The sequence below is a fragment of the Rhodopirellula europaea 6C genome (assembly GCF_000338295.1).
In the GTDB taxonomy this organism is placed as follows: domain Bacteria; phylum Planctomycetota; class Planctomycetia; order Pirellulales; family Pirellulaceae; genus Rhodopirellula; species Rhodopirellula europaea.
The window spans coordinates 1-40378 of sequence record NZ_ANMO01000048.1 but is presented as its reverse complement, the minus strand read 5'-3'; the positions used below and the strand labels follow the sequence as shown (position 1 = coordinate 40378).

Annotated in this window: 30 protein-coding genes; 17 read left to right on the top strand and 13 right to left on the bottom strand. The window is 55.2% G+C overall.

The annotated features are described in order from the left end of the window. The first annotated feature begins 133 nt into the window (after window positions 1-133). The gene (locus tag RE6C_RS04455; protein ID WP_008654260.1) at window positions 134-472 is read left to right on the top strand and encodes a zinc ribbon domain-containing protein YjdM; all 339 of its coding nucleotides are present in this window, start codon (window positions 134-136) and stop codon (window positions 470-472) included. A gap of 166 nt (window positions 473-638) precedes the next feature. On the opposite strand, the gene RE6C_RS04450 is transcribed toward RE6C_RS04455, so the two are convergent. Beyond that, window positions 639-2090, bottom strand: a complete 1452-nt coding sequence (locus tag RE6C_RS04450) for an ATP-binding protein (protein WP_008654259.1) — start codon at window positions 2088-2090, stop codon at window positions 639-641. Between the two features lie 379 nt (window positions 2091-2469). On the opposite strand from RE6C_RS04450, the gene RE6C_RS04440 reads away from it, so the two are divergent. The 3 genes from RE6C_RS04440 to RE6C_RS04430 all read left to right on the top strand — a co-directional run bounded on the left by RE6C_RS04440 (window position 2470) and on the right by RE6C_RS04430 (window position 5976). After that, window positions 2470-3930: a sigma-54-dependent transcriptional regulator gene (locus RE6C_RS04440; protein WP_008654256.1), complete on the top strand. Its 1461-nt coding sequence runs from the start codon at window positions 2470-2472 to the stop codon at window positions 3928-3930. Then, window positions 3927-4838 (top strand): universal stress protein, encoded by a 912-nt coding sequence (locus RE6C_RS04435; RefSeq protein WP_008654255.1) that lies wholly within the window; start codon window positions 3927-3929, stop codon window positions 4836-4838. Before RE6C_RS04440 ends, RE6C_RS04435 begins: the two co-directional genes overlap by 4 nt. Before the next feature lie 190 nt (window positions 4839-5028). Beyond that, on the top strand, window positions 5029-5976 hold the full coding sequence (locus RE6C_RS04430) for a universal stress protein (protein WP_008654253.1): 948 nt from the start codon (window positions 5029-5031) through the stop codon (window positions 5974-5976). 450 nt (window positions 5977-6426) lie between these two features. On the opposite strand, the gene RE6C_RS04425 is transcribed toward RE6C_RS04430, so the two are convergent. Beyond that, a complete protein-coding gene (locus RE6C_RS04425) occupies window positions 6427-7338 on the bottom strand; it encodes a universal stress protein (RefSeq protein ID WP_008654251.1) in 912 nt (303 codons plus the stop codon). Between the two features lie 358 nt (window positions 7339-7696). On the opposite strand from RE6C_RS04425, the gene RE6C_RS04420 reads away from it, so the two are divergent. Further along, window positions 7697-8158, top strand: a complete 462-nt coding sequence (locus tag RE6C_RS04420; RefSeq protein ID WP_008654249.1) for a protein tyrosine phosphatase family protein — start codon at window positions 7697-7699, stop codon at window positions 8156-8158. A 126-nt stretch (window positions 8159-8284) separates the two neighbouring features. After that, window positions 8285-9679: an MBL fold metallo-hydrolase gene (locus RE6C_RS04415; RefSeq protein WP_008654247.1), complete on the top strand. Its 1395-nt coding sequence runs from the start codon at window positions 8285-8287 to the stop codon at window positions 9677-9679. 32 nt (window positions 9680-9711) lie between these two features. Here RE6C_RS04415 and RE6C_RS04410 read toward each other — a convergent pair whose 3' ends face one another. After that, window positions 9712-10005: a CoA-binding protein gene (locus RE6C_RS04410; protein ID WP_052034918.1), complete on the bottom strand. Its 294-nt coding sequence runs from the start codon at window positions 10003-10005 to the stop codon at window positions 9712-9714. A 289-nt stretch (window positions 10006-10294) separates the two neighbouring features. Between RE6C_RS04410 and RE6C_RS04405 the strand changes: the two genes are divergently transcribed. From RE6C_RS04405 to RE6C_RS04360, 10 genes are all read left to right on the top strand, one after another. After that, the gene (locus RE6C_RS04405; protein WP_039961183.1) at window positions 10295-10744 is read left to right on the top strand and encodes a rhodanese-like domain-containing protein; all 450 of its coding nucleotides are present in this window, start codon (window positions 10295-10297) and stop codon (window positions 10742-10744) included. A 208-nt stretch (window positions 10745-10952) separates the two neighbouring features. Then, entirely contained in the window at window positions 10953-11489 is a 537-nt protein-coding gene (gene nrfH, locus RE6C_RS04400) for a cytochrome c nitrite reductase small subunit (RefSeq protein WP_039961182.1), read from the top strand. Window positions 11490-11571: 82 nt separating this feature from the next. Continuing rightward, window positions 11572-13137, top strand: a complete 1566-nt coding sequence (locus RE6C_RS04395; protein ID WP_008654235.1) for an ammonia-forming cytochrome c nitrite reductase subunit c552 — start codon at window positions 11572-11574, stop codon at window positions 13135-13137. 143 nt (window positions 13138-13280) lie between these two features. Next, window positions 13281-15107: an NPCBM/NEW2 domain-containing protein gene (locus RE6C_RS04390; protein ID WP_008654234.1), complete on the top strand. Its 1827-nt coding sequence runs from the start codon at window positions 13281-13283 to the stop codon at window positions 15105-15107. 61 nt (window positions 15108-15168) lie between these two features. Continuing rightward, window positions 15169-15900: an NAD(P)-dependent oxidoreductase gene (locus RE6C_RS04385; protein ID WP_052034919.1), complete on the top strand. Its 732-nt coding sequence runs from the start codon at window positions 15169-15171 to the stop codon at window positions 15898-15900. Between the two features lie 85 nt (window positions 15901-15985). Beyond that, window positions 15986-16336 carry an arsenate reductase (glutaredoxin) gene (gene arsC, locus RE6C_RS04380; RefSeq protein WP_008654230.1) on the top strand — a complete coding sequence of 117 codons (351 nt, stop codon included), beginning with the start codon at window positions 15986-15988 and terminating at the stop codon, window positions 16334-16336. Between the two features lie 70 nt (window positions 16337-16406). Next, on the top strand, window positions 16407-17441 hold the full coding sequence (locus tag RE6C_RS04375) for a prenyltransferase/squalene oxidase repeat-containing protein (RefSeq protein WP_008654228.1): 1035 nt from the start codon (window positions 16407-16409) through the stop codon (window positions 17439-17441). Between the two features lie 76 nt (window positions 17442-17517). Next, window positions 17518-18945 carry a TolC family protein gene (locus tag RE6C_RS04370; protein WP_008654226.1) on the top strand — a complete coding sequence of 476 codons (1428 nt, stop codon included), beginning with the start codon at window positions 17518-17520 and terminating at the stop codon, window positions 18943-18945. Further along, window positions 18938-20200, top strand: a complete 1263-nt coding sequence (locus tag RE6C_RS04365; protein ID WP_008654224.1) for an efflux RND transporter periplasmic adaptor subunit — start codon at window positions 18938-18940, stop codon at window positions 20198-20200. Before RE6C_RS04370 ends, RE6C_RS04365 begins: the two co-directional genes overlap by 8 nt. After that, a complete protein-coding gene (locus RE6C_RS04360; protein WP_008654223.1) occupies window positions 20197-23304 on the top strand; it encodes an efflux RND transporter permease subunit in 3108 nt (1035 codons plus the stop codon). Before RE6C_RS04365 ends, RE6C_RS04360 begins: the two co-directional genes overlap by 4 nt. A gap of 53 nt (window positions 23305-23357) precedes the next feature. Here the strand turns inward: RE6C_RS04360 and ahr are convergent, their stop codons facing one another. The 10 genes from ahr to RE6C_RS04310 all read right to left on the bottom strand — a co-directional run bounded on the left by ahr (window position 23358) and on the right by RE6C_RS04310 (window position 38489). Beyond that, the gene (gene ahr / locus RE6C_RS04355) at window positions 23358-24368 is read right to left on the bottom strand and encodes an NADPH-dependent aldehyde reductase Ahr (protein ID WP_008654222.1); all 1011 of its coding nucleotides are present in this window, start codon (window positions 24366-24368) and stop codon (window positions 23358-23360) included. A gap of 75 nt (window positions 24369-24443) precedes the next feature. Continuing rightward, a complete protein-coding gene (locus RE6C_RS04350; RefSeq protein ID WP_039961176.1) occupies window positions 24444-25601 on the bottom strand; it encodes an alkene reductase in 1158 nt (385 codons plus the stop codon). Between the two features lie 324 nt (window positions 25602-25925). Continuing rightward, the gene (locus RE6C_RS04345) at window positions 25926-26570 is read right to left on the bottom strand and encodes an arsenate-mycothiol transferase ArsC (protein ID WP_008654220.1); all 645 of its coding nucleotides are present in this window, start codon (window positions 26568-26570) and stop codon (window positions 25926-25928) included. Window positions 26571-26713: 143 nt separating this feature from the next. Continuing rightward, window positions 26714-27562 (bottom strand): dienelactone hydrolase family protein, encoded by an 849-nt coding sequence (locus RE6C_RS04340; RefSeq protein ID WP_008654219.1) that lies wholly within the window; start codon window positions 27560-27562, stop codon window positions 26714-26716. A gap of 143 nt (window positions 27563-27705) precedes the next feature. Continuing rightward, window positions 27706-29136, bottom strand: a complete 1431-nt coding sequence (locus tag RE6C_RS04335) for a PQQ-binding-like beta-propeller repeat protein (protein ID WP_008654218.1) — start codon at window positions 29134-29136, stop codon at window positions 27706-27708. 166 nt (window positions 29137-29302) lie between these two features. After that, the gene (locus RE6C_RS04330; RefSeq protein ID WP_039961172.1) at window positions 29303-30763 is read right to left on the bottom strand and encodes a hypothetical protein; all 1461 of its coding nucleotides are present in this window, start codon (window positions 30761-30763) and stop codon (window positions 29303-29305) included. Beyond that, on the bottom strand, window positions 30750-33419 hold the full coding sequence (locus RE6C_RS04325) for a serine/threonine-protein kinase (protein ID WP_008654216.1): 2670 nt from the start codon (window positions 33417-33419) through the stop codon (window positions 30750-30752). Before RE6C_RS04325 ends, RE6C_RS04330 begins: the two co-directional genes overlap by 14 nt. Next, window positions 33419-34096, bottom strand: a complete 678-nt coding sequence (locus RE6C_RS04320; protein WP_008654215.1) for a sigma-70 family RNA polymerase sigma factor — start codon at window positions 34094-34096, stop codon at window positions 33419-33421. Before RE6C_RS04320 ends, RE6C_RS04325 begins: the two co-directional genes overlap by 1 nt. 128 nt (window positions 34097-34224) lie before the next feature. Beyond that, on the bottom strand, window positions 34225-36108 hold the full coding sequence (locus tag RE6C_RS04315; RefSeq protein WP_008654213.1) for a matrixin family metalloprotease: 1884 nt from the start codon (window positions 36106-36108) through the stop codon (window positions 34225-34227). Between the two features lie 242 nt (window positions 36109-36350). Then, a complete protein-coding gene (locus RE6C_RS04310; protein ID WP_039961180.1) occupies window positions 36351-38489 on the bottom strand; it encodes a peroxidase family protein in 2139 nt (712 codons plus the stop codon). A 532-nt stretch (window positions 38490-39021) separates the two neighbouring features. Here RE6C_RS04310 and RE6C_RS04305 point away from each other — a divergent pair. After that, window positions 39022-40378, top strand: a 1357-nt coding sequence (locus RE6C_RS04305; RefSeq protein WP_008654210.1) for a sulfatase, incomplete at its 3' end; no start/stop codon positions are given.

Below are 40378 nucleotides of genomic sequence, written 5' to 3'. Positions count from 1 at the left end.
CGTGCTCCCTCATAAGAAATGGAGAGGGCAGACGATAGAATGCATTCAAAAGGCAACGTCCACTACGCGCATCCGCTCAACCTGCGACAATGACGTTTCATCCTATCCGATCCCATCAAACGAACTTTTTCGAATGAGTGACCTGCCAAATTGCCCCGAGTGTGCCGGCGAATTCACCTATGAAGATGGCATCCTATTGGTTTGTCCCAGCTGCGGGCATGAATGGTCGCCAGCTGAGGCCGAGGCCGCGACGGAAGCAGACGTCATTCGCGACGCCAACGGGAACGCACTCGAAGATGGCGACACGGTGGTTGTTATCAAGGACTTGAAAGTCAAAGGTGCCGGCCAGACGGTCAAAGTGGGCACCAAAGTCAAGAACATCCGCTTGGTCGATGGCGACCACGACATCGACTGCAAGATCGATGGAATCGGAGCGATGGGATTGAAGTCCGAGTTTGTGCGCAAGGCCTGATCGCTCGGCGTCGTGGAATGCCTGCGATCGACAGGACGAGCAGGAATGATTGGATTGAATCCCGTGAGCCGTTTGGGCGTTGGCCCCGGTTAAGCGTGGGAACCGTGGCCAACGCCGAATGGCTCACATACCCGATGATACCTGAGTATCTGTTTGAATCTTTGAATCAGCTCACCAAAACTGCTGCCTTCACTCGTGGAACGCAAATCGCCACCTCCGTTCCATTCGAATGATTCCCGGCGGCGATCGTGCCGCCATGAGCTTCCGCAATGCGTTGGCAAATGGGCATCCCCAAACCGGTTCCGGTTGGCTTGGTCGTGTAGAAGGGCTCGAACAGATGAGCGGATTGCTCCGCACTGAGCCCCGGTCCGTCATCGATCACTTTCAAACACACCATTTCTTCGTTGCATTCGCAGTCAATCTCAATGCGAACGGGACCGTCACTGGCCTCGAGCGCATTTAAAAACAGGTTGCGAAAAAGTTGCTCCATCCGGCAAACGTCAACTTTCACTTCTCGCAAACAGCTGGTCACATTCTCAACCAGCAGAACATCGCGGCCCGAACGTTTGCACTTCAGATCATCCCAAGACCGTCGCCATATCTCACGAAGGTCCGCACACTCCATCTTCGCTTGAATCGGTGCCGCGAATGCTCGCACGCTTTCTAGCAGCGTCGACAAATCGGATGCAGCTCGCTGGACAACGGACAATTCCTCTTCCGAATCCACATTGCCGCGAACATTGATCGCAAGGACTTCTGACGCTGCATTGATTCGCTGAATCGCATTACGGCTTTCGTGCGCCAAGGCCGCGACGGTTTCTCCGATCGCAGCCAAACGCTCCGCACGAACGGCACGCTGAGTCGCTTCTTCCAAGTCGGAAACATCGATTCCAATGGCGAGAATGAACTGCTGACCGCCATCGGATTCACTCCACTTGGAATTCGACCATCGAATTTCGCGAGCCTCGCCGTTCTTACAACGAATCCGATTCGTGCACCCACGATAGCGATCGGTTCGAGACATCGTGTCGCAAACATTGATCAATAGATCCCTGTCTTCCGGATAGATACATCGCTCGAACCAATTCTCTCCGATCAGGTCGTCCTGAGCCCAGCCCGTCAGCTCCGTAAAGAACCGATTGAAGTGGATCACTCGGCCATCGAAATCAATCACCAAGATGATCGCTTCGGCCGTTGACTGGATGCGTTCGGCAAAGGCATGCTCGACCTTGAGATGCTGCTCCAAAACACGTCGGTCAAGAATCCGACGAACGGTATGGATCAAATCTTCCGGGATGATCGGCTTGATCACGTAGTCCGAGATCCCTTGGCGAAACGCAAGGATAACAGCTTGCAGATCGCTGTACCCCGTCACAACGATGACGGGTGTCCTGGAACTGACTTCCAAGATTTCCTGCAGTCGATGCTCGATCAAACCATCGGGCAAATGTCGATCCGTCAAGATCACGCCAAACCGCTGCTCCTCCAACAGCTTCATCGCGTCTTGCACACTCGCAGCAATTGTGATTTCAAACCCATCGATGGACAACATGTCCGACAATGATTCGGCAGCATCAAGCTCGTCCTCGATGATGAGAATGTGGTTGAGATAAGTCATGGGGTCAGACGACAAATGGATGGCGACAAAACGATTCTTCTTGCATTTCTGAAATCGACACTTCTATCACTCGCTCGCATCGCGAACGTCATGCCATGCGGTGGTTTGTGACACCACCGCTCAACGAACCTGCCCGCTAACGCCTATCGAACAGCCGGCTCTGCCGATGCTACGAGAAATGGTTTCACCGCAGCTCGTTTTGGAGTTTGCTGTCATCGCCTGCGTCAACTGTGCCATAATGCACACCCAGTGATCCCTGACGCACGAAATAGAGGGCCAAAAGGCTTCCTGCCAGGTTTTGGCGTGCTGGAACAGGGATCGCAGTTCGATCTGAGCGAACACAGATCGCTGACACGTCTTCTTCTTGATCGGTATCACCATGAGCCAAACCGCCATCAAAATGCTTCTCGTTGATGACGAAGATGACTACCGTCGCAGTTGTGGCAAGTTCATGGAGCGGATGGGACACACGGTCCGGTTGGCAGCCAGTGGAGCCGAAGCCCTGTCGTTCCTCGACCGAGAGGCATTCGACGTGGCCGTGTTCGACATCGACATGCCCGGCATGAGTGGACTGGAGTTGATGCAACGCGTCCACGAGGAATCCCACGACGTCGAAGTTGTTTTTCTGACTGGCAAAGGAACCATCGAGGCGTGCGTGCAAGCGATGCAGATGGGTGCTTGCGACTTTCTGACCAAGCCATGTTCACTCGCTGATCTCGAACACCGCGTCCAACTGGCTCAGCAGCGTGGCCACCTCAAGAAAGAAAACCAACAGCTCAAAGCGATCGTGCATCGAAACCGCCCGACTCCCAAACTCATCGGCAATTCGCTCACGATGAAAGAACTCTCGCGGATGATCACGAAAGTTGCTCCAACTCGAAAACCGGTTCTGATCGAAGGAGAAAGCGGGACAGGCAAGGAAGTCGTCGCGAGATCGGTCCAGCAACAGAGCGATTTGGCAGATCGACCATTCGTGACGATCAACTGCGCCGCCTTGCCGCCCCAGTTGGTCGAGAGCGAACTCTTTGGACATCAAAAGGGATCGTTCACAGGAGCCACGGCCGATCAACCGGGACTGTTTGAAGTCGCAGACGGAGGCACACTCTTTATCGATGAAGTCGGCGAACTGCCTCCCGCTTTGCAACCCAAATTGCTTCGTGTCTTAGAAGATGGATCGCTTCGCCGGATCGGTTGCCATCGAGAACGCAAAGTGAAAGTGCGACTGATCGCCGCCACCAACCGCGATCTCTTGGAAGAAGTCCAAGCAGGCAGATTTCGAGAGGACCTGCTTTACCGCATCAATGTTCTCACGCTTAATCTGCCACCCCTTCGACAACGTGAAGGCGACATTGAACTGCTGCTTCATCATTTCCTCCCGCGCGGTTGGTCTTTCGATAAAGAAGCTCTCGACACGATGGTTCAGTACCATTGGCCCGGCAACGTTCGACAGCTTATCAACGTCGTCGAGCGAGCCACAATCCTGGCGGATCACCAAGTGATCACAATGGATGATCTACCCCGCGAATTGTCCAATCTGACATCCAATTCCGGTTCGACACCGGATTCGTCTGCGAATTCGGACGGATCATGCATTGGTGAAGAAACCACCTGCGCGGATCCTATCGACGAAGAATCCCCAGCCGAATCGACACCTCCCCTGATGCTCGGGGACAGCAGCTTGAAAGTGGACGATTTGATCAAGACACATGTATTGAAGGTGCTGGAACAGCTCGGAGGAAACAAGGCCAAAACAGCTCGCCACTTGGGTATACATCGACGCAAACTGTATCGACTGCTCGAACGTTTCGAACAAGGCATGCCAGCGGAAGAAACGCTATGATTGCATGCAACAACCCCAAGCTTCGCACACTTGTCGGCATTGACTCCTCCGCCCCCTCGCACGAAGCATTGCAGGCGTTATCCGAATCCGCATTGGCTGCGGCCTGCGAAGTTTGTTTGGCAACGGTTGTCCCAGAACCGCCGCTATACACCATCGATGACACATCCATGCCGTGGATCCCGCAGGATGTGTTTGACTCGCGAGTTGAGACTGAAAACACTCAACTACGACAACTGCAGCAGAAGTTCGGTGAAACGTTCAGCTCGTGTGAGATCTCCGTTTCGAAAGGACATGCCGGTCGCGGCTTGATAGAAATGTCCGAACGGTTCGACGCGGACTGGATTGTGATCGGCTCCGTCGGTCATTCGGCCTTTTCGCGAATCCTCTTGGGCAGCACCTCTGATTATGTCGCCAATCGCTCCACGCGTACCTGCTTGGTGCATCGACCTGTCAAAACAGATGACGAACCGTCTCAAGGATTATTTTCGCGTGTGGTGATCGCCATCAGCAATGCCGAATCGGACAACGCATTGCCGGACTGGATCGCAGCGTTGCGACTGGTACCGAATTGCGAAGTGCACTTGGTTCACGTGATGGAAACACACCCCGAGTACGAGCTGCATTTGCTCAAAAAAGTCGCCGCCTACATGGAAGAAGTCCGATCCGCGGCCTGGAAGCTGATGGAGTCCACCCGACCGCGTTTGGAAGCTCTAGGAATGAACGTTAAATCAAACTTACTGGAGTCGCCGAATGTCGGACGGGCGGTCCTCGAATACGCGAACGAGCATGCGTGTGATTTGATTGCCGTCGGCGACCAAGATGACTCGTTGCTGGAGCAAGTTATGCTGGGAAGCGTCAGTCGCTTTGTCGTCCGGCACGCCACCCAATCCGTGTTGATCGTTCGCTAGCCACGGAACTCGGATCCGTGCGATCTGTCTCGCGGCAAGGCCAATGTGTGACATCGCGTCACACTCGTGTTGCCATTCCTAACAAAATGTCAGTTGGCCTGAACCTTGCAAATGCTTCCTTTCGCATGGGGTTGGAAACTTCAACTTTTCGAAACAATCATGTTCAGAACCTCGACTTGGAAATTGAACAATGCGAATTCTACTGGCTGTCGATTCGTCTTCTTACTCGCAACAAGCGGTTGAGTTTGCGACACGCTTACCGCTTCGAAAGCCCATTGATTTTGACTTGGTTTCTGTGGTTGCACCGCCAATGTTGGTCGACACAGGTGGGATGAGCATGCCGATGGATTTCGGCAGTTTCCTAGAAATCGAAACCGACCGAAATCGCGAAGCGATTGAGGCAGTAGCGAGCGATTTGACGTCTCAGGACCATGTTCACTCGGTTCACACCCATGTGCCCATTGGACCACCGACATCATCCTTGTTAGATGTGGCCGAGGAATCCGGCGCGGACCTGATCGTTCTCGGTGCGATCGGACACTCCGCGATCGAACGCGTGCTGCTGGGCAGCGTGTCCGACTATGTGGCCACGCACGCGGACACGAGTACTCTCGTTGTGCGTCCCACCAGCGAAGCCGATGTGGAACCGGACTTGCAAAAGATCATGCTGGCGTTGTCGGGACGCCCGGAAGACGAACGAATGCTGGCATGGCTACGTGAATTGAAGTTGCGTCCCAACGTGGAAGTTCATTTGGTTCGCGTCCTGGACCGGTTCTCGTTCTATCGACAAGACCTTCGTCAGCAAGCGTCTGTGGCATGGCAGGCACAGTACGAACAGGCTCAAGCCCAGATCCTCGACTTCGAAACGAAGCTTCAAGAATTTGGCCTGAACACCGAGAGTCACCTCGTCGAGTCGGACCATGTGGGCGAAGCATTGGTCGAATACGGACGTCGACACGGATGTGACTTGGCCGTGACGGGCGACAGCGACAGTGGCTTGCTCACCCGCGTGTTCCTGGGCAGCACCTCACGCTACGTCCTCCGCCATGCGGATTGCAGCGTCCTGATCATTCGCGATCGAGAAGACCGGGCTAAAGCACATCGACAGATCGCCGAGCAATCTTTGGCCGGCACCTGACGTTCGCTGGCCCAGCACCTTCGGCCGACACAGAGCCTTCGGCGGGCACAGAGCCTTCGGATATTGGCCCCTGGTGCTTAGGAAGCCGAGCCTCGCAGCAACCTGAAACGTCCGGCCTCTCAACCAAATTGGTTTTCGTTGAGAGTGATTACCTGGACGGCCTCATACTAAATTTGCCGATTGGGCGTTAGCCGCGGTTTTCGTGGTAAGCACCTTGGCTAACGGGCTGTTGATTTAATACGCCTTACAGCGTTAGCGGCGGTTGATCAGATGCCTACCGTGGCTAACGCCCATCGGCTAACTGTTTCTATTCGGTACACGACTTAATCAACAGCCCTCCAACGCCGAAACGGCCAGTACAACGTAGCGTTTCCACGCTACGTCCTGACTGCCGAGCCAACGATCGATTGATATCGACCGTCGCTTCGTTGCTCATTCAAGCAATCGCCTTCAGCTCAACGCCGAGCGTGCATCCGACTTGGACTGTTTCCCCTTCAAGCCTTCGATCATTCGGTTACGAGTGATCCACACACTGCAAGGAACGTGTCTCAGCACGTACTGGGAAGTGCTTCCCAAGAGGAAACGACTGAACTGCGATCGAGGCGTTTCGCCCAAGACAACCAAGTTGATGTCGTGGCTTTCCACAAAACGCGTGATGCCTTCGCCGTAGTGAACGTCCTCGATGAAGTGGGTTGTTACAGAATCCGACACTTCTTCAAGCTGTTCTTTTGCTTGGACGAGTTGATCCTTGTAGTGCTGGACACAGTCCGAATCGGCGTACATCTCGTTCAGGCAAGCGGCAACCGTCACAACATGCAGTTCCGTTTCTCCACGCCAAGGACTCTCTTTCAACTCTTCCAAGGCGGCTTGGCACGGGCCGGTGCCCTCGTAACCCAAGCAGACTTTTAGTGGAGCAGAAGCTTTGGGAATGGATTGGGGACGCACGACCAAAACACTGCACGGCGAATGAGTTGCCACGAAGTCGCTAATACTTCCAAGCAACATGCGGCTGACTTGGGAGTGCCCGGTCGCTCCCACCACCACCAGATCAGCCCGAATGTCTCTCGCCTTTTGCACGATGGATTCACCAACGACGCCCTCGATCAGTTCCGATCGCACGCGAACGTTCGCACCATCGAACAGCTCGGCGATGCGATCCAAGCTTCGCAGAGCGTCCACGCGATCCTGTTCAAACGCTTTTTCGACCAGTTCATTGGTCGCATAGCTGGCATGCACAAAGCGTCGATGAACAACCGACACCAGGGTCAATTCGACTGGATCAAAGTGGGGAATGCGAGCAAAAAACTTGGCGGCTTCTTCTGAAGCTTTCGACCCATCAATGGCCAACAGAACGTTGTGCATGACTCTGACTCCTGGTTTTGAAATGCGATCCCGAACCTAGATAGCAACGCCTGATCGCTCGCAGCGGTGGTCCTTTTCACAAAATTGCAATCTTGGTGCCAAACCGTCCAAGCCGGTTTTCCGGCACTCAAACGCCTGGAAGTGTGCGATCCGTCACACCGATGTCCGGCGTTTGCACACATTGCGTTTCCACCTGAGGATGTCCCGGCGAGAACACGGCATCAGCTCACAAAGGCAATCGAATTCAGCACCGCCGTGCTGGTGGGCACAAGCATCTGGAACATCAGTTGCTCATTGGTAGATCTTCGACAGACGACACTTTCCAACCAAAACATCCCCATCGGACACGGAGTTCCTTATGTCAAATCGAATGAAATTCAACGATCAATTGACCGTCGGCCCACAACCCAGCCAGGAAGAACTGAAAGCGTTGCCAGACGACGGCTTTCGTTCTGTGATCAACTTTCGAACGGCGGGAGAGGACGAACAGCCCTTGTCTCCAGAAGAAGAAGGCGAGGTCGTGCAGGGAACCGGCCTGAAGTATCTCCACGTCCCAGTCTCAATGGACGGTATGGACGAAACGAAAGTGGATCAATTTCGGGAGCAATATCAATCGCTTCCCAAACCGGTTTTCGCTCACTGCAAAAGTGGCAAGCGGGCCGGAGCGATGATGATGATGCACACCGCGGTGGAACAAGGCATCTCGGGCGAACAAGCACTCGAGAAAGCCAAAGAGATGGGCTTCGAATGCGACAAACCCGAGCTGGAACAATTCGTGAAGCAATACGTCGACAACCGCACGCAAGCTGCCGCGAATTGATCTTTTGGGAACTCGAACCGCGGTCGCTCATTTGCGGCAACGGAACCCAGCGAGGTTCCACGACGAACCTCGCTGGACCGATTCCACTGACATTTTTTTCCAGACATCCAGGTGAGTCCGATGACCATGATTTTTGAGAGCATTCAAACGGAAGGAATCTCGCAACTGTCCTACTTGATCGGCGATGACAGCACCGGAACCGCGGCGATCATCGACCCACAACCAAACGTCGAGACCTACGTCCAGCTCAGCCGTCAACACGGCGTCGCAATCACGCACATCTTTGAGACTCACATCCACGCGGACTTCATGAGCGGTTCGCGCGAACTGCAGTCCAGAGTCGGCAACGCAAAGATTTTCGCGAGCGGTGAAGGCGATGCCAGCTACGGATTCGACGTTCAAAGAATCAAGGATGGAGATTCGTTTGAATTCGGATCCACAACAATTACCGCCCGACACACGCCTGGTCACACGCCCGAACATTTGTCGTACGAGCTGGCTGATTCCGATTCGCCAAACGAACCTTGGGGTGTGCTCAGTGGTGACTCGCTCTTCGTCGGATCCGCTGGTCGCCCGGATTTGCTGGGGGAGGAAGAAACCGAAGAGCTCACCAAGCAACTGTTCTCAACGCTTCGTGATTACTACCTGAAACTCGCCGATGACGTCATCGTTTACCCATGTCATGGTGCGGGTTCGGCGTGTGGAGCCAGCATCGGTGAACGACCGATGACGACCATTGGCCAGGAACGGAAAAACAATGCGTTCTTGCAGCACGAAGACTTTGACGAATTCGCAAAGTTCGTCAGCGAGGGTGCCCCGCCGGTGCCCCAACACTATCCGATTCTGAAGAAGATCAATGCCAAGGGTCCCGATCTGATTGGTCACGCTCCCGTCGTTCCGGGCCTGCCTCCGAAACGGTTCCAAGAAGCCATTCAGACTGGCCAAGCACAGCTCGTCGACACACGTCAAATGCTCGCGTTTGGTGGAGGCCACATTGAGGGTGCAATCAACTTGGGTGACCGACCTGAACTATCTGTCTGGGCCGGCGACATGCTCGACTACGATCGGCCGATCTTGCTCGTCGCGGATGATGAGACCCAATTGGATTGGATCGCGTGGCATTTTGCGGTCGTCGGATTGCATCGCTTCGAAGGCTATCTCGTCGGCGGTATGAAAGCTTGGGACAATGCCGGACTGCCGTTGTCGACCACTCCACAACTCACCGTTCACGATCTGAACGAACACCAGAGTGAGTTTCAGATCCTCGACGTCCGTGCCCCTTCCGAGTTCGAATCCAATCGAATTTCAGGAGCGAAACACCACTACGTCGCTGAGATGAGAAACGGCGTCAACGGCGAGTTGGACCTGAACCGAGACGAACCCGTCGCGGTTTATTGCGGCAGTGGGTATCGAGCGAGCATCGCTGCGAGCGTGTTGCAACGAAACGGTTTCCAGCAGGTTCACAACGTGCCCGGCAGCATGAGTGCCTGGAAAAACGCGGGCTACTGCGTCGAAAAATAGCCGGCGACGGTCACATTCCGTCTTCCAGGCCCTCAATCTTCCAGGTCTCGAACGCCAAGTTGCTCGCATTCACAAGCAAGCAACACCAAGATGTAACTGCCATCGTCGATCACGGTCACCTCGGGCGGGGTAGTGAAGGAAACCGATTTCGGCACCTCCGATAGATCTGGGATCCGCGGGTAAGCTTGATGGCCTTCGATGTTTTCGGGTATGGGGACCAGCGGACAAATCCTGCGTCCCGATTCGATTAACGCACCATACGCTTGGTCGCCAAACTTTCTCTGGCGAACAGACGCTCCCGCGACGGCATCGGTCGAAGCGAACAAATGCTTAGAAATGGCATCTCACATGATCCGGAATCGAGGAATGTGTTGGTTCGTCAACTGAACGTATCGATGCATCCCCCGTTGTGATGACAACATTTCGGTACCATGGGTCTATGAATTGTCACCGATGATCATACTCAGACCTTCGAAACGAATCTCAGTAACGTCACAGGCACCTTCGCCGGTAAATTCAATCGTAGATCGTGGTCGCATTGTTTACTTTTTCACCGATGCTTTTCAGGTGATCGACGACCTACTTCGCATTTCAATTGTCGTTTAGGGGATGCAGATGATTTGGCTTTCCGAGCAATTTGTTCGCTGGCTCAATTGGATCGCCCCGTTCGTCAGGCGAAGCCGAGTCGAAGATATCTCGACCGAGGAACTACGCGCCTTGCTAGAACAGGATGACGAGTCATTCGTCCTGGTGGATGTCCGTTCACAATCCGAGCGAGATGTTTCGCAAATCCCCGGTGCCATTTCGATGGACGAATTTTGGTTGCAGCGGGACGATCTCCAAAACCGAACGGTGATTGCGTCCTGCACGGTCGGCGGTCGCAGCTTGCTTTTCGCTCAACGTTGCCTGCAAAACGGAATCCAAGCTCGTAACTATCGACCGGGAATACTGGGGTGGTGTGAAGCCGGTGGCGAGCTCGTCAATCCACATGGGCAGCCCACACGACGAGTCCACACGCATAACAAGCTTCTCCGCGCACCGGATGGTTACGAGAGCGTGCCATAGGGTCACAAGCGAACACTACAACTGGGCAAACTAGCACACCAAGATTGCAAAAGTCCGACCGCAGTGAATAGGGGCCGATGAAGTTCTGACATCAGAGCAGAATTCCGTTGTTCAAAACGTGCACGTGCACAAGCAAGTTGCTACATTCCATTTCACCAAGCGAGTCATCTCTGACTTGTCTTGGGTCACGCGAAAGGAATGGATCATCATGCGATCTGCCACCGGCGATCCGTCGGAACCGATGCCGACCAAGAACTCCGCGAAAACCCGGAATTCAAAAGCAACGTTTGCCTTTTGTTTGGTACTCGGACTGCTCGCCGGTATCGGCACGTTCACTTTCGGTTACGGCAAAGGCGCCAGCTACCTGAGCAACCAACCCGAGACGTGCGTCAATTGTCACGTGATGCAATCGCACTTTGATTCTTGGCAGCAGAGTTCTCACCACCATGTTGCCGTTTGCAATGATTGCCACCTGCCGCACGACAAAATCGGCAAGTGGGTCGTCAAAGGCGACAATGGATTCTTCCACTCCTTGGCATTCACCTTGGGTGGCTATTCCGATCCGATCGAAATCAAACCACGCAACCGCCGAGTCACTCAGAGCACTTGCGTGGACTGCCATCGAGATTTTGTGCATGCGTTGTTGCCCGCGACCTCGCAAGGTGACATGCAGAACTGCGTCCATTGCCATGCCGACGTCGGCCATGCGGGTCACGGCAAAGTGGACTGGATGCATCCGCGTTGACACCGTTTTTGGTGTCGACCTCGTTCTTTGACGTTTTTCCTATTCGTCCTCTTCTTTCAATCTTCGTTCGCAAAGGTTTGTCATGTCCGATCAGCAACCACGCAGCTTCGGATGGCTGATTCTATTGACCGCACTGACCGCTTTCGCAACCTTCGGCGTTGTCGCGTTGCTGGTCAACATCTTTGAACGCAAGCAAGAGGCCAGGGCTCCGTTCACCAAGGTGGTCGACGTCACTGAAATCAGCACCGACCCAGAACCCTGGGGTCTGAACTTCCCGCAGCAATACGAGGACTACCTGAAAACGGTCAACGACGATTACACCGACTTCGGCGGCAACCACGCTCTGCCACCCAGCAAGCTGGAAGAATCGCCTTGGCTGAAACGATTGTTTGCTGGCTATGCCTTCAGCATTGATTATCGCGAAGCACGTGGTCACGCTCACATGTTGGCCGACCAAGAAGTCACCAAGCGAGTGACCGACGTTCAACAATCCGGTGCTTGCTTGCACTGCCACGCGTCCATCGCCGCGACGTACCGACGCATCGGATTGGAAGAACAAGGCAAACCGGCCGACGCGAAATCACTGGCCGATGGGTTTCAACAGGAGGCGGTCTTGGCGGGCTTCCGATCGGTCAGCACCAAGAAGTACGAAGAGATCCATGCGGAACTCGAAAAGACTCCCGATGGATTTGACGCCGCGAGCGGCGATCCCCATGTCGGCGGTGCCCATCCGGTTTCATGCGTGGATTGCCACGACCCCGAGACGATGTCGATTCGAGTCACTCGTCCCGGATTCATCTTGGGCATCGACAAACTTGCCAAGAGCGACGCTGAAGTTCCACACTTGCCCAGCATTCAGTCCTGGCGTGATAGCGGCAAAAAGGGCGACTACGATCCGAACACGATGGCGACTCGCCAAGAGATGCGATCGTTTGTCTGCGGCCAGTGCCACGTCGAGTACTACTGTGCGAACAAGATGACGTTGACCTACCCCTGGAGCAACGGATTGAAGATGGAAAACCTCGAGGCCGAATGGGACGCCACCACGTTCCCCGATGGCGGAGAGTTCTACGACTACGTTCACAAAACCACCGGCACCAAAGTCTACAAAGCTCAACACCCTGAGTTCGAACTTTGGAGCCAAGGCATTCACGCCCGAGCCGGCGTCAGTTGCAGCGATTGCCACATGCCGTTCGAAAAGGTCGGTGCGACCAAGGTCAGCAGTCACTGGGTTCGCAGCCCGATGATGAACATCAACAAGGCCTGCCAAACCTGCCACAAGGTTCCCGAGGCCGAAATCAAAGCTCGCGTGGACGTGATCCAAGACCGAACAAGAGCTCTGATCGATCGCGCTGCCAATGCGATGACCGAAATGCTGGACGCGATCATCGAAGTCCAAGAGGCCGGTGCAACCGAAGAACAACTCAAACCGATTCGTGACTTGCAACGCAAAGCGATGTGGCGTCTGGACTACATTGCCAGCGAAAACAGCAAGGGATTCCATGCCAGCCAAGAATCCGCACGAATCCTGGGTGAATCGATCGACTACAGCCGACAAGCGATCGCGAAAGCGTACCGGATTGATGTGGAACCAGCGGCTTCCGAAGACGCGAGTCCGGAAGACTCCGAAGCTTCGACGGACGAATAACCTGCGATCAATTAATTGGAAGACGCCTGGCCTTCGCGCCGGTCTCTTCCCCTTGATGAGTCTGCACCGCATGGCCGATCATGAGCATCCGAGATGCCCACGGCCATGCACGTTTCCTTTTGACGCAGACGATTCGCCCACCGATGAAATCATTCTCGATGCTTGCCGTTCTGGCGATCTCGTTGGTGTTCGCTCCAAGCACCAGGACTTGTCTCGCCGACGGGCCCCCTGCCGTTCGAATGCAGGCGTCTGCTTCGTCCGTTGCCACGGCTCGCAAGCGAATCGCTCAAGCGATCAAGGTGGATCCGATCGAATCCCCCGGTCGTGTTGTCGTGGTGTACTTCACGCCTCGCGATCGTCAACCGGCGGCCAACCACACCGCACGAATCCGTAGGATCGTCGAGGAAACCGCGAAGTTCTATGAGAGCGAACTCAAGCGACATGGTTTCCCGAATCGTTCCATGCACACATTGCGAAACGAACGAGGACAAATCGACATTATTGACGTGGTCGGTGAACAAACGGACTACGACAAACCCGATGGACAGAAAATCAGTGACGAAGTGATCCCGGTTTTGCGGCAACGCGGCATCGACGCCGACGCATCCGTGTTGCTGCTGTTTTGCAACTTGATGGACTACGATCCCGTTGCCAGCAAGATCTCACATCACAGTCCTTACTACGGTGGCGGCAGTCATCTATCGGGAACCGCTTGGCAATGCGATTCCGAGATCCTGGACACCCGTCGCTTTCGTGACCCAACGCCGATCCGAGACGGCGAATACGGACGCATCACGATTGGCCGTCACAACTCAATCTTCATTGGCGGCGTGATCCATGAACTCGGCCATGCTCTTTCGTTGCCACATTGTCGCCAACGTGTCGACGAAGCCGAACGTGGCACAGCTTTGATGGGATCGGGCAATCGAACCTATGCCCAACAATTGCGTGGCGAAGGCAAAGGAACTTTCATCACTCAAACTCATGCGTTTCGATTGGCGGCTCATCCGGTCTTCAACCGGCAAGTCGCCCGATCGATCTACGATCGCCCCGCCACCGACTTCCATGCCTTGCGTCTGTCGGTTGGCCCAGAGCAATCGATCCAGATTGACGGGCGTGTCAACAGTACGATTCCATCGCACGCGGTAGTTGCCTATTGCGATCCGGATGGAGGTGGCGACTACGACGCGACAACGGCAACATCCGTTCCGGGCACTGACGGCAAATTCTCCATGCGCAGCGGTCCGCTTCGCCCGAAGACATCCGGTGAACTGAGAATCGTGTCCTGTCACGTCAACGGCACGACGAGCACGCGTTCGCTGCGGTACAGCATCAATGCGGATGGAACACCCGACCTTTCGATCGCGAAACTGGAGCTGGAACTGAAACCGGTGATCGATCAACTGCAAGCTGGCTCGGTCGAAAACGCCACCCAATTGCTTCGCGAAATCGCGGGCTCAGACGATGAGCTCGCCAGCATCGGCCAAAGGGTGTTGGAGCGTTTTCAAAACCTCGAACAAGCAATTTCGATTGACTCTGACCAGATCCCAACGACCACCAAATCAATTTGGCTCTCGACGATTCGCCCACAGTCGGCCGAAGTGGGATGGCTGCGGCCCACCTACAACTCCGTACCAGATAGAAAGCGATTGCTGTCTCTGGGTGGCGATTACTTTGCTCATGGAATCTACGCTCACGCACCAGCCAAACACATTTACAAACTTGATGGGAACTGGAAACGTCTTCGCGGACGCAGTGGGATTCAAGGCAACTTGTTTGGGCAAGTCGATTTTGAGATTGTTGGTGATGGCAAATCGCTGTGGAAAGCAACTCGCGTGACCGCCGGCCAGGGCAGTGCGTTCGACATTGATGTCAGCAAGGTGCAAACCCTGACTCTGAAGGTGACCGATGGCGGCAACGGTCGCGGTGGCGATTGGGGAATCTGGGTCGAACCATTGCTCACGCGATGATTCCCATCCGCCGATTCGCATTGGCACTTTGCTTGGCCAACATGTCTTTTTGGAAATTGTGATGTCGAAGGTTTTCGTGGCCGGAGCAACCGGTCAAACAGGTCACTTGTTGATTCAGCAACTGCTCAAACGCGGGCACCATGTGGTGACTGTGATTCGATCCATCTCGCGCCTTCGTGAACTGCTGGGCGAATTCGACGAAGCCGCCTTCACGGTCACCGAGGGAAGTCTGCTCGATCTTACCGACCAGCAACTGATCGCTCAGGTCGAAGGTTGCCATGCCATTGCATCGTGCTTGGGTCACAACCTGACACTGAAAGGCATGTACGGCCAACCGCGCCGGTTGGTCACGAATGCGGCCGAACGGTTGTGCAAAGCGGCCCGGAAATCCTCCGCCCCCAAGCCGGTTCGCTTCGTGCTGATGAGCTCGTCGGGAGTCAGAAATCATCGCTTGAACGAAACCCATTCGATCGCGGAACGATGCGCGTTCGCATTGCTGCGAACATTGGTTCCACCTCACGTCGACAACGAACAAGCGGCTGAATTCCTGCAAACTCAAAGCGATGAAGGTGACCCCGACATTGAATGGTCCATCATTCGTCCGGACTCGCTGCACGATGCGGACGAGGTCACCAAGTACGACCTTGAACCTTCGCCGATTCGCAGCCCGCTTTTTAACTCTGGAAAATCAAGCCGCATCAATGTCGCTCACCTGATGGCCGAGTTGATCTCCGACGACGAAACATGGAACCGTTGGAAAGGCAAAACGCCGGTGCTCTACAACCGGGATTGAATGATCTCGTCCCGACGTTTCAGATATTCACACAGCTTGCTCCAACTCGACCGCCCTCGTACTCCATTCTCAACTCGACCTCAGTATGACCAAGATCTATCACAACCCTCGATGCACAAAGTCACGTCAGGCTTTGCAACTGCTGGATGAACGCGGCGTCGAAGCAGAGGTCATCAAGTACCTGGACACGCCGCCAACGAAAAAAGAACTCGCCGAGATCGTGAAGTTACTGGGCATCCCCGCGAAGGACTTGGTCCGTAAGAAAGAAGCGTTGTTCAAAGAATTGAACTTGGGTGAGCAAACGCTGACCGACCAACAGTGGATCGCCACCATGGTGGAGAACCCCAAGTTGATCGAACGTCCGATCGTGATCCACAACGGAAAAGCCGCGATTGGCCGTCCAACGGAAAAGATCGCTGAGATTCTCGAAGCCTGATCGAGATCGACTGATGCGATCAGGATAGGATAGTGGTATCCGCGATCGTTTCTCCCCGAAGGCACTTTCCATGACTTTCCGATCTCGCGTTGCCGCAACGAGTGCTTTGATTTGGATCGGCGGAGTGGCGTTGGCTGGCCAACCTGCGTGGTCGCAGGACGCCACGCGTTCGATCCAAAGTGGATTGCAATATGTTCAGCAGGCCGGTGGACGGTGGATTGAAAAACGCGGGTGTGTTTCATGCCATCAGATCCCGACTCTAATTTGGAGTCACGAAGCCGCTCGGCGAACCGAATCGATCGCCGTTTCCGACCAGCTCGATGATTGGGAAAGTTGGTCCACCGATGTCGCCAACTTCGTCAAACCAGAGCAAAAGGAGGATCTGGACAAGTCCGCGACGATGGCAGCGAACATCGACACGATGACGCAACTCTTGCTGGCGATCCCTCGTACGAATGCCTCCTCTGTTCCGGGCGGCACTGACTGGCGATCGCGTTTTGCAGAGAAGCTGCTCGAAGAACAATCCGCTGACGGATCCTGGCGTGCGTGCGGACAACTTCCCGCTCAACGTCGACCAACAAAAGAGACCACCGCCACAACGACGGCTTGGACGGCGCTCGCCTTGATGAGAGAGCACGTTGAGTTTGATCCCTCCACCGCGATCCAGTTCGTCGACTCCATCGACCAGCCCGAATCAACGGAGTTCTTGGCCGCTCGGTTGTTGCTAGCTCGTGAGATGGATCGCCGTTTATCCGAACAATCGCTGCCCCACGCATCGACTCAACAATGGCGATCCGCGTTGTTGGATCACCAAAACGAAGATGGTGGCTGGGGGTGGAAATTGGCGGACGGGAGCGACGCGCTGGGCACCGGATACGCCCTGCACGCTCTGGCGATGACAGGCACGGACTCGAGTGTTTTGAATCTTGCGGTGAAGTACCTCCTCGCGACTCAAGAACCCAATGGGCGCTGGAAAGTCCCCGGCACCAAAGCATCCGCGAAAGGTCATGCGACTCCAACCGCGAATGACTGGGGCAGTGCTTGGGCGGTCATCGCTTTGTCAACAAACGCGAAACAGTCAGCGAGCGTGAAACACGACGAATAACCACCGCGATATGTAACAAGTCCTGAATTGGACTGGATTTCGGACCGCCGAATCTCGTAATTCGGCCTTCATGTCTATGGTTCGATTCGCGAGGTTGCTCCCCGCCCGGTGGCTCATTGCATTGCTACTGATCGGTGTCGGCTGCGCCAATCCAGACAGCACTTGGACCTTCCGCACACAAACCCCGCCACCGTTTTCGACTCCGGGTGAAGTGGTTCCGCCGGATCGTTGGTGGACCAGCTTCAACGATCCGACACTCAACGCAGAGATTGAAGTTGCACTGCAAGGCAACTTCACTCTCGCCGCGGCTCTACAACGTTTGTATGCGGCCCGAGCCGTGACACGTCGCGAAGCATCCGATCTGTGGCCGGATCTGAATGGAGTTGCTGACTATGGCAGCACGATGGGTCCGGGCAGAGATCGTTCCAGTTTCATTTGGGGATTGGATGCCGGATACCAAGTCGACTTGTGGGGCGAAATTGAATCCCGCGTGGATGCCGAACGCTTGCGAACATCCGCCACGCGAGAAGACTACCACGCGATTGCATTGACCCTGACCGCAGAGATCGCTCGAACGTGGTTCTCGCTGATCGAAGGGCACGCCCAAATCAAGTTGCTCAACGAACAACTCGACAACAACCAGATGGGGCTGGCGCTACAGGAAGCACGCTTTGCCTCAGGTTTGATCCGCAGCCCCGACGTGCTTCGACAGCGACAACTGGTCGAAGCGACGCTGGAGCAAATCGTCGTCGAGAAAGTCCGCATCGAAGTCCTGGAACATCAACTCGCGGTGCTGCTTGGCGAGATGCCTCAAGCCGCAGAATACGAGCCCGGTTCGATTCTGCCACCGTTGCCGCCTCTGCCATCGACTGGCCTGCCTTCGGAATTGCTAAAACGCCGGCCAGACGTTCGGCGTGATTACTTGGCCTTCCGTGCTGCTGACCGAGACCTGGCTTCCGCGATCAGTGCCCAATATCCTCGGATCAATCTCACGGGATCGCTGCTGAACGTGTCGGAATCCCCCGAAACGCTGTTCCGCGATTGGTTCGTATCCATCGGTGCACAAATGATTGCCCCGCTGTTTGACGGTGGGCAGCGCCGGGCTGAAGTCGACCGAAACGCGGCCGTCAAACGCGAATTGTTCAATGTTTATGGGCAGACGATGCTGAACGCATTCAGCGAAGTCGAAGACGCATTGGCCCAAGAACGCTACCAGCTCGAACGGATCGAACACCTGGAAAATCAAGTCGAACTGGCTCGACAGTCCTCCGAGCAGTTGAGAGAGCAATATCTGATCAGTGATGCGACTTATCTGGACGTGCTCAGTGCAATCACGGCACAGCAAAGATTGCAGCGCGAAACGCTTTCGGCTCAACTAGACTTGGTGCTCATTCGCGTCTCGCTGTACTTGGCGTTGGCAGGCGATTTTGACACCCGTCCACAAGACTTTGAATTATTGGAATCCACCGTGGAAATCATCCCGGAGACCGTTGTCGATGAGTGATGCGTCGAAACAGCGACCCAAATGGCGCTGGCTTCGCATCCTTGGTACCACCATCACCTGCTTGGCAATTCTAGGTGCGTCCGCCGCCGCGGTGGTCGTGATCAACAAGACCGAACCCACCGCCCAGCAGATCAACGCGACGCGAAAATCGTCGGCTTTGGTGGACACCATCACTGCGGAACGAGGCACCTACTCGCCTCAGTTAGTGGTGCTCGGAACCGTCGAACCAGCCCAGGACATCACGCTTGGCCCGCGAATCAGCGGCCAAGTGGTTGAGCTCTCGCCTGAATTCATCCCCGGCGGCATGGTCAGCAAAGGCGACCTGTTGCTGCGGATCGATCCGTCGGACTTCGAAAACGCGGTCTCGATCAGCAACAGTGAATTGCTGCAGAAAGAAGCGTTGTGGGAAATCGAACAAGCTCGCCAGCGTCTGGCGGTGAAAGAGCTGGAAATGCTCGAAGACACCATCGACGACACCAACCGCGGCCTTGTGTTGCGGGAACCTCAAATCGCATCGATCAAAGCGGAGATGGCAGCGGCGAAAGCATCGCTGGAACGAGCGCAGCTGGACCTCGATCGAACGGAAGTCACCGCTCCATTCGATGCTCAAATCCTGACGCAATCGGTCAACATCGGTTCTCAAGTCAGACCGGGCGACGAGCTCGCGCGTCTGATCGGTGTGGACGAGTATTGGATCATGGCGGCGGTTCCCATTCGAACATTGCGATGGATTCAATTCCCTAAAATTAACGATGACGGAACATCGACCGAAGGATCCAAGGTCATCCTGCGCAACACGGACGCTTGGGGGCCCGACGCGCAACGCGAAGGCCGGGTCGCCCGGTTGATCGGAACCCTCGACCAACAAACTCGACTGGCTCGTGTCTTGATCACAGTCGCCGATCCGCTCGGACGAGAATCGGATGCACCACCATTGATCTTGGACACGTTGATCGAAACGCAAATCGAAGGCAAAGAGATCAACGATGTGATCCGCATGCCTCGCGATTATGTCCGCGATCAGGACACGGTCTGGGTGATGAAAGAAGAACAACTCGAAATTCGCGAGACTCAGGTGGTCTTTCGTGACGCAGAGTACGCCTACATTCGTGAAGGGATTGAAGAAGGCGAAGACATCGTGACGACCACGCTGGCGACCGTGGCCGACGGAGTTGGTTTGCGCAAGATCACGGACGATGAAGTAGAGAGTGAAGAGACGGTGGACTCCGACGAAACTGAGGAGACAACCGAGTGACGTCGTTGAGCAAGATGGTTCCCGAGGGTGGCCCCATCGCATGGATGGCACGCAATTCCATTGCGGCCAACCTGTTGATGTTGCTGCTGCTCGGTGGTGGCATCTGGTCAGCGTATGCGATTCAAAAAGAAGTCTTCCCTCAGTTTCAGCTCGACATTGTCGAAGTCGCCGTTGGATACCCGGGCGCCGCCCCGGAAGAAGTTGAACAGGGAATTTTGCGTCCGATCGAAGAAGCCGTTCGGGGTGTCGAAGGCATTCGAGAAGTCACCAGCGAAGCTCGCGAAGGCCGTGGTGAAGTTCTGATCGAATTGGTCGGCGGCGAAGACCGCATGAAAGTCTTGCAGGACGTCGACCAAGCAGTCAGCCGGATCCGCACCTTTCCGGATCAAATCGAACAACCCGAAGTGCGACTGCAGTCTCGTCAGCAAGAAGTGATGCAGGTCGCGATTTACGGTCCGATCGACGTCTGGGCACTGCGCAAGTTGGCTGAACAACTTCGCGATCAACTGCAATCCAAAGAACAGATCACACAAGTCGAATTGCGTCGCGTTCCAGCGTATGTGACGCATGTCGAAATCCCACGTCAACGTTTGCGTGAGTACGGGCTGACTCTTCCCGACGTCGCTCAAATCATTCGCACGTCCAGCCAAGATGTCGCGGCCGGTTCCGTGCAAACGACCGCCGGCGAAATCTTGCTCCGTGTGAAAGCTCGCAAACAATGGGCGGAAGAGTTCGCTGGCATCGAAATCGTGGCCGGGCGAGACGGTCCGATGGTGACGCTCGGTGATATCGCCACAATTCGCGACGGATTTGAAGAAGTCGGATTCCACTCACAATTCAGCCAAACGCCATCGGTCGAACTCGACATCTATCGTGTCGGATCACAGTCGCCGATGGATGTGGCCGAAGCAGTCCAAGAGACAATGGAAGAATTCGAAACGGCTCTTCCACCAGGCGTGAAGTGGCGAATCGACAGCAACAACGCCGAAGAATTCCGCCGACGTTTGATGTTGGTCGCCGAGAACGCTGCGATGGCCGTCGTCATCGTGCTGGTGATTCTCTCTTTGTTCCTTGAATTCCGTTTGGCGTTCTGGGTGATGATGGGAATGGCGGTTTCTTTCATCGGCGGTGTGTTGTTGCTACCTGCCGCCGGTGTCAGCATCAACATGATTTCGTTGTTCGGCTTTCTTGTTGTGCTGGGCATCGTCGTCGATGACGCGGTGGTCGTGGGAGAAAACGTTTACGAGAAACGACAGACACTCAAGGATCACGAAGCCGCCGCTGTCGAAGGTACCCAAGAAGTCTCTGGACCGGTCACGTTCAGCATCCTGACGAACATCGTCGCGTTCGTTCCGCTGCTGTTCATTCCTGGCGAAACCGGCAAATTCTGGGGTCCCTTGCCGGTCGTTGTGATCATCGTCCTGGCGTTGTCGCTGGTTGAATCTCTGTTCATCCTTCCGGCTCACTTGGCCCACGCGCGCGACGCGGGACGAAATCCCAACAGCATCGGTGCGCGGCTGCACCATTTGCAGCAACGATTCAGCCAAGCGTTCAATCGTTTGGTGGAATTCTTTTATCGTCCCATCCTGATCCTCAGCCTTCGGCATCGATACGTCACCGCCTCATTGGCTCTCGCGTTGTTCGTTGTGATCGGCGGCTATGCGACCAGTGCTCACATGGGATTGATCCTGATGCCAGAAGTGTCCGCTGATGAAATCGAAGCCGGCGTACGAATGCCAGTTGGTACGACGCAGGATCAAGCCGCGAAAATTGCGGACACGGTGACGCAAGCGAGCATCAAGATGTTCGAAGAACACAACCTGTACGAGGTTGCCGAAGGCATCAAAACCAACGTCCGCGGCCAGAGTTTCATCGACGTCGAAATCGTGATGAAACCACCGGACCAACGAGACATGACTGCCAACGAGGTCATCGATTTGTGGCGTGAGCAGATCGGCGACTTGCCAGGTGTCAATCAAGTCACTTTTGAAGCCGAACGAGGACCGGGCGGTTACCGACGCGACATCAGCATTGACCTCAGTCACAGCGACATTGAGGTGTTGGAGCAAGCCGCCACCGCATTCGTTGAACGAGTCGAACTGTATTCCAACGCTCGGGATGTCAACGACAACTACAACAAAGGAAAAACGCAATACGATTTCCGGCTTCGTCCGGAGGGGCGTTCACTTGGCCTGACCGATGAAGAACTGGGCGAACAATTGCGAGGTGCCTTCTTTGGATCATTGGCGTTGCGACTGATTCGTGGAACCAACGAAACCGAAGTCAGAGTCAAGCTTCCCGAAGAACAGCGTGAGGACATTCACAACCTGGAAGATTTGATCATTCGCACACCGAGCGGAGCGGAGGTTCCGCTAATGGACGTCGCCGAAGTGGAAGAAACGCTGGCGTTTCGATCCATCAATCGCCGCGACGGCAGACGAACGATCAGTGTCTCGATGGATGTGGAACCCAAACGTGCCGTTACTCAGGTCATCGAAGCTTTACGAAACTCGGAACTTCCCAAGCTTCGTGAAGACTTCCCCGGAATCACCTGGAGCTTTGAAGGCAGCGATGCGGAGATGCGACAGGCTACCGCGTCACTCTGGGGATCGTTCGGCTTGGCGCTCGCTGTGATCTATTCGCTGCTCGCGATCGCATTCAAAGGCTACGTACAACCGCTGATTGTTTTGGTTGCAATCCCCTTCGGCGTCGTTGGCGCGATCATCGGACACATCATGCTTGGTTATGACCTGTCACTGGTCAGTCTGATGGGAGTGATTGCCCTGTCGGGCGTTGTCATCAATGACTCACTGATCATGATCGACTATGCAAACCGCCATCGAAAAGATCAATCCGCATTCGATGCCATCTCACAGGCCGGACTCCGTCGATTTCGTCCCATCATGTTGACCACCCTGACGACGTTTGGCGGTTTGACGCCGCTTATCTTCGAAGACTCGCTACAAGCTCAATACATCATTCCAATGGCGATCTCGCTCGGTTTTGGCATTCTCTTCGCCACAGCGATCATTCTCGTTTTGGTGCCATGTCTGTATCTGATTCTGGAAGACATCCAAAAGATGTTCGCACCAGAAACAGAGTGATGGTGACAATCACTCTTTGATTGAGCACCGACGTGGAATCACGACTCGTCGCTTCAGTCGCGATCCAAGATAATCCGGTAACGAGCGTCACCGCTGCGAAGCCGTTCAAACGCATCATTGACTTTGCTCATCGGATAGTGCTCGGTCACGGGAGCGATCTGGTGGCGAGCGGCAAAGTCCAGCATTCGTCGAATGATGACCGGCGGTCCCACGGGGGATGCACCCAGCGTCAGTTGGTTAAAAAGCATGTGCGGCAGCAATCCAATTTCCATTGGTTCGGTGAGCGCACCGACCATATGCAAACGACCGTGAGTCTTCAGCGTTCCAAGAACGGCGTTCCAATCCAGCGGCACATTGATGGTTGAAATCACTAGGTCAAAACGCAGGTCCGTGTTCTTGATCGCATCCATGTCTCGCGAGTTGATCGTGTGATGAGCGCCCATTTCCAAGGCCTCTTCCTCCTTGGATTCGGAGGTGAACGCGGTAACTTCGCATCCCCAGGCGTTTGCGAACTTGAGGGCGAGGTGCCCGAGCCCGCCGATCCCGATGACACCGACGGAAGAGGTTGGTGATAGATCCAATTGAACAAAAGGATTGAATACGGTGATTCCTCCGCACAGCAGTGGCCCCGCTTCCTTCGCATTCAGCGAATCAGGAATCTTCACGACGCTGGCTGATTGAGCCCGGACGGTGTCGGCGAATCCTCCGTGGCGGCCACCAATCGTTGCCTGAGCATCGCTGCACAAATTGTGATCACCGCTCATGCATTGGTCGCACACCATGCAATAACCCGCATGCCATCCCAGACCGACACGGTCGCCCACCGATAGATGAGTGACGTGATCGCCCACCGACGAAACCTTGCCAATCACCTCGTGTCCGGGAACGAGCGGGTATTCGCTCATCTCCCAATCGTTGTCGACCATACTGATGTCACTGTGACAAATCCCGCACGATTCGACGTCGATGTCGACCTCGTCGGAACCGATGTCATCGAGTTCATACTCGAACTCTTCAAAGGTTCCTTTGGATTCTTTGACGGCGTAGGCATGAACGGTCTTCATTGAGATCTCTCTTCAAAAGTGAATTGGGAGTGCGACCAGCTGATCGTCGACGTTTGGCAGAAACTTCAACGCTTCCTATTTGGCGCCGCAGGACTCGTGCTGTTTCGATTCCGCTTGGTAAGTTGGAAAATCGGTGTAGCCTTCCGCGTCGTGCGAGTACCAAACGGACATGTCGGCCGCATCAGCGAGAGGCCACCCATTCTCAAAACGCTCCACGAGATCCGGGTTGCTGATGTATGGACGGCCGAAAGCAATCAGATCCGCCGCTCCGTCCACGATTTCCTCTTCCGCGGACTCTCGCGTGTAGCCAACGTTGCCCATCAGAGTACCGCTGAATACTTTCCGGAAATCCGCGAGCGTCATCGCGGGTCCGAGTTCGTGAAAACCGAAACCGGTGCCATCCATCACGTGCAGATACGCGAGCCCATACTGATCAAGTTGCCGTGCGACGTAGGTGAATTGCTCGATATAGTCGGGTGATCCCATGTCGTTGAACGAGCCATTGGGAGCCAACCGGACACCAACACGATCGTTTGGCCAAACGCTCGTGACCGCATCTACAACTTCGCCCAATAGTCGGTAACGATTCTCGATGCTGCCACCGTATTGATCTTCGCGGTGATTGGATTTGGACTGCAAGAACTCGTCCAACAGATAGCCGTTGGCGGAGTGAATTTCTACACCGTCAAAGCCCGCCGACTTGGCACGTTCGGCCGCTTTGCGATAGTCCTCCACGATGCCCGGCAGTTCGTTGGTTTCGAGAGCGCGTGGAACTTCGTAAGGCTTCTTTCCTGACGGGGTGTGCACGCCGTCGCCTTCAATCGCAATTGCCGATGGCGCCACCGGCAGATCGCCATCGTGAAAATCACTGTGCGACGCACGCCCGGTATGCCACAACTGCAGAAAGATTCGGCCGCCGGCTTCGTGAACCGAATCCACAACGATCTTCCATCGTTCTGCCATCTCGTCGTTGTAGATCCCCGGTGATTGAGGCCACCCGATGCCTTGTTCGGACACCACGGTGGCTTCGCTGATGATCAAACCAGCGGAAGCTCGTTGCGTGTAGTACTCGGCCATCATTTCGTTAGCCATGCGTTCCACCCCGGCGCGTGCTCGTGTCAGCGGAGCCATCACGATGCGGTTGGGTAGCGTCAGTCCGCCGATCTCCAGCGGCTGGAACAATGCGGACTTGGGAGCGTTTGATGTGGAAGCGTTCATCTTATTGGAAGCCATTTGGGTTGCTTTGGGTCAGTCTCTACGGTTCATTTAGGCGGTAGCCATTTTCGGCTGGCGTCGCACTGTAGATGTCCGGCTACGGCAATGCTCCGCAAAACGCGTGCCTGCATTGAACGTAAGTCCCGATGGCACAACGTTTTCAGACGCGGGCTGCCACACACCGCTCCGCAAGGGGTTAACCATCCGCCCGATGGATTTGGTCGTGGTAGGCTTCTCTTGCAGACAAAAGTTGCTGGCACCGGCGGTTAGTAAACTTCGTCGCTTGTTCACCCAACGATCCAACCCCCGCAAGAGATCGATTCGAAGACTGACGCCGAAGTCCTACACCAAAGCCATCGCGTAGATCATTTCTCTGGCGATTTGCCGACATCGCTCGTCGTAGATCTCGGCTTCCCCAGGCGTGTCATCAGAGACCTTGGGATCCTCGTAACGTATCGGCAAGCGTAGATCGCATCCGGGAACAATTGGACAAGCCTGATCGGCGCTCGAACAAGTCATCACCGCCGCGAAATGCCTCGTCGGATTGGGCGACTTGCTGTAAATCTTTGAGAAGCACAACAAAGGCTCCGATTGCTCGGCGTAGCGAACCGCATAGGTCGGGTTGCTCTTGTCTTCCGTCTTCACGTCGACTTCAAACCCAATCCTTTTCAACGAAGCAACGATTCGCGAATTCATTGCCGTCGCTTCAGTCCCGCCGGAGAAAGTTTGCACGCTCTGCAACCCGAACAAATCTGCAGCCACCTTTGCCCAAATTTGCGCCAAGTGACTGCGACGCGAATTGTGTGTGCAGATAAAGGTCAGCTGCACCGGGTGAGATTTCTGTATCTCACCGCGAACGTAGCCTGCCAATTGCTTTAGATCATCAAGGCGTTCCTCGGAGATCGAACCTGACTCGGCTCGCCGCTGGTCCACAAAGGATCTCAAGGATGGGAACAAACCAATGGTGTTCAACTCACTCATGATCACTTTCAAGGATTGACGGATACCATCGCTAGTTCAAACGCCGGTCGCAACGTCGCTAATCAAGCACACATATCGCCCAGCGACGATCAACGATATTCTGGCGAGATTACGTCGTCAACCGGCTCACGTTCGGCGAGTGGGCAACGTCAAACCAGAGCGGATTCGAACAAGGCGAGCATCCGACTCCAAGCTTTCTCGGCTTGTTCGGGATTGTGGACACGAGTGTCAGGCGGACACCAACCATGCCCGGCGGGATACACCTCGATCTCAGCATCCAAGTTCGCTTCTGCAAACGACTCCTTCAACACCGACTTCGCTTCGGGATCGCGTTGGTCATCGTTCTCGGCGATGGCGATCAGGAAGTCCGCTTTCATTTTTGGGATCAAACGATGCGGGCTATCCTCTCCGTCGGACACCAATCCGCCACCATGAAAAGTGGCCGCCGCACCTACGCGATCGGGAACGGCAGCGGCGGTACGGAAGACGATTGGTCCTCCCATGCAATAACCGGTCGTTCCAATTGGCTTGTCCGTGTCCACTTGCGATTGCTTGTCCAACCAAGCGACAAATGCTTTTGCATCCGTCGTGTGTGTCTCGGGAGTTAATGAGCGAGCCAAGGGCCGAACATCCGAGATCGACGTGTTCGCTCCGTTGGCGGCGGTCGGTGCTTTCTGCTGGCGATAAAAGGGATTGACCACCAACACGCTGTACCCAGACTCCGCCAAACGTTTCCCCATTTGCCGGAACGCGGGTCGCAAACCAAAGATGTCGGGCCAAATCAAAACCGCAGCATGCGAGCCCGTCGATGGCGATACGAAGTAGGCGTCACACTTGCCGTCAGGTGTTTCGATTTCAACATCCTGCTCGCTGACTTCAGCGGCATTGGCGACTCGAGGAAGCATCATCGCCGCACCGAGTCCGGCTGCGGCAAGCGTACCGATATCACGACGCGAATACTTCTTCAGATCTTCTTCGAAATGGTCCTGATCACACATGCTGGGCTCAACTGTTCAATGGGGCGATGAAAAACTGTTGAAACAAACGATCGAGCGACTGGCATCCATCTGTCAGTCGCCCGATTGGAATCGTTCATGCTACCAGCATTCATCTAAGCGATGGATGCTGGCCAGAACCAAATTCATTCCTTACCGATGCAGTACAAATGCGACTTGCTTCGCAGGAAAATTTGGTCCCCGACGATGGCCGCCGAAGCATCGATTTCATCGTCCAGCTTGTTCACCGAGACCACTTCCATTTCGTCGCCGTGACTCAAAACCAACGTGGTTCCATCGCGTCCGGTGAAGTAGATGTGATCAGCCGCTGCCACCGGTGAGGCATAAACGGACGAGATATCTGGCAGGCGTGTTTGATCGATGACTAACTCACCGGTCTTGGCCTTCCGAGAAACCAACACACCATTGTTGGACTTCACAAAGTAGAGCTGGCCTTTGTAAAGAACCGGCGACGGCACGTAGGGAGCCGCGTCTTCTTCGATCCAAGTGATCACGTCGCTGTTGGTGACATCACCCTTTGCACTCAGTGGAATGGAATAGATCGCGTAGCCTCGATAGCCAGTCATCACGATGACGTTGTCCTCGAACCGAACCGGCGAGGGGATTGGATTGCCGGCTTGTCCACCGCATTCCCAAATCAATTCGCCAGTCGTCAAATCATAGCTCCGAACTCGTTTGGAACCGTTCGTGATGACTTGCGTTCGACCTTCGTACTCGGTGATCAAAGGCGTCGACCAAGTCGTTTGCTCATCACGGCTTTGCCGCCACTTTTCTTCGCCGGTCGCGGCGTCCAGAGCCACGATGAACGATTCCCCTTCGTGATCCCACGGCACAACCAAGACGCCATTGTGAACCGCGGGTGAGCTTCCTTCACCGAATTGGTTTCGAGTCTGCATCTGTCCCAGATCCACACTCCACAGTTGCTTGCCATCCAGATCAAGACAATAAACGCCTCGCGATCCAAATGACATGTACAACTTCTCGCCATCGGTCACCGGTGAAGATGACGCAAAGGTGTTGGTGTTGTGACCAGCTTCGTGAGGCACTTCTTGGGTCACCGAGGTCCGCCAAATCTCTTTGCCGTTGTTGCGATCGTAAGCGATCACCACGAAGTCGTAGACGTTCGTCGGCTTGGCACCACCGCGACCGCCTCGTCCACGACCACGGCCTCCGCGATCCGATCCGCCTCGCCCACCGTCCGGACGGCCTCCCTCAGCACGGCGTTCTCCGTCTTGGCGTTCTCCCCGTGGTGGGCCCGATTCCGGCGGAGTTTGGTTTGACGCTTCGCCCGAACCAGCACCTTCGGCAACTTGGTCCGTCTTCACCGCGGTACTGACGTACACGCGATCGCCAAGGATGATCGGGGTGCTGCTCCCGATGCCGGGCACATCGATCTTCCAAAGGATGTTTTCGGACTCGCTCCAGGTCACCGGCGGACTGGATTCCAACGCCGTTCCCGACGCATCCGGACCACGCCACCGCGGCCAATCGCGATTGATATCGTTGCCGTTGGCGGGCGATACGGTGTGAGTGGCACAGCACGCAAAGAACGCCATACCAAAGAAAAAGGTTGTGTGTCGCAAGATTCCAGCTCCGAGAATGCCGGTGGGGAATGACTAGGAACGTCCAGAACGCCCCCGATGAAGCATTGAACCCGCAAAGTCCCCCCAGGTTCCGTTTTCGCCTTTGCGATCCACGGCATTCTCAGCGCACACCGATTTTTCAGCGGCTGGTCAGCAGAACTCCCGAACGACGTCGACGTGCGTTCAGTGCCAACGTCCCCGCAACAATTGCGACGCCCGGATAAGCGAATCCAGACAACCGCAGCGGCCGAGTGTCCAATGCCGGCTGTGCCAGTGCATCGGTCTCAAACGCGATCGCAGCCAAAACAGCGTCGCGGACTTCGTTCACAACGACCGGTGTCGGAACCGATTCCGACGAAGCCATCAAGCCAATCGTCCGGTGGACTCCCACGGTCGCATCCAAAGCAATGTCCACCATTCCAGGTGAGAACGTCGGGACAACCGTTGGCAATGCGTCTTGGAATCGGATCCCATCGATCAAGCCGGTGGGTGATCCAAACCAACTTGCCAGAGCATCGTCGACAGAATTCCCTTGCAACACCGGCGTTTCGCTGGTGTCAAGAACGCGTCCCGATTCAACGTCCTCCGTCAGATCATCCGTCGCATCTCGAGCCACCTTGCGCAATTGTTCGAGAGTGCGTTCGTCCAACTCCCACGCATCATCGTCCGATTGAGAAGCATCCAACGACACGTCGCTGCTGGACACACGCGGCAACCAATCGATCGTTCCCCCATCCACTTCGCCGGCGATACGCGATGAGGATTCAACCGTCGCGACTTGCGAGCTAGCAACCGAATCACTCGTCCGTTCGGCTGCGTTCGCGTTTGCGACTTTGGCGGGTGAATCATCGACGGAGGCAACCGCTGATCCATTGCCTTGAACGGATCCGTTGTTGTTCGTTGCAGCATTCGAAACGGTTGCTTTTGCATCGCTGCTCCGACCCGGCGAACCAGACTCCGATGAACCGGCGGCGGAGTTCGCTCGAGCCAGCACGGTTCCTTCGCCTGTCGATGAACGATCATTGCCTCCGCTCAAACCATTCAGCACATCACCAACACTCACACTGTTGGATGGTCGCGGCGAATCAATGACAAATTGAACCACCCACAACACAGAACTGGACTCAGACGACCGAACGCTCTGATTGTTGGATGATCCACCAACCGACATTTGCGAACTTGACTGCGATGATTGGCTGGTCAGATCGCTTGCTCGCAATTCACTGCTGCGTGGTTCACGCCCCGAGAGTTGTTGTCTCCGATCATGCTGTCCTCCATCGCGTTGGCCGTGTTGACCATGTTGTTGCGACGGTCTTGCGATTGCGGCAAAGTCTCGCATCGGGCGTGCAGCACCGGGATCGTGCGCACGTTCAGAAAGATTCTGAGCCCCAAGATTCTGAGCCCCGGCACCATCGCGTCCGCCACCGGAATTGATTTGAGCCGCAGTTCGTTGCAACGTCGGAACGGCTCGATCAATTTGCGATCGGTCGATTCCTTTGTTCGCACCCATATCAGAATGCGTGAAGATCCCACCGGCCAACAATGAACGTGATTCAAGTTGTTCGAGCAATAAGATTCTTGAGTCGTTAGTTGGCTTCATGAATCGATCCTTGTAGCTCTTCTCGAGGCAGCGAATTGCCGGTGGATTCCATCACGCTTTGATAGTTCGCCCGGTGCTTTCGCAGGAATTCATTGTAACGAACCACTTCGGGTGCAACCGAAACCGCGACCGATTGCAGCCGAATTGCTTGGGAATACGCCTCCGCAGCCGCCCCCGCATCTCCCAGTTGCTGCTGAAGGAATCCGTAGTTGTTCCAAACCCCACCCAGCATGCTTTGCGTCTCTGCATCTTCTGGAAATTGAGTCGCTAGCGGCTGCCCAATTTCCAACGCCTTTTCAAACGCCGTGCGTGCCTTCCCCAGGGACTTCATCTTTGATCGAACCAAACCCAATTGATTGAAACTCAGCGCCAAATCCCTTCGATAGTTCGGGTGATCGGGCCAGCGAAGCACGACTTGGCTGCCCAGCTCAATGGCTTGTTCGAATGTCTCGATTGCTTTGGCATTCCTACCCATCGCAGATTGCGCCGCACCGAGCGTGTTGAGCGTCACAATCGTCTGCCCAGCAATCTTCGCGTCGCTTGGATTCGACTGCAAAAGACTCAATTGCGATTCAAGTGCCTGGCCAGCATGATGAATCGCTCGTTCGGGTTCTGATTCCATCAACAGCCCCGCCAAGTTCGACTGCACCGCAACAAGCTTCAAGGAAGCCGGATCGTTCGTCATGCCGTTCAGTCGCTTGGCATCCGACACCGGTTCGATCAACAGTGTCTGAAGTCGCTCGATCGATTTTACGAAATATGATTCTGCCTCGGAGGTTGCATTTGTTCGCATTAGCAACAAACCCATGTTGTTCAGCGTGGCTGCCAACGAAACTTCAGCGTCCCGGTGCAGAGGAAACGAGTGACCTTGGTCCGCCAGTGCCCGCTGGATCGCCATCGCTCGCACAAAGTATCGAGCTGCATCTTCGAATTTCCCTGCCCGCACCAACGCCTGTGCCAAATTGTTCTGACACGTTGCCCAGTGCAATCGGACCGGGTCATTGGCAGCAACACTGCCGGCCAATTCCGCATAGATTGATTCGCTACGCTTAAGCGCCGCGATCGCCTGCTCACTGTCACCAAGCTCCGACTGCAACCTGCCCGCATGCGCGAGCGTCATCGCGAAATCCTCGCTAAGCGTTGGATCATTTTTGATTTCCGCAGCGAACCGTTCGTAGTAATCCAACATTTCCAACAGCAACAAACGGCGAACCGGGTCTGCCCCGGGAACATCGACCAACAGCTCGGCGATGCGCGTCCCCATCCGATCTAAAGCCTCTCGCGCCAACGACTCTCCCCGAGTGGCCCGCATGGCGTTTTCGTCCGACACAAGTTTCGCAGCCGCTAACTTGGCATTCGCGATGGCGGAACCGACCAAACCCAGCGTCACAATCAAGGCTGCCACGAACGCAACACGACGATGCTTCGACGCCAGCCGAACCAACCGATCCGCGACCGATGGTGGTCGAGCAATGGTGGGTTCGCCTAGCAGCACCCGCTTCATGTCCTCGGCAAACTCCTTCGCGGTCTCGTACCGATCTTCGCGGTTCTTCGACATCGCTTTCGAGATCACGGTCCCCAAATCACGAGGCAAATCAGGTCGCAACAAATGCAGCGGGATCACTTCCTCATTGTCGATCTTCTTCAGAATCGTTGCCGCGTCTTCGCCTTCGTGGGCGTATCGCAGCGTCAAGCATTCGTATAAGGTTGCGGCCAGCGAATACTCATCGGCCCGTCCATCAATCAAAGCTGACTGCCCGCGAGATTGCTCGGGACTCATGTACCGCATCGTTCCGATGACGTCGCCCGACCGCGTCAATGACATCTCCGTCTGACAGCGTGCCAAACCAAAATCGGTCACCCAAATTTTGCCGGACCGGTCAAGCATCAAGTTCGATGGCTTCACGTCGCGATGGACCACACCATTTTCATGGGCAACGTGCAAAGCGTCGGCGATGTCGATCCCCCACTGAATCACTTGCTTCCAAGTCTCGCGTCGTTGTTCCGCTGATTCCGAGCGGGAATCGCTGGACCGTTCTTTCGATCCATCCGCGGACTGCCCGGCTATCTTTTCCTCACGACGTTCGCGCACCCAAGCATCCAAAGCAATCCCATCGATGAACTGCATTGCGTAGTAGTGAACGCCTTGATGGCTGCCGACGCTGTGAATCGGAACGATATGTGGGTGCTGCAGCAAACCGGCCGCATGAGCTTCGTTTTTGAAACGAGCGATCTGGGTCGAATCCAACATGGAAGCCAGCGGCAGCAACTTGATCGCGACGCGTCGATCAAGCGACTGCTGGCTGGCTTCGTAGACGACTCCCATCCCACCACGACCAATCTCGTGATGCAAAAGGAAGTCACCGAGCTGTTTGTCCGCCGGCAGGGGAACCGAAGGTGCATCGAGAGTGGGTTGCATCCCCGCGGCGACGCCGTAGAGAGCTCTTAACTTCTCAAGGTAGGAATGAAAGACGGGTCCCAGATCGGGGTTCTGCCGAACGATCTCATCCGCGTCTAACGACTCGCCGTTTTCCAAACCGACCAAGTACTCGTCCAACAATTTCGTCAGCCGAGATTGTTGCTCTTCATTCAGACCGCGCAGCAGCGATGGATCGGTCGATTGCGATTCGTCTGTCGACAATTCAAATGCGACCATCAACGCTGTTCCTCGGACGCTTTGAAACTCTCCAACGCTCGCAACCAAAGCATCCGAACAGCACCGCACTTGCGATCCATTCGTTCCGCGATCTCATCAAACGAAAGTCCTTGCAGCACGCGAAGAACGATCACTTCGCGGTAGTGCGGCTTCAGTTTGCTGAGCTGATTGGACAATTCCACGGCACCCTCACGAGCACGCATCGGCGCACTCGGCGAAGGCTCATTGCCAGCCAAGATCCCCGCCCAGTTGCAAGCCGATTCTTCCAATCGATTGCTAACCGCTTCCAAAGAAACTTCGCGACGAATGTCTCGCTTTTGAACCTGAACGTGGCGTTTAAAACTGCGATGCAACGTGTGAATTAAAATTGTCCGCAACCAGCAAAGCAGCTCACCTTGGCTGGTGCCGCGAAAATCGCCGAAGTCCTGATGAGCTTCCAACATCGCCTCTTGAACGATGTCCGATGGATTGACTCTTCTGCGAAGCCGACGATCCAACTGCGTGGTGGCGAGAATCGTCAGATAGTTCGTGTACCACTGCAGCAAGCGTCCGAGGGCCTCCCTGTCGCCAGCGCGTGCGTGGTCCAACAACTCCATGAACCCGAGATCGTTGCCCCAACCTTCTCGGTCGCTGGAATCGTTTTCGCGTGCCGTCCAAGAGGAGTCTGTGGCGACCATCGCTTTGCCTTCCGAAGAGTAGTCTGAGCTCGCATCATCATTCGCAAGGAACTAGTTGCGAGGCAAACCACAAACCGTCACTTCTTTTTCGGAATTTTTCGAAACTCATCGAATTAGCGACGGAACATCTAACGACGGAACCTCGCGAAACGCTCCCGAGGGGCATCCCGGCCCGCCACGCTGAATGCCGCGTCGACTCGGTCGAATCGCGACGATCCCGGTGAGAAAGCCTCCGATTCATCCGCCTCAGTTTCTTCCCGGAAAGCCTCCCATTCCGCGAAAGAAACACCGCCATCGGCGTCTGCATCCGCCTCGGCCAACTTCGCCCAAAGCCGATCGCGAACTTCGGTCTCCGTGATCAAACCGTCTTCGTCGGTATCTTTCGATAAGAAACGTTCCTCACGAGCGGCCAAGAACGCGGCTTCCAATTCTTCCGCGGTCAACAATCCATCGGCGTCACCGTCGGCCTCGAGCCCCGTAAGTTTTTCCCACAACCGCCCGGACACCTCTTCTTCCGAAAGCGCCGAATCGCCATCCGCATCCAATCGCTCGATCAAGGTCGCAACGTCGCCGCTGAACAAACCAGCACGGAACAAACCATAGTTCTGTCGATGAAATCCCTCCGCACGATGATCACAGTCTTCCTCGGACATTGTTTCTTCATCGTCTTCGGTCTCCCCGTCATCGACCATCTCATCATCGATGACATCGTCGTCGGCTGATTCGTCGCCAGTCTCTTCGCCGGAATCAGATTCCTCGTCGGATTCCGTGTCTTCACTGGAATCAGGTTTCTCGTCGATCGTTTCGTCGTCCACTGCAGTCGGATCGTCGACCAAGCCGCCGTCATCGATCGTTGATTCGTCCTCCTCATCGAAAACAACATCGGTGTCGTCCAAGGAGTCCGTTTCCGAACTCTCTTCCTCCTCATCCGATTCCATGTCGACTTCCGTCTCGGTTGACTCGGGAGCAACGTCGTCAACATCCGCATCGTTCATTGCATTGATGACCATCAACGCATCCAAGGATGTCACCGTTCCGTCACCGTTGACGTCGCACAATCCATCCATCTCGGCGTCATCCGAATCAGCCTCCGACGTTTGATTGAGACGATTAATAATCATCAACGCGTCCAATGCCGTCGTGCGATCGTCTTCGTTGACATCCGTTGGATTGACGTAGTTGTACGCATTCAGATCCGCGTCCAAACGGCCGCTAAACCGTTGTTGGAAACGGTTTCGAAACCAGCGGTTCCAGACGAACCAACGGTTCCGGAAATCATTGTTTCCGGAATCCGAATCCTGCTCATCTTTATCGCCGGAATCGTCCACCGAAGGATCTTCCAGCACCGGGTCGTCTTCGGCATCGGTGGTCTCATCATCGGCTGAGCCCTCGGAATCGTTGGTCGAATCCATCTCATCAACAGGCTCGTCCGCCGCAGTTTCCGCCGCCGCGTACAACTGTGTGATCGCAATGGCGTCATCTTCATCCAGTTCGGTGAACGATTGATTGGCGGAAACGAACGGAGCCAAAACACTTCCGGAGGCATCGGCGTGATCCAGTCCCAACGAGTGGCCGATTTCATGCACCGCGACCCACACCAAATCGAACGCCGCACTGCCCAGCGAATTGCCAACTTCCCAGCTTTCCGAAAGATCAAATTGGATGTCACCGGCCAACCGCGCCGGGTTCACGTCGTCCGGAAAATACGCCTGAGCGAGCGTGCCCGCTCTTCCATCCAAATTCTCAAACGAGATATCAATGGAATCATTCAGTCCGACTTGGTCGACTTCTGTGAACTCAATGTCCGCGACGCTGGCCCAAGCATCGAAAGCGGTTTCGATCGCCGCATCGGTCTCCTCCTGAGTCAGCGTGCTCGGTGACCCCGTAATCGTGTAGGTCAGAGCGGCACTGCCCAAACCGGGGCCGTCCCACCCCAGACTGGCGGCGAGCACACGGCGAGTTTCGAGAGATTGGATCGCAAGGCGACGCGTTCGTTTCTTCCGTTGATTCATATTGGGCAGACACTGCAATGAGACGAGGGGAAAAGCAGGCATCCGCGATTGCACCAATCGCCAGCCCTTCCCATCACGAACGGGGATCCGACCTCGCGTTCACCTGATGGGCCGCTGATAAGGGGCACCTTTCAGACGGCAATGTCACACCAATCCCCGCAGTCTCACTTCACGCCGCGTTTCGCAACGTTTGCACCAAATAGCGGCCCCGTCCTCGGGTGGCCCATTCCCTCACGCGGCAGTTACGCGACGTAAAAATCCAGCCCGCGGATTCGCTCTTCACCGTGAGCGATGAGGACATCGATCGTCTCACCAGATTGCGAAAGTCGGACTTGGTAGTCTCCGGTCTCACTGAGCGATCGAAACCGGTAATTCCCGTGCTGATCAGACGCTGTGGAATCGACCAGCGTCCCAGCTCCGTCGATCAACTCGATCGTCATTCCCTCCACACCACGCATTTCGTCCTCGCGAAGGTTGCTGGGCATCGTCGTGGGCGGAACCGAGCTGGCCAGGATGACCCGGCCGCGAATTTCGACTTGCATCGAAAAAACGTTTTCTTGCAAACCTTCGATGCTCGTGTTGCGTTCGATCACGTCCGCCAGCGTGGATCGTTCCAGCGATTCAATCTCCAGATCGTTCAGCACATTCCTGTAGAAGAACCGATCGCCATCGCGAGTCCTCTGAAATTGGTCGGCAATGATTTTGCCTGTCAGCTCGCCAACTGATGCATCGTCTTGGTGATTTTCGGCCATCAAGCCGACCCAAAGATCAATGTTGTCGACGCTTCCATACAACGATGTCAACTTCTGCTGCAACGAAACGTCACCGGTGATTTGGTCAAACGATTCCACTCGATTCAGGCCGTACGCTGCTCGCGTCGAGTTGTAGTCGCTCAAGCCATGATCGCGGCCACGCTGGATGTTCATGGCAACCAGATCCAACCCGCCCGCACCCGGAGGCCCGAACAAGAAGTTCCGCAACGAATCGACCACGCCCAAATCCACCTCTTGAGCCCAAACCGATGCGTCGTATTTCAATAACGAATCGATCCCCGTCTCTTCCAACATCGACGCATGAAAGAACGCGTCTTTCAATTCCATCTCGTTTTGGCTCTCACGTCCATCATTGGACATGAACCCAACTTCGTCTCGAAGCACGCTGTGCCCCAACCGAAACGCGGCGGTTGAAAACTCATTTGCGATGCCAGGATTCACGGATGCGTCGTAGCCGCGATACGGTTCCATCGCGTGCTCACCCAACAGTGCCGGCAGAAACTCGTTGTAGGTGATGGATTGAATCAACCCGGCGACGACCAAACGAGCTCGTTGGTAAATTTCTTCGTCGGTTGCTTCGGGGTCAGAGCCCGATATTTCATCGGCCAAACGATTGTGCTCTCGGACAAACAGCGTCTGGATTGCCGTCAAGCCAACGTTCTCACTGGCGCGAACATCGCCGGCAATCACCATTCCGCTTTCGTCCATCGGAAGCAGTCCGTCTTCGGAGATCGCCATTCGGCCGCCCACAAACGTCCTTAGCCTTTCGGCGGTTGCCGCATCGCTCCCGTAAACCATCGAGCCATCGATGAAGGCCGTGATTTGATTGAACTGTTGAGCCGGGTTATCAACCGATGTCCCGGTTCCTTCCGCGATCGGCGTTCGCGTCATCGGGATCACCGCTTCACCAGAACCAGTCGGATCGAACCAGAGATCTCCTTCTGGCACCGCGATATCGATGGCCTCGCCGTGCTCGTCGCTTTCGCTCAATCCCAAGTCATGATCGATGAATTGCCCCCACACATAAACGAATGCAGACAGCCCACGATCATTGAGCGCCTGACTTGTGTTCATTTCCGACAACACATTGCTGACTTCGCGTGCGCTGGGTCGGTCGGCTCCCGCCAGCGTTGAAATGCCATCGCCATAGGCCGCTGGCGCCATGCGAATCAAACGTTGCCCAACGCTACCCCAAAAGTGATCGTTGGGATTGTTTCCGGTGCCATCGATCGAACGAACTTCAGACGACATCTCCGGAAGCAACAGGTTCAGCTCTTCGTCGGCACTGGTATCAATCGGAAACACATCGCCGCGTTCAATTCGATTGATCACCCGCAGAGCGTCCAAAGCACTGCGTCGACCATCATCGTTGACATCGGTGAACATGCTTTCATCGCGAGCGGTCTCGTTGGTCATCGCATTGATGATCAACAACGCGTCGATGGCTGAAACACGACCGTCATCGTTGACGTCTTCGGCATCATAGATGTTGTGTCGATACCCACCGAAATCGGCTGCCAGCAACTGCCGAGCTTCCAATTGTTCGCTTCGCAATGGGCGTCGCTTGCGACCAGGATGGTTCATCGTACGCTTCGACCGGAACAACATTAGGTGTGCAACAACGTTGGCGATGACAACCGAGACAACGCTTCCATCGGCGAAACGCAAGCCGACGATGAAGGTTGCTGTGAGAAAACTCAAAGCGAGGGTGAGAGGCGAAACATCCCAATCGTAATCCAACTGAGACTTCCCCACCCATTTGGTGCACGAAACGCCGCGAATTATCGACAAAATTTCTAAACAGAATCAATTCCCAAATTGTCTCGCCAGTTGGTGGCTGGAATCTCCCGGAGGCCTTCGCTACGCCTGTTCGATCTTTCAGAAGAAGCTGCGTCAGGACCGAAACCAACTCTACGATTTGCCATTCACTGCTGTCTGGTGCAAAATAACGCGGCCGATGGCGTCAACGACTTCTCGAAATGCTGTGAAACAACGGATCACAATCAAGATTCATGTCGCTTTCCAAAAGTGACAACCAATCGAAAGACAACCACAGGCCATCCATCGACGATTCTTTCCTCCGATCCGTGCAATCACGCGTTTCGCCCATCCCCATCCCCACGCGAATTCCCTCATCCCAATGTCGACCAAACTCCAAACGATCGTCGCGTTGCTGACGCTCGTCATCTGTTCTTTGCTTTCATTAAGTTCCAATCTTCAAGCGAAAGAACACCCCAACGTCTTGCTGATCTTGGTCGATGACCTGAAACCTGCTCTTGGATGTTATGGAGACTCGATCGCGAAAACGCCGCACATCGATTCGCTGGCCAATCGCGGCATGCGGTTCGAAATGGCGTACTGCAACCAAGCCGTCTGCGCGCCATCGCGTTTCACGTTGATGCTGGGTTCACACTCAACATCGACGGGCCTCTACGGGCTGGACAGCCAACTGCGCCAGATCATTCCCGACGCGGTCACGATGCCTCAACACTTTGCCAAACATGGTGGCTATCGAACCGAGTCGCTGGGCAAGATCTTTCACATCGGCCACGGCAATCATGGCGACCCAGAATCGTTCTCGGTTCCACACTTCAAAGAAAAGGTCATCGAGTACCTGGAACCGGCCAGCACCGATGGCGGGCAACTGACTCGCGAAGAGGCCTACTTCACCAATCAGATGCTGGGCCAGATCAAATCGCTTCCTCGAGGGGCCGCGTATGAATCGCCCGATGCCAACGATGAAGACTACGCCGACGGTCGCGTCGCCGCCGAAACGATCGAGCGACTGCAAGCGGCAAAGCAACGTCGACAATCCGATGGAACGCCATTTTTCATCGCTTCAGGATTTGCCCGGCCTCACTTGCCATTCAGTGCACCACAGAAATATTGGGATCTGTACGACCCAGCTTCGCTTCCCATGCCCCAGCACGAAGACCTGCCAGCAAACGCCCCCAAGGTGGCCGGAAAACGTGGCGGAGAAATTTCAAATTACAAACCAGTTCCCACCGAACCCAACGCCGACTTTGACGATGAACTGAAACGCAATCTGATTCATGGCTACTACGCCAGCGTCAGCTACGTCGACGCCCAGATCGGAAAAGTAATCGAGGAACTCGACCGTCTAGAACTTTCTGACAACACAATCGTTGTGCTTTGGGGCGATCATGGTTTTCACCTTGGCGATCTCGGCATTTGGACGAAACATACCAACTACGAACAAGCCAACCGGATCCCGATCTTGATCACCGCGCCGGGTGTCACTCAGCCAGGCAGCTCGACGAAACAATTGGCCGAGAGCGTCGATATCTTCCCGACCTTGTCAGAGTTGGCTGGGCTGCCCGCACCGAGCGGCCCTCAACCAATCGACGGAGTCAGCTTGGTCCCCGTCCTCCAAGATCCATCGGCGCGAGTTCGCGACCATGCCTATCACGCTTACCCGAAGCGAAAGCTGGGGCGATCCATTCGAACCGAACGGTATCGACTGGTGCAGTGGAAGG

What these genes read in the sequence shown, in the direction of transcription:
- RE6C_RS04455 (WP_008654260.1), top strand. Translation starts at nt 134, where the DNA reads ATGAGTGACCTGCCAAATTGCCCCGAGTGTGCCGGCGAATTCACCTAT.
- RE6C_RS04450 (WP_008654259.1), bottom strand. Translation starts at nt 2,090, where the DNA reads ATGACTTATCTCAACCACATTCTCATCATCGAGGACGAGCTTGATGCT.
- RE6C_RS04440 (WP_008654256.1), top strand. Translation starts at nt 2,470, where the DNA reads ATGAGCCAAACCGCCATCAAAATGCTTCTCGTTGATGACGAAGATGAC.
- RE6C_RS04435 (WP_008654255.1), top strand. Translation starts at nt 3,927, where the DNA reads ATGATTGCATGCAACAACCCCAAGCTTCGCACACTTGTCGGCATTGAC.
- RE6C_RS04430 (WP_008654253.1), top strand. Translation starts at nt 5,029, where the DNA reads ATGCGAATTCTACTGGCTGTCGATTCGTCTTCTTACTCGCAACAAGCG.
- RE6C_RS04425 (WP_008654251.1), bottom strand. Translation starts at nt 7,338, where the DNA reads ATGCACAACGTTCTGTTGGCCATTGATGGGTCGAAAGCTTCAGAAGAA.
- RE6C_RS04420 (WP_008654249.1), top strand. Translation starts at nt 7,697, where the DNA reads ATGTCAAATCGAATGAAATTCAACGATCAATTGACCGTCGGCCCACAA.
- RE6C_RS04415 (WP_008654247.1), top strand. Translation starts at nt 8,285, where the DNA reads ATGATTTTTGAGAGCATTCAAACGGAAGGAATCTCGCAACTGTCCTAC.
- RE6C_RS04405 (WP_039961183.1), top strand. Translation starts at nt 10,295, where the DNA reads ATGATTTGGCTTTCCGAGCAATTTGTTCGCTGGCTCAATTGGATCGCC.
- nrfH (WP_039961182.1), top strand. Translation starts at nt 10,953, where the DNA reads ATGCGATCTGCCACCGGCGATCCGTCGGAACCGATGCCGACCAAGAAC.
- RE6C_RS04395 (WP_008654235.1), top strand. Translation starts at nt 11,572, where the DNA reads ATGTCCGATCAGCAACCACGCAGCTTCGGATGGCTGATTCTATTGACC.
- RE6C_RS04390 (WP_008654234.1), top strand. Translation starts at nt 13,281, where the DNA reads ATGAAATCATTCTCGATGCTTGCCGTTCTGGCGATCTCGTTGGTGTTC.
- RE6C_RS04385 (WP_052034919.1), top strand. Translation starts at nt 15,169, where the DNA reads ATGTCGAAGGTTTTCGTGGCCGGAGCAACCGGTCAAACAGGTCACTTG.
- arsC (WP_008654230.1), top strand. Translation starts at nt 15,986, where the DNA reads ATGACCAAGATCTATCACAACCCTCGATGCACAAAGTCACGTCAGGCT.
- RE6C_RS04375 (WP_008654228.1), top strand. Translation starts at nt 16,407, where the DNA reads ATGACTTTCCGATCTCGCGTTGCCGCAACGAGTGCTTTGATTTGGATC.
- RE6C_RS04370 (WP_008654226.1), top strand. Translation starts at nt 17,518, where the DNA reads ATGGTTCGATTCGCGAGGTTGCTCCCCGCCCGGTGGCTCATTGCATTG.
- RE6C_RS04365 (WP_008654224.1), top strand. Translation starts at nt 18,938, where the DNA reads ATGAGTGATGCGTCGAAACAGCGACCCAAATGGCGCTGGCTTCGCATC.
- ahr (WP_008654222.1), bottom strand. Translation starts at nt 24,368, where the DNA reads ATGAAGACCGTTCATGCCTACGCCGTCAAAGAATCCAAAGGAACCTTT.
- RE6C_RS04350 (WP_039961176.1), bottom strand. Translation starts at nt 25,601, where the DNA reads ATGGCTTCCAATAAGATGAACGCTTCCACATCAAACGCTCCCAAGTCC.
- RE6C_RS04340 (WP_008654219.1), bottom strand. Translation starts at nt 27,562, where the DNA reads ATGTGTGATCAGGACCATTTCGAAGAAGATCTGAAGAAGTATTCGCGT.
- RE6C_RS04335 (WP_008654218.1), bottom strand. Translation starts at nt 29,136, where the DNA reads ATGGCGTTCTTTGCGTGCTGTGCCACTCACACCGTATCGCCCGCCAAC.
- RE6C_RS04330 (WP_039961172.1), bottom strand. Translation starts at nt 30,763, where the DNA reads ATGAAGCCAACTAACGACTCAAGAATCTTATTGCTCGAACAACTTGAA.
- RE6C_RS04325 (WP_008654216.1), bottom strand. Translation starts at nt 33,419, where the DNA reads ATGGTCGCATTTGAATTGTCGACAGACGAATCGCAATCGACCGATCCA.
- RE6C_RS04320 (WP_008654215.1), bottom strand. Translation starts at nt 34,096, where the DNA reads ATGGTCGCCACAGACTCCTCTTGGACGGCACGCGAAAACGATTCCAGC.
- RE6C_RS04315 (WP_008654213.1), bottom strand. Translation starts at nt 36,108, where the DNA reads ATGAATCAACGGAAGAAACGAACGCGTCGCCTTGCGATCCAATCTCTC.
- RE6C_RS04310 (WP_039961180.1), bottom strand. Translation starts at nt 38,489, where the DNA reads ATGTTGTTCCGGTCGAAGCGTACGATGAACCATCCTGGTCGCAAGCGA.